Origin of the sequence: Anoxybacillus sp. FSL W8-0104 (genome assembly GCF_038004465.1) — a bacterium.
Lineage (GTDB): Bacteria > Bacillota > Bacilli > Bacillales > Anoxybacillaceae > Anoxybacillus > Anoxybacillus flavithermus_G.
The window spans coordinates 1,804,702-1,861,352 of sequence record NZ_JBBOQU010000001.1 but is presented as its reverse complement, the minus strand read 5'-3'; the positions used below and the strand labels follow the sequence as shown (position 1 = coordinate 1,861,352).

Annotated in this window: 69 protein-coding genes and 1 tRNA gene (1 of these 70 running past the window's edge); 57 read left to right on the top strand and 13 right to left on the bottom strand. The window is 41.9% G+C overall.

Annotated elements, in window-relative coordinates; translation table 11 throughout:
• Nucleotides 1-19: 19 nt before the first annotated feature.
• Nucleotides 20-559 carry a CDP-diacylglycerol--serine O-phosphatidyltransferase gene (gene pssA, locus NST18_RS09920; protein ID WP_004889418.1) on the bottom strand — a complete coding sequence of 180 codons (540 nt, stop codon included), beginning with the start codon at nt 557-559 and terminating at the stop codon, nt 20-22.
• 124 nt (nt 560-683) lie between these two features.
• On the opposite strand from pssA, the gene NST18_RS09915 reads away from it, so the two are divergent.
• Nucleotides 684-1,481 (top strand): phosphatidylserine decarboxylase, encoded by a 798-nt coding sequence (locus NST18_RS09915; protein WP_004889420.1) that lies wholly within the window; start codon nt 684-686, stop codon nt 1,479-1,481.
• 10 nt (nt 1,482-1,491) lie between these two features.
• Here the strand turns inward: NST18_RS09915 and NST18_RS09910 are convergent, their stop codons facing one another.
• Nucleotides 1,492-1,632, bottom strand: coding sequence for a sporulation histidine kinase inhibitor Sda (locus tag NST18_RS09910; protein ID WP_035018531.1), 141 nt, complete (start codon nt 1,630-1,632; stop codon nt 1,492-1,494).
• 281 nt (nt 1,633-1,913) lie between these two features.
• On the opposite strand from NST18_RS09910, the gene NST18_RS09905 reads away from it, so the two are divergent.
• From NST18_RS09905 to NST18_RS09870, 8 genes are read left to right on the top strand one after another with little or no spacing between them, the layout of a single operon-like run.
• Nucleotides 1,914-2,426: a YqeG family HAD IIIA-type phosphatase gene (locus tag NST18_RS09905; RefSeq protein ID WP_340721397.1), complete on the top strand. Its 513-nt coding sequence runs from the start codon at nt 1,914-1,916 to the stop codon at nt 2,424-2,426.
• Nucleotides 2,427-2,431: 5 nt separating this feature from the next.
• Nucleotides 2,432-3,535, top strand: coding sequence for a ribosome biogenesis GTPase YqeH (gene yqeH / locus NST18_RS09900; RefSeq protein WP_004889426.1), 1,104 nt, complete (start codon nt 2,432-2,434; stop codon nt 3,533-3,535).
• A gap of 16 nt (nt 3,536-3,551) precedes the next feature.
• Nucleotides 3,552-4,382 carry a shikimate dehydrogenase gene (aroE, locus tag NST18_RS09895; RefSeq protein WP_004889428.1) on the top strand — a complete coding sequence of 277 codons (831 nt, stop codon included), beginning with the start codon at nt 3,552-3,554 and terminating at the stop codon, nt 4,380-4,382.
• Entirely contained in the window at nt 4,376-4,669 is a 294-nt protein-coding gene (gene yhbY, locus NST18_RS09890; protein ID WP_064214134.1) for a ribosome assembly RNA-binding protein YhbY, read from the top strand. The genes aroE and yhbY overlap by 7 nt, the downstream gene beginning before the upstream one ends.
• A gap of 10 nt (nt 4,670-4,679) precedes the next feature.
• Nucleotides 4,680-5,246 carry a nicotinate-nucleotide adenylyltransferase gene (locus NST18_RS09885; RefSeq protein ID WP_064214133.1) on the top strand — a complete coding sequence of 189 codons (567 nt, stop codon included), beginning with the start codon at nt 4,680-4,682 and terminating at the stop codon, nt 5,244-5,246.
• Entirely contained in the window at nt 5,236-5,811 is a 576-nt protein-coding gene (gene yqeK / locus NST18_RS09880; protein ID WP_064214132.1) for a bis(5'-nucleosyl)-tetraphosphatase (symmetrical) YqeK, read from the top strand. Before NST18_RS09885 ends, yqeK begins: the two co-directional genes overlap by 11 nt.
• Entirely contained in the window at nt 5,808-6,164 is a 357-nt protein-coding gene (gene rsfS / locus NST18_RS09875) for a ribosome silencing factor (protein WP_064214131.1), read from the top strand. Before yqeK ends, rsfS begins: the two co-directional genes overlap by 4 nt.
• Nucleotides 6,161-6,901 carry a class I SAM-dependent DNA methyltransferase gene (locus tag NST18_RS09870; RefSeq protein WP_064214130.1) on the top strand — a complete coding sequence of 247 codons (741 nt, stop codon included), beginning with the start codon at nt 6,161-6,163 and terminating at the stop codon, nt 6,899-6,901. The genes rsfS and NST18_RS09870 overlap by 4 nt, the downstream gene beginning before the upstream one ends.
• Before the next feature lie 60 nt (nt 6,902-6,961).
• Here NST18_RS09870 and comER read toward each other — a convergent pair whose 3' ends face one another.
• A complete protein-coding gene (comER, locus tag NST18_RS09865) occupies nt 6,962-7,792 on the bottom strand; it encodes a late competence protein ComER (protein ID WP_064214129.1) in 831 nt (276 codons plus the stop codon).
• Between the two features lie 76 nt (nt 7,793-7,868).
• Here comER and NST18_RS09860 point away from each other — a divergent pair, with 76 nt between their 5' ends.
• From NST18_RS09860 to NST18_RS09850, 3 genes are read left to right on the top strand one after another with little or no spacing between them, the layout of a single operon-like run.
• Nucleotides 7,869-8,492 (top strand): helix-hairpin-helix domain-containing protein, encoded by a 624-nt coding sequence (locus NST18_RS09860; RefSeq protein WP_192952125.1) that lies wholly within the window; start codon nt 7,869-7,871, stop codon nt 8,490-8,492.
• Between the two features lie 46 nt (nt 8,493-8,538).
• Nucleotides 8,539-9,006 (top strand): ComE operon protein 2, encoded by a 468-nt coding sequence (locus NST18_RS09855; RefSeq protein ID WP_004889439.1) that lies wholly within the window; start codon nt 8,539-8,541, stop codon nt 9,004-9,006.
• Nucleotides 9,007-9,024: 18 nt separating this feature from the next.
• Nucleotides 9,025-11,265, top strand: coding sequence for a DNA internalization-related competence protein ComEC/Rec2 (locus NST18_RS09850; RefSeq protein ID WP_064214136.1), 2,241 nt, complete (start codon nt 9,025-9,027; stop codon nt 11,263-11,265).
• Nucleotides 11,266-11,313: 48 nt separating this feature from the next.
• On the opposite strand, the gene NST18_RS09845 is transcribed toward NST18_RS09850, so the two are convergent.
• Nucleotides 11,314-11,448 carry a YqzM family protein gene (locus NST18_RS09845; RefSeq protein WP_003393868.1) on the bottom strand — a complete coding sequence of 45 codons (135 nt, stop codon included), beginning with the start codon at nt 11,446-11,448 and terminating at the stop codon, nt 11,314-11,316.
• A 239-nt stretch (nt 11,449-11,687) separates the two neighbouring features.
• Here NST18_RS09845 and holA point away from each other — a divergent pair, with 239 nt between their 5' ends.
• A complete protein-coding gene (gene holA / locus NST18_RS09840; RefSeq protein WP_004889442.1) occupies nt 11,688-12,668 on the top strand; it encodes a DNA polymerase III subunit delta in 981 nt (326 codons plus the stop codon).
• A gap of 9 nt (nt 12,669-12,677) precedes the next feature.
• Here the strand turns inward: holA and NST18_RS09835 are convergent, their stop codons facing one another.
• Together NST18_RS09835 and rpsT are read right to left on the bottom strand one after the other, a co-directional pair.
• Nucleotides 12,678-12,869, bottom strand: a complete 192-nt coding sequence (locus tag NST18_RS09835) for a cyclic nucleotide-binding domain-containing protein (protein ID WP_035018533.1) — start codon at nt 12,867-12,869, stop codon at nt 12,678-12,680.
• A 56-nt stretch (nt 12,870-12,925) separates the two neighbouring features.
• Nucleotides 12,926-13,192 (bottom strand): 30S ribosomal protein S20, encoded by a 267-nt coding sequence (rpsT, locus tag NST18_RS09830; protein WP_004889444.1) that lies wholly within the window; start codon nt 13,190-13,192, stop codon nt 12,926-12,928.
• A 191-nt stretch (nt 13,193-13,383) separates the two neighbouring features.
• On the opposite strand from rpsT, the gene gpr reads away from it, so the two are divergent.
• From gpr to NST18_RS09665, 33 genes are all read left to right on the top strand, one after another.
• Nucleotides 13,384-14,487 (top strand): GPR endopeptidase, encoded by a 1,104-nt coding sequence (gene gpr / locus NST18_RS09825; RefSeq protein ID WP_004889446.1) that lies wholly within the window; start codon nt 13,384-13,386, stop codon nt 14,485-14,487.
• Between the two features lie 74 nt (nt 14,488-14,561).
• A complete protein-coding gene (gene spoIIP, locus NST18_RS09820) occupies nt 14,562-15,722 on the top strand; it encodes a stage II sporulation protein P (protein WP_192948284.1) in 1,161 nt (386 codons plus the stop codon).
• A 9-nt stretch (nt 15,723-15,731) separates the two neighbouring features.
• On the top strand, nt 15,732-16,037 hold the full coding sequence (locus tag NST18_RS09815) for a YqxA family protein (protein WP_004889449.1): 306 nt from the start codon (nt 15,732-15,734) through the stop codon (nt 16,035-16,037).
• Between the two features lie 93 nt (nt 16,038-16,130).
• On the top strand, nt 16,131-17,957 hold the full coding sequence (gene lepA, locus NST18_RS09810) for a translation elongation factor 4 (protein WP_004889450.1): 1,827 nt from the start codon (nt 16,131-16,133) through the stop codon (nt 17,955-17,957).
• 47 nt (nt 17,958-18,004) lie between these two features.
• Nucleotides 18,005-19,147: a radical SAM family heme chaperone HemW gene (gene hemW, locus NST18_RS09805; protein ID WP_004889451.1), complete on the top strand. Its 1,143-nt coding sequence runs from the start codon at nt 18,005-18,007 to the stop codon at nt 19,145-19,147.
• Nucleotides 19,148-19,224: 77 nt separating this feature from the next.
• Nucleotides 19,225-20,259, top strand: coding sequence for a heat-inducible transcriptional repressor HrcA (hrcA, locus tag NST18_RS09800; RefSeq protein ID WP_064214128.1), 1,035 nt, complete (start codon nt 19,225-19,227; stop codon nt 20,257-20,259).
• 66 nt (nt 20,260-20,325) lie between these two features.
• Nucleotides 20,326-20,907 (top strand): nucleotide exchange factor GrpE, encoded by a 582-nt coding sequence (gene grpE / locus NST18_RS09795; protein ID WP_004889454.1) that lies wholly within the window; start codon nt 20,326-20,328, stop codon nt 20,905-20,907.
• A 14-nt stretch (nt 20,908-20,921) separates the two neighbouring features.
• Nucleotides 20,922-22,739, top strand: coding sequence for a molecular chaperone DnaK (dnaK, locus tag NST18_RS09790; protein WP_004889455.1), 1,818 nt, complete (start codon nt 20,922-20,924; stop codon nt 22,737-22,739).
• A 132-nt stretch (nt 22,740-22,871) separates the two neighbouring features.
• Nucleotides 22,872-23,993, top strand: a complete 1,122-nt coding sequence (dnaJ, locus tag NST18_RS09785; protein WP_004889456.1) for a molecular chaperone DnaJ — start codon at nt 22,872-22,874, stop codon at nt 23,991-23,993.
• Nucleotides 23,994-24,016: 23 nt separating this feature from the next.
• Nucleotides 24,017-24,955: a 50S ribosomal protein L11 methyltransferase gene (prmA, locus tag NST18_RS09780; RefSeq protein ID WP_004889457.1), complete on the top strand. Its 939-nt coding sequence runs from the start codon at nt 24,017-24,019 to the stop codon at nt 24,953-24,955.
• Nucleotides 24,956-24,969: 14 nt separating this feature from the next.
• Nucleotides 24,970-25,719, top strand: a complete 750-nt coding sequence (locus NST18_RS09775) for a 16S rRNA (uracil(1498)-N(3))-methyltransferase (RefSeq protein WP_035018535.1) — start codon at nt 24,970-24,972, stop codon at nt 25,717-25,719.
• 10 nt (nt 25,720-25,729) lie between these two features.
• Nucleotides 25,730-27,082, top strand: a complete 1,353-nt coding sequence (gene mtaB, locus NST18_RS09770) for a tRNA (N(6)-L-threonylcarbamoyladenosine(37)-C(2))-methylthiotransferase MtaB (RefSeq protein ID WP_004889459.1) — start codon at nt 25,730-25,732, stop codon at nt 27,080-27,082.
• A 100-nt stretch (nt 27,083-27,182) separates the two neighbouring features.
• A complete protein-coding gene (gene rpsU, locus NST18_RS09765) occupies nt 27,183-27,356 on the top strand; it encodes a 30S ribosomal protein S21 (protein WP_003393897.1) in 174 nt (57 codons plus the stop codon).
• A gap of 14 nt (nt 27,357-27,370) precedes the next feature.
• Nucleotides 27,371-27,814: a GatB/YqeY domain-containing protein gene (locus NST18_RS09760; RefSeq protein WP_004889461.1), complete on the top strand. Its 444-nt coding sequence runs from the start codon at nt 27,371-27,373 to the stop codon at nt 27,812-27,814.
• A gap of 87 nt (nt 27,815-27,901) precedes the next feature.
• Nucleotides 27,902-28,564 (top strand): NfeD family protein, encoded by a 663-nt coding sequence (locus tag NST18_RS09755; protein WP_128356577.1) that lies wholly within the window; start codon nt 27,902-27,904, stop codon nt 28,562-28,564.
• A complete protein-coding gene (gene floA / locus NST18_RS09750; protein WP_004889466.1) occupies nt 28,561-29,550 on the top strand; it encodes a flotillin-like protein FloA in 990 nt (329 codons plus the stop codon). The genes NST18_RS09755 and floA overlap by 4 nt, the downstream gene beginning before the upstream one ends.
• 7 nt (nt 29,551-29,557) lie before the next feature.
• The gene (locus NST18_RS09745) at nt 29,558-29,896 is read left to right on the top strand and encodes a hypothetical protein (protein WP_004889468.1); all 339 of its coding nucleotides are present in this window, start codon (nt 29,558-29,560) and stop codon (nt 29,894-29,896) included.
• 53 nt (nt 29,897-29,949) lie between these two features.
• Entirely contained in the window at nt 29,950-30,234 is a 285-nt protein-coding gene (yqfC, locus tag NST18_RS09740; protein ID WP_004889469.1) for a sporulation protein YqfC, read from the top strand.
• Between the two features lie 11 nt (nt 30,235-30,245).
• Nucleotides 30,246-31,430, top strand: coding sequence for a sporulation protein YqfD (yqfD, locus tag NST18_RS09735; protein WP_004889470.1), 1,185 nt, complete (start codon nt 30,246-30,248; stop codon nt 31,428-31,430).
• A 3-nt stretch (nt 31,431-31,433) separates the two neighbouring features.
• Nucleotides 31,434-32,396, top strand: coding sequence for a PhoH family protein (locus tag NST18_RS09730; protein ID WP_004889471.1), 963 nt, complete (start codon nt 31,434-31,436; stop codon nt 32,394-32,396).
• Between the two features lie 56 nt (nt 32,397-32,452).
• Complete coding sequence (gene ybeY / locus NST18_RS09725) at nt 32,453-32,920, top strand: rRNA maturation RNase YbeY (protein WP_004889474.1); 468 nt, start codon at nt 32,453-32,455, stop codon at nt 32,918-32,920.
• Nucleotides 32,921-32,926: 6 nt separating this feature from the next.
• Entirely contained in the window at nt 32,927-33,340 is a 414-nt protein-coding gene (locus tag NST18_RS09720; RefSeq protein WP_338135793.1) for a diacylglycerol kinase family protein, read from the top strand.
• Between the two features lie 39 nt (nt 33,341-33,379).
• Nucleotides 33,380-34,288, top strand: coding sequence for a GTPase Era (era, locus tag NST18_RS09715; protein WP_004889476.1), 909 nt, complete (start codon nt 33,380-33,382; stop codon nt 34,286-34,288).
• 99 nt (nt 34,289-34,387) lie between these two features.
• Nucleotides 34,388-34,531, top strand: a complete 144-nt coding sequence (locus NST18_RS09710; RefSeq protein ID WP_004889477.1) for a YqzL family protein — start codon at nt 34,388-34,390, stop codon at nt 34,529-34,531.
• Between the two features lie 19 nt (nt 34,532-34,550).
• Entirely contained in the window at nt 34,551-35,312 is a 762-nt protein-coding gene (gene recO / locus NST18_RS09705; RefSeq protein ID WP_004889478.1) for a DNA repair protein RecO, read from the top strand.
• 91 nt (nt 35,313-35,403) lie between these two features.
• On the top strand, nt 35,404-36,033 hold the full coding sequence (locus tag NST18_RS09700; RefSeq protein WP_192949096.1) for a helix-turn-helix transcriptional regulator: 630 nt from the start codon (nt 35,404-35,406) through the stop codon (nt 36,031-36,033).
• Between the two features lie 12 nt (nt 36,034-36,045).
• Nucleotides 36,046-36,852, top strand: a complete 807-nt coding sequence (locus NST18_RS09695; RefSeq protein ID WP_004889481.1) for a pyruvate, water dikinase regulatory protein — start codon at nt 36,046-36,048, stop codon at nt 36,850-36,852.
• Between the two features lie 295 nt (nt 36,853-37,147).
• Nucleotides 37,148-38,962: a DNA primase gene (gene dnaG, locus NST18_RS09690; RefSeq protein ID WP_004889482.1), complete on the top strand. Its 1,815-nt coding sequence runs from the start codon at nt 37,148-37,150 to the stop codon at nt 38,960-38,962.
• Entirely contained in the window at nt 38,955-40,073 is a 1,119-nt protein-coding gene (gene rpoD / locus NST18_RS09685; protein WP_004889483.1) for an RNA polymerase sigma factor RpoD, read from the top strand. Before dnaG ends, rpoD begins: the two co-directional genes overlap by 8 nt.
• A 74-nt stretch (nt 40,074-40,147) precedes the next feature.
• Entirely contained in the window at nt 40,148-40,681 is a 534-nt protein-coding gene (locus NST18_RS09680; protein WP_339173476.1) for a hypothetical protein, read from the top strand.
• Between the two features lie 109 nt (nt 40,682-40,790).
• On the top strand, nt 40,791-41,153 hold the full coding sequence (gene cccA / locus NST18_RS09675; protein ID WP_004889486.1) for a cytochrome c550: 363 nt from the start codon (nt 40,791-40,793) through the stop codon (nt 41,151-41,153).
• Nucleotides 41,154-41,238: 85 nt separating this feature from the next.
• Complete coding sequence (locus tag NST18_RS09670) at nt 41,239-41,949, top strand: tRNA (adenine(22)-N(1))-methyltransferase (RefSeq protein ID WP_216366005.1); 711 nt, start codon at nt 41,239-41,241, stop codon at nt 41,947-41,949.
• Nucleotides 41,946-43,064, top strand: coding sequence for a Nif3-like dinuclear metal center hexameric protein (locus NST18_RS09665; protein WP_340721394.1), 1,119 nt, complete (start codon nt 41,946-41,948; stop codon nt 43,062-43,064). The genes NST18_RS09670 and NST18_RS09665 overlap by 4 nt, the downstream gene beginning before the upstream one ends.
• A gap of 9 nt (nt 43,065-43,073) precedes the next feature.
• Here the strand turns inward: NST18_RS09665 and NST18_RS09660 are convergent, their stop codons facing one another.
• Complete coding sequence (locus NST18_RS09660) at nt 43,074-44,021, bottom strand: 4-hydroxy-3-methylbut-2-enyl diphosphate reductase (RefSeq protein ID WP_340721392.1); 948 nt, start codon at nt 44,019-44,021, stop codon at nt 43,074-43,076.
• A gap of 67 nt (nt 44,022-44,088) precedes the next feature.
• The gene (gene vrrA / locus NST18_RS09655; protein ID WP_340721391.1) at nt 44,089-44,550 is read right to left on the bottom strand and encodes a VrrA/YqfQ family protein; all 462 of its coding nucleotides are present in this window, start codon (nt 44,548-44,550) and stop codon (nt 44,089-44,091) included.
• A gap of 149 nt (nt 44,551-44,699) precedes the next feature.
• On the opposite strand from vrrA, the gene NST18_RS09650 reads away from it, so the two are divergent.
• Complete coding sequence (locus tag NST18_RS09650) at nt 44,700-45,980, top strand: DEAD/DEAH box helicase (RefSeq protein ID WP_340721389.1); 1,281 nt, start codon at nt 44,700-44,702, stop codon at nt 45,978-45,980.
• Between the two features lie 13 nt (nt 45,981-45,993).
• The gene (locus NST18_RS09645) at nt 45,994-46,881 is read left to right on the top strand and encodes a deoxyribonuclease IV (protein WP_004889493.1); all 888 of its coding nucleotides are present in this window, start codon (nt 45,994-45,996) and stop codon (nt 46,879-46,881) included.
• Between the two features lie 22 nt (nt 46,882-46,903).
• On the opposite strand, the gene NST18_RS09640 is transcribed toward NST18_RS09645, so the two are convergent.
• Complete coding sequence (locus NST18_RS09640) at nt 46,904-47,158, bottom strand: DUF2624 domain-containing protein (protein WP_004889494.1); 255 nt, start codon at nt 47,156-47,158, stop codon at nt 46,904-46,906.
• A 67-nt stretch (nt 47,159-47,225) separates the two neighbouring features.
• On the opposite strand from NST18_RS09640, the gene NST18_RS09635 reads away from it, so the two are divergent.
• From NST18_RS09635 to NST18_RS09620, 4 genes are read left to right on the top strand one after another with little or no spacing between them, the layout of a single operon-like run.
• Nucleotides 47,226-48,119 (top strand): YitT family protein, encoded by an 894-nt coding sequence (locus NST18_RS09635; protein WP_035018536.1) that lies wholly within the window; start codon nt 47,226-47,228, stop codon nt 48,117-48,119.
• 58 nt (nt 48,120-48,177) lie between these two features.
• A complete protein-coding gene (locus tag NST18_RS09630; RefSeq protein WP_004889496.1) occupies nt 48,178-48,933 on the top strand; it encodes a metal ABC transporter ATP-binding protein in 756 nt (251 codons plus the stop codon).
• A gap of 14 nt (nt 48,934-48,947) precedes the next feature.
• Nucleotides 48,948-49,781: a metal ABC transporter permease gene (locus NST18_RS09625; protein WP_004889497.1), complete on the top strand. Its 834-nt coding sequence runs from the start codon at nt 48,948-48,950 to the stop codon at nt 49,779-49,781.
• A gap of 6 nt (nt 49,782-49,787) precedes the next feature.
• Nucleotides 49,788-50,213 carry a Fur family transcriptional regulator gene (locus NST18_RS09620; RefSeq protein ID WP_004889498.1) on the top strand — a complete coding sequence of 142 codons (426 nt, stop codon included), beginning with the start codon at nt 49,788-49,790 and terminating at the stop codon, nt 50,211-50,213.
• Nucleotides 50,214-50,215: 2 nt separating this feature from the next.
• Here NST18_RS09620 and NST18_RS09615 read toward each other — a convergent pair whose 3' ends face one another.
• Entirely contained in the window at nt 50,216-50,791 is a 576-nt protein-coding gene (locus NST18_RS09615; RefSeq protein ID WP_004889499.1) for a 5' nucleotidase, NT5C type, read from the bottom strand.
• 130 nt (nt 50,792-50,921) lie between these two features.
• Between NST18_RS09615 and NST18_RS09610 the strand changes: the two genes are divergently transcribed.
• The gene (locus tag NST18_RS09610) at nt 50,922-51,254 is read left to right on the top strand and encodes a hypothetical protein (protein WP_004889501.1); all 333 of its coding nucleotides are present in this window, start codon (nt 50,922-50,924) and stop codon (nt 51,252-51,254) included.
• Between the two features lie 21 nt (nt 51,255-51,275).
• Here the strand turns inward: NST18_RS09610 and ispG are convergent, their stop codons facing one another.
• From ispG to NST18_RS09595, 3 genes are all read right to left on the bottom strand, one after another.
• The gene (gene ispG / locus NST18_RS09605; RefSeq protein ID WP_004889502.1) at nt 51,276-52,370 is read right to left on the bottom strand and encodes a flavodoxin-dependent (E)-4-hydroxy-3-methylbut-2-enyl-diphosphate synthase; all 1,095 of its coding nucleotides are present in this window, start codon (nt 52,368-52,370) and stop codon (nt 51,276-51,278) included.
• A 79-nt stretch (nt 52,371-52,449) separates the two neighbouring features.
• A complete protein-coding gene (locus NST18_RS09600; protein ID WP_004889503.1) occupies nt 52,450-52,761 on the bottom strand; it encodes a type IV pilus assembly protein FimV in 312 nt (103 codons plus the stop codon).
• Nucleotides 52,762-52,903: 142 nt separating this feature from the next.
• Nucleotides 52,904-53,677, bottom strand: a complete 774-nt coding sequence (locus NST18_RS09595) for a DUF1189 domain-containing protein (RefSeq protein WP_004889504.1) — start codon at nt 53,675-53,677, stop codon at nt 52,904-52,906.
• A gap of 137 nt (nt 53,678-53,814) precedes the next feature.
• Between NST18_RS09595 and NST18_RS09590 the strand changes: the two genes are divergently transcribed.
• The 4 genes from NST18_RS09590 to NST18_RS09575 form a co-directional block, all read left to right on the top strand.
• Nucleotides 53,815-53,888: transfer RNA gene (locus NST18_RS09590), tRNA-Ile, on the top strand.
• A 264-nt stretch (nt 53,889-54,152) separates the two neighbouring features.
• A complete protein-coding gene (locus NST18_RS09585; protein ID WP_088223189.1) occupies nt 54,153-55,334 on the top strand; it encodes an IS701 family transposase in 1,182 nt (393 codons plus the stop codon).
• Between the two features lie 90 nt (nt 55,335-55,424).
• Entirely contained in the window at nt 55,425-56,033 is a 609-nt protein-coding gene (gene sodA, locus NST18_RS09580; protein ID WP_004889507.1) for a superoxide dismutase SodA, read from the top strand.
• Between the two features lie 92 nt (nt 56,034-56,125).
• Nucleotides 56,126-56,651: the 5' portion of an MFS transporter gene (locus NST18_RS09575; RefSeq protein WP_004889508.1), read on the top strand. The gene runs 689 nt beyond the window's last position; the window shows 526 of its 1,215 coding nt (coding positions 1-526); its start codon is at nt 56,126-56,128; its stop codon lies beyond the right edge, outside the window.

Below are 56,651 nucleotides of genomic sequence, written 5' to 3'. Positions count from 1 at the left end.
AAGAGGAAACCTTCAAGGGTTAAATTTTCCTTAGCCTAAATGAGCCAACCATCAAAAGAGAAAGCGTGAAAATAATAAAAATAAAGACGTAAGGTGGGAAGTAATGAATCGTCAAGTAGCTTAGCGTCAATAAACATCCTGCTGCTGTAATCGGCAAGCCGATAAAATACCCGTTGCTTTCGGTAACATTAAATCTTGCAAGGCGAAATGCTCCACAACCGATATAAAAAATTGTAAAGAACGAACCAGGTGCGCCAAATTCGTGCAATAAACCTTGATAAAGCAATAGTGCAGGTGCCACTCCAAATGATATAATATCACTCATTGAGTCCAATTGTTTGCCTAGATCCGATTCGATATTCATCTTCCGAGCGACTGTTCCGTCAAAACGATCGGCAAGTGCAGCTAAAAAGATAAATAATACAGAGACGTTCAGCTGGCCTTTTACCGCAAATAAAATCGCGAAACCGCCTAAGCTTAAGTTTGTTAACGTCAATACGTTTGCCGTATGCGCTTTAAGTTTTTTAATGGTATGATCAATATAGTCGGATAAAAACATATAAGTTCACTCCTTTATTGAAATCGTGCTGACCCACTTGCCAAAAATATCACTCGGTTACTAATATTTTATTGATAATAAGCAAACTAGTAAAGGATATTCTTTACTTGTGGGGGGGAAATCGTTGGTTAAATGGTTATATCAACTATTTATTGAATTGACAAATCATGCATGGACATCGAAATGTCTCGCTTCGTTCACACGATCGAAATGGAGTCGGTTATTCATTTCATCTTATGCGAAAGTATACAAAATTAATAAAGAAGAAATGGAAAAAAAGCTGCATGAATATGAAACGCTACAACAACTGTTCACCCGTACGCTGAAAGAAGGACTTCGCCCAATTGATGAACATCCGAATAGCGTCGTCAGCCCTGTGGACGCAGTTGTTGAAGATGTTGGCATCATTACGGATCAAAAAGAAATCATCGTCAAAGGAAAAACGTACTCTATACGTGAAATGCTTGGCGATGATCGCATCGCTGAAAAGTATTTGCACGGTACGTTTATTATTTTGTATTTAAGTCCGAGTCACTATCATCGTATTCATAGTCCAATATGTGGAGAGGTAGTGAAGCAGTGGGAGCTCGGTGGGAAGTCATACCCTGTAAACCGCCTTGGATTGAAATATGGCAAGGCTCCACTTTCTAAAAATTACAGAAGAATTACCGAACTGTGTACAAATGGTATGCATACGGCAATTGTGAAAGTCGGAGCGATGTTTGTAAATAGCATTGAGCTGACGCACGAACATGATTACGTCAAAAAAGGAGAAGAAATTGGATATTTTTCGTTCGGCTCAACGGTCGTATTGTTGTTCGAAAAAGGAGTATTCACGTTAGATGAGCAAATTGTTCCGCCGGTAGAAGTTAAAGTGGGACAACGGCTCGGGCTCCTCGGTCTAAAAGAAAAAAGCGAGTGAGAGCCCGAACTTATGATGACTGCTTTAGCTTATGGTGAAGACGACGGCAGACAATTTCTCGTTCGATCAGTTGAATAAACTCTGGGCTCAGTTGCAATTCTTTCGCTTTGTAGTATGATTCAATTAATAAGTCGTCAGGTAAACATTTCATTTTTTTCGCCTCCTTAACGTATACATGAATGAAGGTATACATATAATGGTAGGTTCATCTTCACTTTACCATAAATCGAAAATAAGAACAATCGTTCTGATTATCCACATGTGATGGTGGATAAGTTGTGGATTTATTGTTTATAAAGGTGATGGAATGTTGAAAAATGCGTGTGGATGATGTGTATAAAGTTATCCACAGGATGTGAAAAATGTTGGATTTTGTCGAAAAATTTTACAATTTGTTTATTTATGTAAAAAACAGGGGAGGATGGAGGAAGTATGTTAAAATATTTTTTGCCAAACGAACATGCGAAAAGTATTTTTGAGATTACGCCAGAACATTTGAAACAAAAAGGAATAAAAGGGATTATTACCGATTTAGACAATACGTTAATTGAATGGGATCGTCCGCTTGCGACGCCGGAAGTTGTCAGTTGGTTTGAACAAATGAAACAAAGCGGCATTCAAGTGACAATCGTGTCAAACAACAATAAAAAAAGAGTGGGAGCGTTCGCGAAGCCGCTCGGCATTCCGTTCATTTTCGAAGCGCGCAAGCCGTTAACGCGAGCGTTTCAACAAGCGTTGCACGATATGAAGCTGAAAAAAGAAGAGGTTGTCGTCATCGGTGACCAGCTTCTTACCGATGTATTCGGCGGCAATCGGATCGGATTACATACGATTTTAGTTGTCCCTGTTGCACAAACAGACGGCTTTTTTACGCGTGTGAATCGAAATATTGAACGAAGAATTTTAAATGTCATGCGAAAAAAAGGTATGATTCATTGGGAGTGATCGAAATGAGTGAACAAGTCATTTGTATTGGATGTGGAGTAACGATTCAAACAGAAGATGAAAAAAAAATTGGATATGCGCCTCCTTCAGCGCTTGAACGCGATCCGATTATTTGTCAACGTTGTTTTCGGTTAAAACATTACAACGAAGTGCAAGACGTATCATTAACAGATGACGACTTTTTAAACATTTTGCACGGCATCGGACAAGCAGATGGGCTTGTCGTGAAAATCGTTGATATTTTCGATTTCAATGGAAGCTGGTTGCCAGGGTTGCATCGGTTTGTCGGAAAAAAAGATGTGTTACTTGTCGGCAATAAAGTGGATTTGTTGCCAAAGTCCGTCAAACATGAAAAGGTCACGCGTTGGATGAAACAAACTGCACGAGAACTTGGCTTACAGCCGCGTGACGTTTTTTTAGTTAGTGCACATAAAGGATATGGTATGAAGGAAGTCATGACGGCGATTGACGAGTATCGCAACGGAAAAGACGTATATGTTGTCGGTTGTACGAACGTTGGAAAATCAACGTTTATTAACCGTATTATTAAAGAAGCGACGGGTAAAGGAAATGTCATTACGACATCATATTTTCCAGGGACAACGCTTGATATGATTGAAATTCCACTCGATGATGGCTCAGCGCTTTATGATACACCGGGAATTATAAACCATCATCAAATGGCGCATTTCGTTGACAAGAAAGATTTAAAAGTCATTACACCGAAAAAAGAAATTAAGCCGAAAGTATATCAATTGAACGAACAACAGACGTTGTTTTTTGGTGGGCTTGCTCGATTAGATTATGTAAGTGGTGGGAGACGTCCATTTGTATGTTATATGTCGAATGAATTATTTATTCATCGAACGAAACGTGAACATGCCGATGAATTGTATGAAAGACATCTTGGTGAATTGTTGCAGCCGCCGCGCAAAAGCTATTGCGAGCAATTGCCACCGCTTGTCGCCCATCATTTTACGTTAAAAGAACCAAAAACAGATATCGTTTTTTCAGGGCTTGGCTGGGTGACGTGTCACGAGCCTGGGGCACAAGTCATCGCATATGCGCCAAAAGGCGTTGGTGTCATGTTGCGGAAGTCGCTCATTTAACACAAAGGGGGAGAGGATGTTGAAATTGTTTGGGCTGATCGGCTGTCCTGTTCATCATTCGTTGTCGCCGCTTATGCATAACGATGCGTTTCAATCGTTACATATTGATGCGCATTATCATGCGTTTCACGTCGAACCGCATATGTTAAAAGAGGCGGTACAAGGCTTAAAAGCGTTACAATGCGCTGGGTTTAATGTGACGATCCCGCATAAGACAGCGGTGATGGAATATATGGATGAGCTTGATGAAACGGCTAAGCAAATGGGGGCAGTAAACACAGTCGTTAATGAAAATGGAAAATGGGTTGGCTATAATACAGATGGTGAAGGATTTGTCCGAGCGTTATGCGAGCAAATGAACATTGAATTATCTGGCGCACGCATATTGATTATCGGTGCAGGCGGAGCGGCACGCGGCATTTATTTTACTCTTTTAAAACATGAAGCAGCTGCTATTGATGTATGTAATCGCACGATGGAAAAGGCAGAGGCGTTTATTCAAAAAGAACGGTCAGCTGTGTATTCGCTTGAACAAGCAGAAGAACGGTTAGGAGCGTACGACATCATCATTAATACAACGTCTGTCGGTATGTACCCACATGTCGATACGATGCCGATCTCCCTTCAAACGTTAAAAACCGGGACGATCGTCAGCGACATTATTTACAATCCACTCATGACGAAATTTTTGCAAGAAGCAAAAGAAAAAGGGGCGCGCGTGCAAAACGGTGTAGGCATGTTCGTCTATCAAGGTGCACTAGCGTTCGAAAAGTGGACAGGGATCTTTCCAAATACGAAACGAATGGAACAACTTGTGATACAACAGTTAGGAGGAAAAACATGTTAACAGGAAAACAAAAACGATTTTTACGTTCTTTAGCTCATCATTTAACACCGATTTTCCAAGTGGGAAAAGGTGGCGTCAATGACAATATGATTAAGCAAATTGCCGATGCGCTTGAAGCAAGAGAGCTGATTAAAGTGAGTGTATTAAAAAATTGCGAAGAAGAAAAAGAAGTAGTGGCAGAGCAATTAGCGGAAGGTGCAGGGGCGGAAGTCGTCCAACTGATTGGGCATACGATCGTGTTGTATAAAGAATCACGTGAACATAAACAAATTGTATTACCAACATAGGAGAGACGAAGTGAAAAGAGTGGGCATTTTAGGTGGGACGTTTGATCCGCCTCATTACGGACATTTATTAATTGCGGATGATGTACGAACGGAGTTACAGCTCGATGAAATATGGTTTATGCCAAATTACATTCCACCTCATAAAGATAAACAGGTGACGGATCACGTGCATCGCGTTCATATGTTGCGGGCGGCGATTGCGAATCAACCGCACTTTCGCGTTGAAACGATTGAGCTTGAACGAAAAGAGCGATCATATACGTACGATACGATCGTTTTGTTGAAGCAAAGATATCCGGATACGATGTTTTACTTTATTATCGGTGGAGATATGGTTGAATATTTACCGAATTGGTATCGAATTGACGAACTTGTTCAGCTTGTGCAATTTGTCGGGGTGAAACGGCCTGGCTATTCTCTTCGTACACCGTATCCGATCATCGAAGTGGATGTGCCGACGTTTGCGGTTTCTTCTTCGCTTATTCGTGAGCGGATTCAAAGTGGGAAAAGTGTCACGTATTTGTTGCCGGAAGCGGTTCAATTATATATAAAGGAGAATCGGTTGTATGAAACGTGAAGAAGCGTTAGCGATCGTGCGCACACAATTAAAAGAGCAACGGTATATTCATACATTAGGCGTGATGGAAACAGCCATTGAACTGGCGAAATTGTACGGAGCTGATGTGCAAAAAGCGGAATTGGCGGCAATTTTTCACGACTATGCAAAATTCCGCACAAAAGAAGAAATGAAGCGCATCATTATCGAACAACATATGCCCCAAGATTTGTTAGCATATAGCCCAGAGTTATGGCATGCGCCTGTTGGGGCATATTTAGTCCAAACGGAAGTCGGCATTCAAGATGAAGACATTTTACAAGCGATACGTTATCATACATCAGGACGTCCAAATATGACGCTGCTTGAGAAAATTGTATATATTGCGGATTATATTGAGCCGAATCGTTCGTTTCCTGGTGTTGACGAAGTGCGTGTGTTGGCGCGAGAACATCTAGATCGTGCGCTGTTTCGAGCGCTTCAAAATACGATCCAATTTTTAATGGACAAACGCGAACCGATTTACCCAGATACGTTCCATACGTATAATGATATAGCTAAAAAATTGAAGGAGGTTTCTTCATGACAGAACGAGATATTTTACGTATTGCAGTACAAGCAGCGGATGACAAAAAAGCCGAAAACATCGTAGCGTTAAATATGAAAGGCATTTCGCTTGTCGCTGACTACTTTATGATTTGTCACGGTCATTCCGATAAACAAGTACAAGCGATCGCGCGTGAAATTAAAGAAAAAGCAGAAGAGCATGGTGTTGTAGTCAAACGTGTTGAAGGATTTGACGAGGCGCGTTGGATTTTAGTTGATTTAGGGGATGTTGTCGTTCACGTTTTCCATAAAGAAGACCGCGAATATTACAATCTTGAACGCTTATGGGGCGACGCACCGCTTGAGCGGATCGAGAGTGATCTTGGGGCATGACGTACGAACGATTTGCGAGTTGGTATGATCAATTAATGAGCGATGCTCCATATGATGCGTGGTGTGCCCTCGTTGAACGAACGGTTACTTCGTATCACAATGGAAAACGACTGCTTGATCTCGGATGCGGTACAGGGGAACTTGCGATTCGGTTAGCGGAAAAAGGGTTTGACGCCACTGGTGTCGATTTGTCGGAACAAATGTTGACTATTGCGCAAATGAAAGCAGAAGAGCGCGGGGTTCATGTTTTGTTTTATCAACAAGATATGCGTCATTTCGGACCGTTTGAGCCGTTCGATACGATCGTTATTTTTTGCGACTCACTCAATTATTTATTGGAAGATGAAGACGTCATCACCACGTTTTCGCGCGTATATGATCAATTGCGACCGGGCGGACTGTTTTTATTTGATGTTCATTCTTTATTTAAAATGGAGCATATCTTTTTGCAGAAAGAGACGTTTGCAAGTAATGATGAACAAGTAAGTTATATATGGAATTGTTACCCGGGTTCACGGCCGTATAGTGTTGAACATGAGCTGACGTTTTTCGTTCAACTAGAGGAAGGTGTATATGAGCGAGTAGATGAAATACACGTGCAGCGGACGTACGATGTGGCACAATACGAAACGTGGCTAAAAGATGCAGGATTTCGCTTGTTGCACGTATGGGCCGACTTCACAGAGCAACAGCCGACAAATGAAAGTGAGCGCATTTTTTTCGTTGCGCAAAAATAAAATCCCAAAAGTGCCTCACTTTTGGGATTTTTCTTCAACAAATAAGCAGGATTTTTTTTGTTAATCACGAATATTGTCGATTTGTTGGCGCACCTTTTCTGTTTCTTCATAAAACTTTTCGTGCGTTTTTTGAAAAATGTGAACGAATAAATCTCCGACTTCTTTTTCTAACACTTCAATGCCCGCTCCTGTAATGCCACCTTTCACACACACTTTTTCCTGCAATGTCGGCAACGTATACAATTGTTGTTCAAGCAATGCCCCTAGCCCGATGATCATTTCTGTCGCTAACGTCGTCGCTTGTTCTCTTGTAATGGGTGTTTGTTGCACCGCTGCGTCAATAAATTTTTGAATTAAGTAGCTAAAAAAAGCGGGGCCGCAACTTGCCAAATCAGAAGCGATGCGCGTAATAGGCTCGTCTATGTATATTGGACGAGAAATGGAACGGAATAAATGTTCAATCGTTGTCCGATCCGCCTCTGTGCAACGTTCACTTACCGTAATTAACGTACTTCCAGCGAGTGCGCGATTTGTAATGCTCGGAATGACGCGAGCGACGCTACATGGCACGAGCGATTCAAGTTGTTGCACAGAAATGGGGCTCGTAATCGATACGATGCAATGATGATCGGTCAAATGCGGGCGAAGTTGCTTTAGAACATCGGGCATATGCAACGGTTTCGTGCAAATAAAAACAATCGTTGCGTGTTTTACGACTTCTTCATTCGTCGGCATCACATGGATGTTTGGGTAGCGTTTTTGTATATTGTACGCTTTTTCAAGCGTGCGATTCGTAATGAATAGTTGTTCTTGTTTTACGGCATTTCCGTTCATGAACGATTCAATTAAAATCGTTCCCATATTTCCTGTTCCAATAAATCCTATATTCAACGGTATCCCCCCTTATCCGTCACCACTATACGTCATATGTATGCGACAACGATCCTTTTTATGAAAGGGTGAAAGCATGAAATGGATAAAAACGTATGAACGTTGGGTGTATGTAGGCTTAATTGTCATTGGAGCGACCATTTGGATCATTCAACAACAAGAGGACCCCCTCGTACAACCGCTCTCTTTAGAGCAGGTAGAACAAGAAGAACAGCAAGAACAACAAGAACAACAAGAACAACAAGAACAACAAGAACAACAAGTAGAGGAACAAGCCTCCGTTGTTGTCGATGTGAAAGGAGCCGTCAAACGAGCAGGAGTATATGAAGTGGCACCGGAAAGCCGCATTCACGATGTCATTCAACTGGCAGGAGGGCTAACCGAAGAAGCAGATGAAACGAAAGTAAATTTGGCGATGAAAGTGTATGATGAAATGGTCATTTACGTGCCGAAAAAAGGCGAAGACATCATCGTGGAAACAACGAGTCAAACGGGCAGTTCAAGTGGAAAAATCAACATTAACACAGCAACGATTGAACAGTTACAAACGTTACAAGGAATTGGACCTGCGAAAGCAGCCGCCATTATTGCATATCGTGAGGAACATGGACCGTTTCAAAAAGTCGAAGATTTGTTGAATGTGAGTGGAATCGGTTCGAAATCGCTTGAAAAAATAAAAGAACAAATTGTCGTTCGCTAAAATTGACGATAAACTAAAGGCATAATGGACAAGGGGGGAGAAGTAGATGGAGCGAATTACATGGGATCAATATTTTATGGCTCAAAGCCATTTGTTAGCGTTACGTAGCACGTGCACAAGGCTAGCCGTCGGGGCAACCATTGTGCGCGATAAGCGCATCATTGCTGGGGGATATAACGGTTCGATCGCAGGTGGGGCGCATTGTATTGATGAAGGATGTTATGTCATCGACAATCATTGCGTACGCACGATTCATGCAGAAATGAACGCTATCTTACAATGTGCAAAGTTTGGTGTGCCAACAGAAGGGGCGGAAATATACGTCACTCATTTTCCGTGTTTACAATGTTGTAAGGCGATCATTCAAAGCGGGATAAAAGCTGTTTATTATGCGAACGACTATAAAAACCACCCGTTCGCTTTGCAGTTGTTCGAACAAGCAGGCGTAACGGTCAAGCACGTCCCGTTTGATATGGAATCCATTCCGACATTTTTGCACGCAAAGGGGAGATGAGATATCGTTTACGTGGCGATGGCGGCCATTTTGGCCGTCTTGTCTATGTTAACAAAATCAACTGTTTGTTTTGTGTTGTCATTTGTGTATAGTTTCTTTTTACTCTGGCGAAAGCGAGCGTTATTTTTCGCGTGCATGTGCTGTTATTTGTTTTTCTCGTTATGGAGCAAATGGGTAGATGCGCATAATGTGACGAAACTTTCGGGGAATGAGACAACCTTTTTTGTGCGATTCATTGCTCCGATTTATATTGACGGCGATCGAGTTAAGACGGTCGTTCAATGGCAAAATGAACGGCTGCAACTGATTTATCGTCTCCGTACAGAAGAAGAAAAGCGACAATGGGACGAACTGCAAATAGGGACAACGTGTTCACTCCAAGGGATGCTTGAGCGGCCTTCTTTGCCGACTAATCCGTATGCCTTCAATTATCGCCGCTATTTATTTCACCAACGCATACATTGGATTGTTCGTCCGACTTCACTCGAACGTTGTATGCGCGCCAACATCACATGGATGGAACGGCTTCAGACGATTCGTCAAGACGGTATTCGCTACATTCAACATCACTTTCCAAATGACGTAAGTGCGTTTATGCAAGCGCTCATTTATGGTGAACGAAGCGATATAGAGCCAACGGTACTCGCTAGTTATCAAAAGTTAGGGCTTATTCATCTGCTTGCGATTTCGGGCTTGCATATGACGTTGCTTGTCGGTGGTTGTTTTTATTTATTCATTCGTCTCGGTATAACAAGGGAACGAGCGACGATGATATTGCTTGGATGCATTCCGCTGTACGTCATTTTAGCAGGAGCTGCACCGTCAGTCATGCGCGCTGCAATTATGACGAGTTGCTTTTTTCTCGCTTCTTCTCGTCTGCGCACAATCGATTCATTAAGCATCGCTTGCCTCGTTTTATTAGCAAAAGACCCGTATACGATGTTTCATCTTGGCTTCCAATTATCTTTCCTCGTTTGTTTTGCGCTAATCATTTGTTCCTCATTCATTCAAAATCAACGCTCTGTTATTCGACAGTTGTTTGCGACATCGTTTATTGCACAAATGAGTACATTACCACTTTTGCTTTATCATTTTTACGAAGTGTCTCTTTTATCGATCCCGTTAAATGTCATCTTTGTTCCGCTTTATTCGTTTATTATTTTGCCGCTTTCGTTTGTAGCGTTATTTGTCCATATATGTATCCCGTTTCTTAGCCCGTTAATCATATATGGATTGGCGGCAGTCATCGCTCATTCGAATGAACTTGTGACTTCACTTTCCGATACGTTGATGCTTACGCTCGGTCGTCCGCCAGCGTTGTTGATCGTTGCTTATGTTCTCTCCATCTGTCTTTTGTTCCTTTCATTTGAACAACAAAAGCGAGCGCATCTTTTTCGTTTTTCGTTTATTTTTGTGATTATTATCCATTTCATTTCACCGTTTTTTCGTCCGAGCGGGGAAGTGGTTATGCTAGACGTTGGACAAGGAGATAGTATATACATTGAACTTCCATATCGAAAGGCGATTTATATCATTGATACCGGGGGAACGATGTCGTTTGCCGATGAATTGTGGAAAAAGCGAAAGCAGTCATTTCGTGTCGGAGAAGATGTGCTCGTTCCGTTCTTAAAGGCCAAAGGTGTGCGTACGATCGATGCGCTTATTGCAACACATGGAGATTTTGATCATATTGGAGATGCGGGCGATGTATTCGAAGCAGTTCGTGTCCGGAAATTGATGGTTGGTATGCAACAACAACGAAACGATTTGGAACAAACGTTAATTGAGCAAGCGAGCAAAAAAGGCGCTCGTGTGCAAATAGTGAAAAGTGGCGATCGTTGGGCGGTTGGGAAAGCGCAATTTTACATTCTCTCTCCATTTGGAAATGAAGAGACGACAAACGACGGTTCGATTGTGTTGTATGCATGGATGGGAGGAGCATATTGGCTATTTACAGGTGACTTAGAAGAAAAAGGGGAACAACAAATTATGAGAACGTACCCGTCGTTGCCAGTCGACATATTAAAAGTCGGTCATCACGGAAGCAAAACGTCAACGTCTGAACCATTTTTACAACATATTCGTCCCAAAGTGGCGCTCATTTCAGCTGGCCGCCGCAACCGATATGGTCATCCGCATCGGGAAGTCATCGAACGTTTACGTCACGATCACGTGCGCATATTTCGCACCGATGAACACGGTGCGGTCGTCATTCGTTTTCATAAGCGGATAAGCACCATTCAGACGTTCTTGCCATAATATACAAGAAAAAAGAGACTGCAACACGCAATCTCTTTTAGGTGTCCATTACGCACCGAAAAATTTTACAAGTGTGGCGATAATGAACATCGTGGCGAAAAAGCCGAATGATACGATGAAGCCAACAGCTGAGTCAACGGCGTCGTTGCGCGTACATTGAACGTTTTTTTCAAATTCGTTCATGACCATCCCTCCTATTTTCTCACCCATTAGTATAAGGGAAAAAAGAAAGAAAATCTACATCGTTGACAACAGTTGTCACAAATAGTTCGCGTCAGATCGGAAAAGATAAGGATATCCGTTGGATAAACGAGTTCCTAGGGCTTGTTTTCCAACGTTTAAATAAATGGGAGTTGGCGATTCTCATCTGCTAACTCCCTTGTAAAATGCTCCGAAACGTTGTATGTTCTTTAAAGAAAGTCATGAAGAATGGGGAAGAGAACATGGAACAACTATATGTCATATATGGTACGGAGCATTTTTTAATGAAACAAGCGTATGAACAAATCATTCGTCGGGCATTGTCAGACGAAGAACGTGAATGGAATGTTAGTACATATGATTGCGAAGAAACGCCTATTGAAGTGGCGCTTGAAGATGCGGAAACGCTTCCGTTTTTTGGGGAGAGGAAAATCGTCATCGTCAAGCAGCCGTATTTTTTGACAGCGGAAAAAGGAAAAGAAAAAGTAGAGCACGATGTGAAACGGCTAGAAGCCTATATTGACAAACCTGCTCCGTTTTCAAGTGTCATGTTTGTCGGTTCGTATGAAAAACTTGATGAACGAAAAAAAGTGACGAAAGCGTTATTAAAAAAAGCGCATGTCATCGTTGCTAAGCCGTTGAACGAAAAAGAGTTAAAACAATGGGTGAAAGGGCAATGTCAAATTGATGATGACGCGATTGACGTGTTGCTTGCATTGGCAGGCACCGATTTAGCGACATTAGCAAACGAAATTGAGAAGTTGATGCTTTTTGCTGAAGGGCGTTCCATTACAGCTGACGATGTTCGGTTGCTTGTATCGCGTACACTTGAACAAAACGTCTTCGTTCTCGTTGAACAGATTGCCAAGCGGAACATCACAGATGCGTTGCAAACGCTTCAAGATTTATTACGTCAAAATGAAGAGCCGATTAAGCTTGTCGCATTGTTGGCTAGCCAATTTCGGCTCATTTATGAAGTGAAAGAATTGATGAAAACAGGATACGGTCAACAACAAATCGCCTCGATGTTAGGTGTTCATCCGTTTCGTGTAAAAATGGCGGCAAGTTATGCCGGCGGATTTTCGGAACAGCAGTTAATGCACATTTTATATGATTTAGCGGAAACAGATTATGCGCTAAAAAGTAGTGCAACAGACAAACAGTTGTTGTTGCAGTTGTTTTTCTTAAAGTTACAGCGGTAGAGAGACAATCTACCGCTTTTGTTGTAGCGCCTCGACATTAATCATGAAAAAAACACGATCGAGCGGATCTCCTTGCATAAAGACGATCGTTTTCGGTTTGCATGTGCGGACGGTTGCAATATGTACAATCGCATCTAATTCTTCATCAGATAGTTGAGAAAATAACGAAATGGTTTTTAACTGTTCTTTCACCCAATGCATATGTTCCCCTCCCAAACAGAAAAACAGCTTGCCGTGTATGACAAGCTGTTTTTTCATTATGCTGTAATGCTGTTTAATTTTTTCGCTAAGCGTGATTTATAGCGATTTGCAGCGTTTTTGTGGATTAAGCCTTTGCTAGCCGCTTTGTCGATTTTTTTTGTCGCAAATGCGAAAGCTTCTTTTGCTTTTTCCACGTCTTTTAACTCAACAAGCGCCTCAAATTTTTTGATTGCTGTGCGCATTGCAGATTTCATAGATGCGTTATGAGCGCGGCGCTTTTCGCTTGTTTTTGCACGTTTAATTGCAGATTTAATGTTTGCCATTTTTTTCACCTCCATTAACCGATCGCAAATATATACGTTCAATACGCGACAGTTCGATGAACAATAAGAACAAGTGATATTCTACCAAACTGCTCTTAATTATGCAATAGGGCAAAGACGAAAAGTACGATTGTATGAAAAAGGAGGAAAATGGATAAAACAAATGATAAAAAATACATGGAGGAAGCGGTATGATCGATTTACGACCATATAGTGTACGAACGGATTTAGCGATTGAAGCGCATGAAATAGCGATTGAAGAACGACTACAAAACAAGCAGGAAACTTCGCTTGAGGGGGTATTGATTCGTGACTGGGAAGAAGATGGTGTTCATTTTTCATTTGTAGAAGTGACGGAAGAAGGGGCAAAAACGTTAGGAAAAAAAGCAGGAAAGTATTTAACAATTGAAGCTCAAGGTATTCGTACACAGGATACCGACTTACAGCAAAAAGTAGAAAAGCTTTTTGCTAAACATTTTTATGCTTTTTTACAGCAACTGGGCATCTCACGAGAGGCAAGTTGTCTTGTTGTTGGATTAGGGAATGCGGAAGTAACTCCCGATGCGCTCGGTCCACTAGCTGTATCGAACTTATTAGTGACGCGGCATTTATTTCAGTTGCAACCCGAAAGTGTTCAAGACGGATTTCGCTCGGTGAGTGCGCTCGCCCCAGGAGTAATGGGGATGACCGGAATTGAAACGAGCGACGTGATTGCAGGGATTGTCGAAAAAACTCAACCAGATTTTATTATTGCGATTGATGCGTTAGCGGCGCGTTCAATCGAACGAGTCAACGCGACGATTCAAATTTCTGATACAGGCATTCATCCTGGGGCAGGCGTTGGGAATAAAAGAAAAGAGTTAAGTAAACAAACGCTAGGTATTCCCGTGATTGCGATTGGTGTACCGACGGTTGTTGATGCTGTATCGATTGCAAGCGATACGATTGATTTGTTGCTAAAGCATCTCGGTCGCGAGATGAAGGAAGGCAATCGAGCAGCTCGTGCGCTTGCGCCAGCAAGTCTTGTATTTGGAAAGAAAAAAAAGTTAACGGAAGAAGATTTACCGGGCGAGGCAGATCGTTCAGCTTTTTTAGGAATGGTCGGTCTATTGGATGACGAAGAAAAGCGACGGTTAATTTATGAAGTGCTTGCCCCGATCGGTCATAATTTAATGGTTACACCAAAAGAAGTCGACGTATTTATTGAAGAGATGGCGAACATATTGGCGAGCGGGCTGAATGCTGCTTTGCACCATCGGATTGATCAAGAAAACGTTGGGGCATATACGCATTAGTTTTTTCGTTCTATCTTTCAAAGCGTTGTCATATTGATAGAGTAGACAAGCTTTGAAAGGGTGAAGTGATGAACATGATGGTGACCGTTCACGGAACGAGTATAAAAAAGTGGCTTGTATTTATTTTGTTTACATTTATGGGAACGTTGACAGTTGTCGCCACGATGACAGCGACATCGACATATCGCCTCTCTTCTTCGTCTGTTCATGAAGTGGCGAATCATTTTTCAACGGAATCGCTCGTGCATTTGCTTTCTTTTGAAAATGTGTACTTTAGTCAAACGTTGCCGAAAGATAAACAACAATTACCGTATTCTCAATATTTTTTTCAAATGACGACAAGCGTTAATTTGAACGATCCACGCAGCTTGCTCGGACGGGAGCTTCCTGGTTTTTCGTTGTATGATAGTGAAATTATTTTAGCGGGCGAGGGAACGGACTTTACAAACATTCCATATGAATCGCCGCCTCCTTTAGAAGTGTTGCTTGCGGAGCGTGAAGCTGCGCAAGAACAGTTTCAGGAGGAAGAAACACCACCTGCTCCTGCGCCGTCGCAAACGACAGGAGGGAAGAAAGTTGCTTACATTTATCATACGCATACACAAGAATCGTATTTACCAGCATTAAAAGGGGTCACAAATCCAAACTTTGCGCATCATCCGACTGTGAATGTGACAAAAGTCGGCAAAAAATTAGGAGAAGAGCTAGAAAAGCGCGGCATTGGAACGGTTGTTGATACGACCGATTTTATAGGGAAGTTGTTGAAAAATAACATGGAATATTATCAAGCGTATGATATGTCGCGTAAAACGGTCGTTGAAGCGATGGCAAACAATCGTGACGTGCAATATTTGATTGACATTCACCGCGATTCTCGACGCCGTAACGATACGACGGTGACGATTAACGGAGTGCATTATGCGCGAGTATCGTTTATTATCGGTGGAGAAAATGCAAAATATAAAAAAAATTTACAGCTGGTAACAAAATTGCATGAACTGCTAGAAAAAAAATATCCGGGCTTGAGCCGTGGCACGTTTGAGAAAAAAGGAGTCGGTACAAACGGAAAGTTCAATCAAGATTTATCGGAAAACGCCATTTTAATTGAGTTTGGCGGTGTGGATAATACATTTCAAGAATTGTATCGAACAGCAGCAGCTGTAGCGGACGTATTTAGCGAATATTACTGGCAAGCGGAGAAGGTGAACGCAACACAACCAGCAGAAAAAAAGTAGGTGAGTAAGATGGTGAAATTTATGATGCAAAGTTTACTCATCGCCGTCATTTTTTTAGTCGGGGTATTGCTCGGCATGCAGCAAGCGAACGAAGGAATGCGAAAAATGAAAGGGTATAACGATCCTTCCCTCGAGCAAGTTGTACATGTATCAAAAGATGAAACGATCGTGCTCGGTCAATCCATCGAAGAGAAAAAAGAAAAACTGCAACAAATTGAGGCATTTAACATGTTTTCAAAAGCGGGACAACAGCTTGCCACTTTCGTTCATTCGCTCGTTGAACATATGCTTTCATTTGCGCAAAAGGCCGGATAACGATCCGCCTTTTCTTTTTTACGTTGAATATTGCGAACGTTGTTGCTATAATCAAAGCTAGCGTATTTCGGAAATTATAGGAGTGGAACATAGATGAATCGTGAAGAAAGACTAAAAAGACGAGATCGTATTCGCAACTTTTCCATTATTGCGCATATCGATCACGGCAAATCGACACTTGCTGACCGCATTCTCGAGAAGACAGGTGCACTATCTGAGCGCGAGATGAAAGAGCAAGCGCTCGATTCGATGGAGTTAGAGCGCGAGCGCGGCATTACGATTAAATTAAATGCCGTCCAGCTTCATTACAAAGCGAAAGATGGTAACGATTACATTCTACATTTAATTGACACACCGGGACACGTCGACTTTACGTACGAAGTATCTCGTAGTTTAGCGGCGTGTGAAGGGGCAATTTTAGTCGTTGACGCAGCGCAAGGCATTGAGGCGCAAACGCTTGCGAACGTATATTTGGCGATCGACAATAACTTGGAAATTTTACCTGTTATTAATAAAATTGATTTACCAAGTGCCGATCCTGAACGTGTTCGTCAAGAAATTGAAGATGTCATCGGTCTTGACGCATCCGAAGCTGTGTTGGCATCAGCCAAAGTCGGCATCGGGATCGACGAAATTTTAGAGCAAATCGTTCAAAAAATTCCTGCTCCATCCGGAGATCCAGATGCACCGCTTAAAGCACTTATTTTCGACTCGCTTTACGATCCGTATCGAGGGGTTGTCGCATACATTCGCGTAGTCGAAGGAACAGTAAAAGCTGGTCAAAAAATTAAAATGATGGCGACAGGAAAAGAGTTTGAAGTCGTTGAAGTGGGCGTATTTACGCCGAAAGCGAAAGTCGTTGACGAGTTGACCGTTGGTGATGTTGGATATTTAACCGCATCGATTAAAAACGTAAGCGATACGCGCGTCGGGGATACGATTACGCACGCAGACAATCCAGCAAGCGAGCCGCTTCCGGGGTATCGCCGTTTAAATCCGATGGTGTTTTGCGGTTTGTATCCAATCGATACAGCGCGCTATAACGATTTGCGTGAGGCGTTAGAAAAGCTGCAATTAAACGATGCGGCGTTGCAGTTTGAGCCGGAAACGTCACAAGCGCTTGGCTTCGGTTTCCGTTGCGGTTTCTTAGGACTTTTGCATATGGAAATTATTCAAGAGCGTTTAGAACGTGAATTTAACATTGACATTATTGCAACAGCGCCAAGCGTTGTATATAAAGTATATTTGACAGATGGAACAGAACTCGCCGTCGATAATCCATCCAACATGCCAGATCCACAAAAAATTGAACGTGTGGAAGAACCGTATGTACGTGCGACAATTATGGTGCCAAACGATTACGTCGGTCCTGTTATGGAACTATGTCAAAAGAAACGCGGTATTTTCGGTGATATGCAATATTTAGACGAGCGACGTGTGACGTTGACGTACGAATTACCACTTGCTGAAATCGTATACGATTTCTTCGATATTTTAAAATCGAGCACAAAAGGATACGCATCGTTTGACTATGAATTGATCGGTTATAAGCCGTCTAAGCTAGTGAAGATGGATATTTTATTAAACGGTGAAAAAGTTGACGCCTTGTCGTTTATCGTTCATCGCGATTCAGCATACGACCGTGGAAAAGTGATTGTTGAAAAATTAAAAGACTTAATTCCACGCCAACAGTTTGAAGTTCCTGTTCAGGCAGCGATCGGCAATAAAATTATTGCACGTTCAACGATTAAGGCGTTGCGTAAAAATGTATTAGCGAAATGTTACGGTGGGGACATTTCTCGTAAGCGTAAGTTGCTTGAAAAGCAAAAAGAAGGTAAAAAGCGCATGAAGCAAGTTGGCTCTGTTGAAGTGCCGCAAGAAGCATTTATGGCTGTACTAAAGATGGACGATCAAAAATAAACCGCAGAACCATTCTGCGGTTTTTTGTATAGAAAAGGGTGAAACAAGTGATTCAAGCAGCATATATTCATATTCCGTTTTGTACGCACATTTGTCATTATTGTGATTTCAATAAAGTGTTTTTACACCAGCAACCGGTCGATGCGTACATTGAAGCATTAATCATCGAAATGGAGCGGACGTTTGAACGTTTTCCGACCTCGCAATTACAAACGGTGTTTATCGGTGGTGGTACACCGACGTCGCTTACTGCTAAACAACTTGATCGATTATTGAGCGCCATTCATCGCACAGTTCCGCTCGCTTCGAATGTTGAGTTTACCGTAGAGGCGAATCCGGATGGAGTAAGCGATGAACAGTTGTATGTGCTCAAGCAATGGGGAGTCAATCGCCTTAGCTTCGGGGTACAAACGTTTGATAATGAACTGCTACGACACATTGGACGTACACATACGAAGGAAACAGCAATCGAAACAATTGAACGGGCGAACGAACTCGGTTTTCATAATATAAATATCGATTTAATGTACGGATTACCGACACAAACCATCGACCAACTGAAAGAAACGTTACACATAACGTTTTCATTACCCATTCAACACGTTTCTGCCTACTCGTTAATTATTGAGCCGAAAACGGTTTTTTATAACTTAATGAAAAAGCAGGCGTTACGATTGCCGAGTCAAGAAGAAGAAGCACAGATGTATGAAATCATTATGGAACAAATGGAACAACGCGGATATAAACAGTACGAACTAAGCAATTATGCCCAAAACGGATTTAACAGCCGCCATAATATGACATATTGGAATAACGAGTACTACTACGGATTTGGTGCGGGAGCGCATAGTTATATGAACGGCGTAAGGTACGTAAACGCCGGACCGATTAAAAAATATATCCAACTCATTGAACGAGGTCAATTTCCTTATATCAATACACATGTTGTGTCAAAAGAGGAACAAATGGAAGAGCATATGTTTCTCGGGTTACGAAAAAGCGAAGGAGTAAATAAAGATGAATTTTTTCGACGATATGGAAAAACGGTGCATGACGTCTTTGATGAAGCGATTGCTTTACAAAAACGAAACGGATTGCTTGAAGAGACAGAAGAAGCGATTGTTTTGACGCATCGTGGCAAATTGCTTGGAAACGAAGTATTTCAGTCGTTTCTCGGCGTTTCATCTTGACACGACAAGCTCAATTTGATACCTTAATAGTAGATTTAGCACTCGCTTTATTAGAGTGCTAACAGAGGTGATGAGCATTGCTATCCGATCGCCAATTGCTAATTTTAAAAGTGATTGTTGATGAGTTTATTCGTTCAGGGCATCCTGTTGGTTCGCGAACGTTATCGAAGAAGGAGGATATTACGTTTAGCTCGGCGACGATTCGCAATGAAATGGCGGATTTAGAGGAGCTTGGGTTTATTGAAAAAACACATATCTCCTCTGGTCGCGTCCCGTCTCAAAAAGGATATCGTTATTATGTTGACCATTTATTGCCGCCAGTTCGGTTAACACAAAAGGATGTGCAAACGATTCAGTCGATTTTTCATGAACAAATATACGAATTAGAAAAGCTTATTCAAAAGTCGGCGCAAATTTTATCAGACTTAACGAACTATACGACGGTTGTGCTCGGTCCTTCAGTAAAAGAACATAAGTTAAAAACGATTCAAATTATTCCGCTCAATGCGGAAACGGCTGTCGCGATTATTGTGACCGATACAGGTTATGTTGAAAAACATGTTGTGACGCTCCCGCCATCTATTCCACCATCAGATGTTGAAAAGATGGTAAACATTTTAAATGAACGGTTGACGGGTGTCCCTTTAGAAGATTTGACAGATAAAATTCAAACGGAAGTTGCGCGCGTTCTTCGCGAACACATCCAAAGCTATGACCACATGTTGCGCATGATTTCGTTTTCTTTAGATTTAAATGCGCCCGCGCAAATGTTTTTAAGCGGAAAGATGAACATGCTTCGTCAGCCGGAATTTAGCGACATCGACAAACTTCGTGCTTTATTTAACATCATTGAACAAGAAAAAGAGTTTTATCGTTTACTAAGAAAGCATAACCAACAAGGTATCCAGGTGAAAATCGGTACCGAAAACGATGTCGAAGGGATGGAAAACTGCAGTTTAATTACAGCGACATATTCCGTCGGTGGGGAGAAACTTGGCACAATCGCTGTGCTTGGCCCAACCCGTATGGAATATTCGCGCGTCATTTCGCTGCTAAACCTTGTTGCAACGGATTTGTCGAAGGCGTTAACGATGTGGTATCAAAAATATTAGCGATGTCAATATTATGGATGGGGAATTTCCCCATCCGCTTTTCGAGTGTTTAAGGGAGGTGAGAAGATGGAGAAAGAACAGCGTACATATGATGAAACGATTGAACAACATGAGGATGCACAAAGCGAGCAAGCATCAGAAGAGCAAGTGGAAAATGAAGAAACACAACAAGAAGAAAAAGATGAGTTAGCGCTTGCTTATGAAAAAATTGCGCAACTCGAAGCGAAGTTGGCAGAAACAGAAAATCGTTTCCTTCGTTTACATGCTGATTTTGACAACTATCGTCGCCGTGTGCGTTTAGATATGGAAGCGGCTGAAAAATATCGCGCGCAAAGCTTAGTTTCTGATTTGTTGCCGATTTTAGACAACTTTGAACGCGCATTACAAGTGCAAGTCGAAGATGAAAAAGCAAAATCGTTACTGCAAGGAATGGAAATGGTTTATCGTTCGTTAATCGAAGCGCTGAAAAAAGAAGGCGTCGAAGCGATTGAATCGGTTGGAAAACCGTTCGATCCGCATGTGCACCAAGCGGTGATGCAAGTCGACGATCAAAACTATGAACCAAACACAGTTGTGGAAGAGTTTCAAAAAGGTTACAAACTAAAAGATCGTGTTATTCGTCCAGCAATGGTCAAAGTAAATCAATAAGGAGGGATTATGTGATGAGCAAAATTATCGGTATTGACTTAGGTACAACAAACTCTTGCGTTGCTGTATTAGAAGGCGGTGAACCAAAAGTTATTCCAAACCCAGAGGGAGGTCGTACGACACCATCTGTCGTTGCGTTTAAAAACGGTGAGCGTTTAGTTGGTGAAGTCGCAAAGCGTCAAGCGATTACAAACCCAAATACAATCATTTCAATTAAACGACATATGGGTACAGATTATAAAGTGCAAATCGAAGGAAAAGAATATACGCCACAACAAATTTCTGCGATGATTTTACAATACTTAAAATCATACGCAGAAGCGTATTTAGGTGAACCGGTTACACGTGCCGTTATTACTGTTCCGGCTTATTTTAACGATGCGCAACGTCAAGCAACAAAAGATGCGGGCCGCATCGCAGGCTTAGAAGTCGAGCGTATCATTAACGAGCCGACAGCGGCAGCATTAGCGTACGGATTAGATAAAATGGATGAAGATCAAACGATTCTCGTATACGACCTTGGTGGCGGTACGTTTGACGTCTCCATTCTTGAGCTAGGTGACGGTGTATTCGAAGTAAAAGCTACTGCTGGTGACAACCATCTTGGTGGTGACGATTTTGACCAAGTTATCATCGACTATTTAGTTGAAGAATTTAAAAAAGAACACGGCATCGATTTATCGAAAGACAAAATGGCATTGCAGCGCTTAAAAGATGCAGCGGAAAAAGCGAAAAAAGAACTTTCTGGCGTGATGCAAACGCAAATTTCATTGCCTTTTATTAGCGCAAACGAAAACGGTCCACTTCACTTAGAAATGACGTTGACGCGCGCAAAATTTGAAGAATTATCTGCACACTTAGTTGAACGCACGATGGGTCCTGTTCGTCAAGCGCTAAAAGACGCTGGATTGACGCCTGCGGACATCGATAAAGTTATTCTTGTCGGTGGTTCAACGCGCATTCCAGCTGTTCAAGAAGCAATTAAAAAAGAAATCGGAAAAGAGCCGCATAAAGGCGTAAACCCAGATGAAGTCGTTGCGATTGGTGCAGCGATCCAAGGTGGCGTCATTGCTGGTGACGTGAAAGACGTTGTGTTGTTAGACGTGACACCACTTTCACTCGGTATCGAAACGATGGGTGGCGTCTTTACAAAATTAATTGAACGTAACACGACAATTCCAACAAGCAAATCGCAAATTTTCACAACGGCAGCGGACAATCAAACAGCGGTAGACATTCACGTTTTACAAGGTGAACGCCCAATGGCTGCCGACAACAAAACGCTCGGTCGCTTCCAATTGACAGACATTCCACCAGCTCCGCGCGGTGTGCCGCAAATTGAAGTAACGTTTGACATTGATGCAAACGGTATTGTACACGTGCGTGCGAAAGATTTAGGTACAAATAAAGAACAATCGATTACAATTAAATCTTCTTCTGGCTTATCTGAAGAAGAAATTCAACGCATGATTAAAGAAGCAGAAGAAAATGCAGAAGCAGACCGGAAGCGGAAAGAAGAAGTGGAACTTCGCAATGAAGCAGATCATCTCATTTTCACAACAGAAAAAACATTAAAAGAATTGGAAGGAAAAGTAGACGAAGCGGATGTGAAGAAAGCGCAAGAAGCAAAAGATGCGTTAAAAGCAGCGCTTGAAGGAAAAGATATTGAAGACATTCGTGCGAAGAAAAATGCGCTACAAGAAGTTGTCCAACAGCTTTCAATTAAGCTATACGAGCAAGCAGCTAAACAAGCGCAAGCTCAACAAAGCGAAGGCAAAAAAGACGATAACGTCGTCGATGCAGAATTTGAAGAAGTGAAAGAAGATAAGTAAACAAACGAAAAAGTCAAAGTCAGGCCTGCCTTGGCTTTGGCTTTTTTGCTATGGAAACATGAAATATATTGCGCAATAAGATGAGACAATGATAAAATTACGTTCATGTGAACGAGTCGGGAGTGGGTGATCATGAGTAAACGAGACTACTATGAAGTGCTCGGTGTGAGTAAAAACGCAACAAAGGAAGAAATTAAAAAAGCATATCGAAAGTTATCGAAACAGTATCATCCAGATATTAATAAAGCGCCCGATGCAGCAGAAAAGTTCAAAGAAATAAAAGAAGCATACGAAGTGTTAAGCGATGACCAAAAGCGCGCGCACTACGATCAGTTCGGCCATACCGATCCGAACCAACAGTTTGGCGGATTTGGTGGCGCTGATTTTGACTTTGGTGGATTCGGTGGCTTTGAAGATATTTTTAGTAGCTTTTTTGGTGGAGGGCGCCGACGTGATCCGAACGCGCCACGTGCAGGGGCAGATTTGCAATATACGATGCGTTTGAAGTTTGAAGAAGCAGTTTTTGGAAAGGAAACAAATATTGAAATTCCACGTGAAGAAACGTGCGATACGTGCCACGGTTCTGGGGCGAAACCAGGAACGAAAAAAGAAACGTGCGCACATTGTCACGGTACAGGACAATTAACGATTGAACAAGCGACGCCGTTTGGTCGCATCGTAAACCGCCGCGTTTGTCATTATTGTGGCGGTACAGGACAGTTTATTAAAGAAAAATGTACAACGTGCCATGGAACAGGTCGTGTGAAAAAACGAAAAAAAATTCATGTCAAAATTCCAGCTGGTGTCGATGATGGCCAACAATTGCGTTTAGCAGGTCAAGGTGAGCCAGGAATAAACGGTGGACCATCAGGAGACTTGTACATCGTTTTCCACGTTGAACCACATGAGTTTTTCGAACGGGATGGCGATGACATTTATTGCGAAATGCCAATTACGTTTACACAAGCCGCGCTCGGAGCGGATATTGAAGTGCCAACGTTGTACGGTAAAGTGAAGTTGAAAATTCCAGCTGGTACGCAAACAGGTACAAAATTCCGTTTGAAAGGAAAAGGAGTACCGAATGTGCATGGGTACGGAAAAGGAGATCAACACATTCGCGTTCGTGTTGTCACACCAACGAAATTAACGGAACGTCAAAAACAATTGTTGCGTGAATTTGAACAACTCAGTCAAGGGAATGGCCAAGAAGACAGCTTTTTTGCGAAAGTGAAGCGAGCATTTAAAGGGGAGTAACGTGAAGGAGGAGTTGGTAGATCATGAAATGGTCAGAAATAAGCATTCATACAACACACGAAGCGGTTGAGGCAATTTCGAATATTTTACACGAAGCGGGTGCTGGTGGTGTCGTCATTGAAGATCCGTTTGAACTAACGAAAGAACGAGAAACGACTTACGGGGAAATCTACCAACTCAATCCTGACGATTACCCCGAAGAAGGCGTCATTATTAAAGCATATTTACCGGTGAATAGTTTTTTAGGTGAAACGGTCGAAGAAATTAAACAAGCGATTAATAACTTAATGTTATATAACATCGATATTGGACGAAATAAAATTACAATTAGCGAAGTGAATGAAGAGGAATGGGCAACAGCGTGGAAAAAGTATTACAATCCGGTCAAAATTTCTGAGCGATTTACGATCGTTCCGACATGGGAAACGTATGAACCGGTTTCAAGCGATGAATTAATTATTGAATTAGATCCGGGCATGGCGTTCGGTACAGGCACGCATCCGACAACAGTCATGTGTATTCAAGCGCTTGAAAAAACAGTGAAAAAAGGGGATGTAGTGGTTGATGTCGGTACGGGATCAGGCATTTTAAGCATTGCGGCTGCGATGTTAGGGGCAAAGCGTGTCCATGCGCTCGATTTAGATCCAGTTGCGGTAGAAAGTGCAAAATTGAACGTGAAGTTAAATAAAGTGCACGATGTTGTCACCGTTTCGCAAAACAATTTACTTGATCGAATCGATGAACAAGCAGATGTTATCGTAGCAAACATTTTAGCTGAAATTATTCTTCGTTTTGTCGACGATGCGTATCGTCTGTTGCGTTCAGATGGTGTGTTTATTACATCAGGTATCATTCGAACGAAAAAACAAGAAGTGAAGGAAGGGCTTCTTCGTGCTGGTTTTACCATTGAAGAAACGTTAACTATGGAAGACTGGGTTGCGTTTATTGCGAAAAAACAATAAAAAGGGTGTTCGTGTTGCAACGGTATTTTGTACGTAACGAGCAAATCGTTGGCGATCACGTCATGATTTCTGGCGATGACGTCCATCATATCGGACGGGTGATGCGCATGAATGAAGGGGATCGCTTTCTTTGTTGTAATGAACGTAGTGAAACGATGCTTTGTGAGATCGAACAAATTTCCAATGATTTTGTTCGCTGCCGTATTATACAATGGATAGAGGCAAACGTTGAACTTCCTGTACACGTATATGTCGCAAGCGGATTGCTAAAAGGAGATAAATACGAACTCGTTTTACAAAAAGGAACAGAGCTTGGAGCAAAAGGGTTTCTTCCGCTTATCACCTCTCGTTCGATCGTGAAATGGGACGAGAAAAAAGGGGATAAAAAAGTGGAACGTTGGCAAAAAATCGTGAAAGAAGCGGCTGAACAGTCGCACAGAGCTTACATGCCATCTGTTTGTGCTCCGATGACGATTCGTGAACTTATTGCATGGGCGCGCGACATCAATTATAAATATATTGCGTATGAAGAAGAGGCGAAAGAAGGACGTCACCGTTCGTTTGCTCATCTTCTTCAAACGATGAGCAAGGAGGACTCTCTCCTCATCGTTTTTGGACCAGAAGGAGGCCTCTCTGAACAAGAGGTGGCGTTATTAAAAGAACATGGATTCGTCGCATGCAGTCTTGGGCCACGTATTTTACGGGCAGAGACAGCGCCATTATATGCATTATCCGCTGTATCTTATGAATGGGAACTTAGGTGAGGTGATCTACATGCCAACGGTTGCATTTCATACGTTAGGATGCAAAGTGAATCATTACGAAACAGAAGCGATTTGGCAGTTATTTAAACAAGCAGGATACGAGCGAAAAGACTTTGAAAGCCACGCCGATGTATACGTTATTAATACGTGTACAGTAACGAATACAGGCGATAAAAAAAGCCGTCAAGTCATTCGTCGCGCGGTGCGCCGCAATCCTGATGCAGTCGTTTGTGTAACGGGCTGTTATGCGCAAACGTCTCCAGCGGAAGTTATGGCGATTCCTGGTGTCGATATCGTCATCGGGACACAAGATCGCAGCAAAATTTTAGAGTACATTGAGCAGTTTAAACAACAACGCCAGCCGATTAACGGTGTGCGCAATATTATGAAAACGCGTGTATATGAAGAGCTTGATGTGCCTGCATTTACCGATCGAACGCGGGCGTCGCTAAAAATTCAAGAAGGGTGCAATAACTTTTGTACGTTTTGCATTATTCCATGGGCGCGCGGTTTAATGCGCTCGCGCGATCCGAAAGAAGTTATTCGTCAGGCGCAACAACTCGTTGACGCGGGATATAAAGAAATTGTATTGACGGGCATTCATACAGGCGGATATGGAGAAGATATGAAAGATTACAATTTCGCCATGTTGTTGCGCGATATTGATGAGCAAGTAAAAGGATTAAAACGTTTGCGCATTTCATCGATTGAAGCGAGCCAAATTACAGATGAAGTGATCGACGTATTGAGACAATCGGATAAAATCGTCCGTCATTTACACATTCCGTTGCAATCTGGTTCAAACGCGGTGTTAAAGCGAATGCGCCGCAAATATACAACTGAATTTTTTGCGGAGAGACTAGCTCGTTTACGTGAAGTATTTCCAGACTTAGCTGTAACATCAGATGTAATCGTCGGTTTCCCTGGGGAGACGGAAGAAGAATTTATGGAAACATATGAATTTATTCGCGAGCAACGCTTCTCCGAACTGCATGTCTTTCCATACTCAAAACGGACAGGCACACCAGCCGCAAGAATGCCAGATCAAGTCGATGAAGAAGTGAAAAACGAGCGCGTGCATCGTTTAATTGCACTTTCCGATCAGCTAGCGAAAGAGTACGCATCAAAGTTTGAAGGACAAGTGCTTGAAGTCATTCCAGAAGAGCTTTATAAAGAAGATCCAACGAGCGGATTATATGTCGGTTATACGGATAACTATTTAAAAGTGAAATTCCCAGCAACAGAAGAAATGGTCGGTCAACTCGTGAAAGTGAAAATTACAAAAGCAGGCTATCCATATAACGAAGGGGAATTTGTTCGTGTCATTGACGATGCTCATGAAGCCATTCGGCTAAGCTCATAAAAAGAAGTTGACTTATGAGCTTGGTTATATTATACTTTGAAAGTACATGTTTTAACATGTACCAAGGATTAGCGGTTTTGTTCGGAGGGAGGGAAGTAGGATGTCAAAAACGATCGTTCGTAAAAACGAGTCGCTTGAAGATGCTCTTCGTCGCTTCAAACGTGCGGTTTCAAAAACAGGTACGTTGCAAGAAGCAAGAAAGCGCGAATTCTATGAAAAGCCAAGCGTAAGACGTAAGAAAAAGTCTGAAGCGGCTAGAAAGCGCAAATATTAAAAGAGGGTGTATTTATGAGTCTTCTCGAACGTTTGAACAATGATATGAAGCAAGCGATGAAAAACAAAGAGAAGGACAAATTATCGGTCATTCGCATGGTGAAATCCGCTTTACAAAATGAAGCGATTAAACTTGGCAAAACGTTGACCGAGGATGAAGAATTAACCGTACTTTCTCGCGAATTAAAACAGCGTAAAGACTCCCTCCAAGAATTTGAAAAAGCTGGTCGCACAGACCTTGTTGATAAAGTCAAGGAAGAAATTACGGTTCTTGAACTTTACATGCCGAAGCAGTTGAGCGAAGAAGAGCTTGTGCAAATCGTAAAAGAAACGATTGCCGAAGTCGGTGCTTCCTCAAAAGCGGATATAGGTAAAGTGATGGGAGCGATCATGCCGAAAGTGAAAGGAAAAGCTGACGGCTCGCTCGTGAACAAACTTGTTCAACAACATTTAAGCTAAAAACACCTTACGAGTTCGTAAGGTGTTTTTTCATTTTTGAAACTTTTTTTCTTTTCATCCGTACTAAAAATGAAGGGAGGAAAAAGGATGGCCGGTTTCATTATTGCTTTTACGCATCCGTTTCTTGCTGCGCTTTTACTCATCGCCGGCAGCGTGTTGTTTGTTTGGCAACTATACGATGCACGTTGGGGATGGAAAGGAACTGTAAGCCTCATTTGCTTTTTGCTTTTTTTCTCATCGCATTTAGCGGCTGGTTTAACAACTTTCGGAGCGATCATGTTATTTACTATTGGTCTTATTTTGTTAGTCATTGAGCTGTTTGTGCCAGGTGGCGTCATTGGTTTTCTCGGGCTCGGTACGCTCGTGTGGAGTTTATTTTTGGCAGCAAAACATTCCCCATTTGTTACGATGTCGTTAGCAGTAGCCATTGTGGGTGCGCTTATGATGGGATTATGGCTTAGCCGAGTAAGCAAAAAGAAGATGGCGCTTTTTGAAAAAATAGTGCTGACCGACGAACAGCGGAATGAAGAAGGATATGTGTCCCATGAGGCACGTATGGATTTAGTCGGGAAACGCGGAGTGGCCATCACTGTATTGCGGCCAGCAGGAACAGCGCTCATTGATGGCGAACGTGTAGATGTTGTCACAGAAGGAGAATATATTGAACGACATCGACCAATTGAAGTTATTCATGTAGATGGGTTAAAAGTCGTCGTTCGAGAATGTAAAAAAGAGGAGGAAGTCGTATGACACCAGATCAATTTTTATTTATTATCGCTATTGCTTTAGGGCTTGTGTTATTAGCTGTATTCTTTTCGTTCGTTCCAGTTATGCTTTGGATTTCCGCGCTTGCTTCTGGTGTGCCTATTAGTATTTTTACGCTTATTGGGATGCGTTTACGCCGCGTCATTCCATCACGTGTCATTAATCCACTAATTAAGGCAAAAAAAGCAGGGCTTGATGTCACGACTAACCAGTTAGAAAGCCACTATTTAGCCGGAGGAAATGTTGACCGTGTCGTTAACGCTTTAATCGCTGCACAGCGAGCGAATATTAATTTAACGTTTGAACGTTGTGCGGCAATCGATTTAGCAGGACGAAATGTATTAGAAGCGGTACAAATGAGCGTCAATCCAAAAGTCATTGAAACGCCGTTTATTTCTGGCGTGGCGATGGACGGCATTGAAGTGAAGGCGAAAGCACGTATTACCGTGAGAGCTAATATTGATCGGTTAGTCGGTGGCGCAGGGGAAGAGACGATTATTGCTCGCGTCGGGGAAGGTATTGTATCAACGATCGGGTCCCAACATGACCATAAAAAAGTGCTTGAAAATCCAGATATGATTTCACAAACTGTTTTAGCAAAAGGGTTAGACTCAGGAACGGCGTTTGAGATTTTATCGATCGATATTGCAGATATTGATATTGGGAAAAATATTGGTGCAGAATTGCAAACAGACCAAGCGGAAGCGGACAAAAAGATTGCACAAGCGAAAGCGGAAGAGCGTCGGGCGATGGCAGTTGCACTTGAACAAGAAATGAAAGCACGCGTGCAAGAAATGCAGGCGAAAGTCGTGGAGGCCGAAGCGCAAGTGCCGCTTGCGATGGCAGAAGCACTCCGTTCGGGTAAGCTTGGTGTCATGGATTACATGAACTTAAAAAACATTATGGCGGACACGAATATGCGTGATTCGATTGGGAAACTTACACAAAACCCAGATGAGGAAAAAAGGTGAGGAATAAATGATGACGCTCATCGATTGGCTTCTTGATAACATATTTGTCGTGTTTATTTTAGGAGCGTTTATTTCTTGGATTGGAAAACGCATCAAAACTGTGGAGGAAACAGTTGAACGAACACAACAGCAAGAACAAAAAACAACGGTCGTTGTGACAGAAGTAGAACCGAAAGTGACGACGCGTCCAGTTAAGAAGGTGCAAGAGCAAATGACTGTATCACAGCCAGCAGAAGAGCAACATAAAAAGACGAAACAATTGCCGACACATCCGCTCGTGCAAGGTGTGATCTTTTCAGAGGTACTCGGTCCGCCGCGCGCAAAGCGTCCGTACGGTAGAAAATAAGTGCTATAACCCCCATTTCGCTCATACATATGAGATGAAAGGGGGTTTTGTTTATGATCGGAAAATGGAAAAACAAAATGCGACAATGGTTAACAAATCAAATGGAGCTGCCTGCGGACGTTGTCGCTGACCTCCCCCGCATTACGATGATTGGGCATATTCATATTTACATAGAAAACCATCGCGGTTTACTTCTGTTTACAGATCGCGAATTACGCTTGTTGTTAAAAAATGGTCAGCTACTTGTTAAAGGGGAATCGTTTAGCATTAAAACGATTTTGCCAGAAGAAATTTTGCTCGAAGGGAAAATTAGTCAAGTATTATATTTAGAAGAATAGGGGGGGCGGGTGTGAAAAACGAGTGGATGTATCGAATGTCAGGCAACTTGCGCATACGTATTGTTGGAAAAGGATTAGAACGGTTATTAAATGAATTTACACGCCGAGGGATATACGTATGGAACGTGAGGCGAGAGGGGGAACATTCGCTCACGTGTTATATACTTCTTCGCGATATTCGCCACGTGCGAGTAGTGATGCGTAAAAGTGGTTGTAAGCTATATGTGCTTGAACGGCATGGGGCACCGTTTTGGTTGAAAGCGTCATGGAAAAATAGCGGTATCGTTGTCGGACTAGTTGCTTTTATATGCATCATTTTTTTATTGTCTAATATGATTTGGCGCATTGAAATCACAGGAGCAAATCCAGAAGTAGAACATACGGTGAGGCAACAATTAAAAAAGATGGGGGTTGAACGTGGTGCGCTACAGTTCGTGATTCCGAGTCCCGAAACGATCCAGCGTACGTTAATGAATATGGACGCGGTAACATGGATTGGTGTTGAATGGCGTGGAACAACGCTATATTGCCGAGTCGTTGAAAAAAAGCAACCGACAGAAACGAAATCGAATCCCCCCCAACATCTTGTTGCAAAGAAAAAAGCGGTTATTACGTATATGTTTGTTGAGCAAGGGCAAGCAGTTGTAGAAATAAATGATCATGTCGTTCCGGGACAACTACTCGTTTCTGGATTTATTGGGAAAGAAGGACAAACAAAGATCGTGCCAGCGCGCGGTCAAATTTTAGGTGAGACGTGGTACAAGTCTACAGTCGTCGTTCCGATGAAAACAGAACTTTATATGTTGACAGGGAAAAAACGCGAAACACATTACGTTCATTTTTGGTCGTGGAAAATCCCGTTTTTTTGGAATCATAAAGAGAAATTTTCAACATTTGAAAAACAAGTCGATGAAAAAACGTTTCGTTTCTTGACATGGACGTTACCGATTCGCTATGAAAAAGTAGTGTGGCACGAAAAAGAAATCGCTGTTCGTGAATATTCATACGATCAAGCAAGGAAAGTGGCGAAACAAATCGCGCGTGAACAGTTAAAGCGACAGCTGCCTTCGGATGCGACCATTCAAGGTGAAAAAGTTTTGCATGTGACGAAGGAGAATGGTAAAGTAAAAGTAGAAATGCATTACCAAGTCATTGAAAACATTGCGACACCACAACCAATTATTCAAGGAGATTGAGGAATGTCGGAACAGTTTGTCACGATTTACCCTAACGTACAAAATACAGATGAAGCGCTTGCTTTATTTGGTACGCACGATGTTCATTTAAAGCGCATTGAGCAGGAGCTCGGTGTTTCAATTGTGACGCGCGGAGAAGCGATAAGCGTGTCAGGAAGCAAGCAACATGTTGAGCTTGTTGATGAATTGCTTCGCCATTTGTTACTTGTTATTCGTAAAGGTATTGTGATTAGCGAGCGAGATGTGCTTTATGCACTACAAATGGCGAAAAACGGAACAATTTCTTACTTCGTTGAACTGTACAACGAAGAAATTGGAAAAAACGCGAAAGGAAAAGCGATTCGTGTCAAAACGCTCGGTCAGCGTCAATACGTATCAGCTATCCAGCGCCACGACTTAATTTTTGGCATCGGACCAGCAGGAACAGGAAAGACGTATTTAGCGGTTGTGATGGCTGTACAGGCATTGAAAAACGGACAAGTCAAACGCATTATTTTGACGCGTCCGGCTGTGGAAGCGGGCGAAAATTTAGGCTTTTTGCCGGGAGATTTAAAAGAAAAAGTGGATCCGTATTTACGTCCGCTTTACGATGCGCTTCATGACGTGCTCGGTCATGAGCATACACAACGATTAATTGAACGCGGTGCCATTGAAATTGCTCCGCTTGCCTATATGCGCGGTAGAACGTTAGATGATGCGTTCGTCATTTTAGACGAGGCGCAAAATACAACACCTTCGCAAATGAAAATGTTTTTAACACGTCTTGGTTTTGGTTCGAAAATGGTCATTACCGGCGATATTTCGCAAGTCGATTTACCAAAAGGTGTTCGTTCTGGGCTTATGATTGCAAAAGATATCTTAACGAATGTAAACGGAATTTCATTCGTCTTTTTGGAGCAAGCTGATGTTGTACGCCATCCGCTTGTCGGCAAAATTATCGCCGCATATGAAGATGCAGGAATGTAAATGCGACCCGCACTCATGTGGGTCCTTTTTGCACTTTAACGGAGAGAGGGAAGAATATGTTAATTATTGACTTTATGGATGAAACGAATGAAATAACAGAACAACAAATCGAGCTTATTGAACAGTTATTACAACATGCTGCAAAGGAAGAACATGTGCCAGATGGGGCAGAAGTAAGCGTCACATTTGTGGATAATGAAAAAATTCGCGAAATTAATCGCGATTATCGCGGAAAAGATCAGCCGACCGATGTTATTTCGTTCGCCCTTGAGGAGATGGGTGAAGAAGAAATTGAAATTGTCGGTATAGATGTACCACCTGTGCTTGGAGATATTATTATTTCCGTTCCAAAAGCGCGTGAGCAGGCAGAACAATACGGTCATTCGTTTATGCGCGAACTCGGTTTTCTAGCTGTACACGGTTTTTTACATTTACTCGGTTACGATCATGAAACGGAAGAAGAAGAGAAAGTAATGTTTGCAAAACAAGAGCAATTATTACAACAGTTCGGCTTAACGAGATGATCGATTGTGCGTTGGAAACGATTTGTCACTAGCGTATGGTATGCTTTAAATGGGGTTCGTCTTGCGGTTTGTTATGAGCGAAATATGCGCATTCATCTCGTAGCCGCGATTATCGTGATCGTCGCTGCAGCGGTATTTCGCGTTTCGAAAATGGAATGGCTTGTGTTGCTGATAACGATCGGTATCGTTATCAGCCTGGAAATTGTCAATAGCGCAATAGAACGGGCGGTCGATTTAGTGACGGATGAGTATCGACCATTGGCAAAGGAAGCAAAAGACTTAGCAGCTGGTGCCGTACTTGTCTTTGCTTTTCTTTCTATCATCATTGGCATTTCCATTTTTTGCCTTATTTGCATGTATTTTTTAAAAATTCTTTACATTTTCATAAATAGTAGTGAAATCGCGCTCATATTTTGGTAAAATAAAAATCAAGCATAACTTTATGCGATGGAGGTTTTTATGATTCAGGAAGGATATAAATCAGGATTCGTAGCAATTATCGGACGACCAAATGTAGGGAAATCTACATTTTTAAATCGCGTCATCGGGCAAAAAATTGCGATTATGAGCGATAAACCGCAAACGACGCGCAATAAAATTCAAGGTGTATACACAACAGATGACGCACAAATCATTTTCATTGATACGCCAGGCATTCATAAGCCGAAACATAAGCTTGGCGACTTTATGGTGAAAGTAGCGCAAAGCGCGTTGCAAGAAGTTGATTTAATTTTATTTATGGTGAATGCTGTAGAAGGGATCGGCCGCGGTGACGAGTTTATTATTGAACGTTTAAAACAAGTACAAACGCCAGTGTTTTTAGTCATTAATAAAATTGATGAAGTGCATCCTGATGATCTATTACCGCTGATTGAGCAATATCGCTCACTCCATTCGTTTGCCGAAGTCATTCCTATTTCAGCGTTGCAAGGAAATAACGTAGAAACGTTGTTGCAGCAAATTAAAAACTACTTACCTGAAGGACCGCAGTATTATCCTGCGCATCAAGTGACAGATCACCCGGAGCGATTTATTATCGCCGAATTTATTCGTGAAAAAGCGCTCCATTTAACGCGCGAAGAAGTACCACATTCCATTGCAGTTGTCATCGATTCGATTGAACGTCGGGAAAATAGCGATACCGTATATGTGGCGGCGACAATTATCGTTGAACGTGATTCGCAAAAGGGAATTATTATTGGCAAACGCGGTCAAATGTTAAAGGAAATCGGTCAACGTGCACGTGCTGATATCGAAGCGCTACTCGGTTCGAAAGTGTTTTTAGAGTTGTGGGTGAAGGTACAAAAAGATTGGCGTAATAAAATGGCACATTTGCGAGACCTTGGCTATCGTGAAGATGAATATTAATGCTGTAAAATTTTAAATAACATTGTGACAGCGACAAACGGACAAACTACAAGTGAGCTGCTCAATCACCGTCAACTAACGAGAGAAAGGTGTGGTTCGATGCTCGATTTTACGTGGAAGCTATTTAGTCAAACAGGAAATATTGACACGTATCTTTTGTTTAAGGAGCTAGAACGCGAAACGAAAGAGCAGGCGAGCGATTCTACGTATCATTTAAGTGAACGAGATTACCACGTCCTGTAACTTTGGAAGGTTATGTTGTATGTTTGAAAAATGCGAAGGAATTGTCATTCGAACAATTGACTATGGAGAGACGAATAAAATCGTCACAATATTTACGCGCGAATGGGGGAAGGTTGCTGCGATGGCACGTGGAGCAAAAAAGCCGAGCAGCCGCCTTTCTTCTGTCACGCAAATATTTACATACGGTATATTTTTAATTCAAAAAAGTCGCGGGGTTGGAAGCTTGCATCAAGGGGAATTGCTTTCAACGATGCGCTATATACGTGAAGATATTTTTTTAACAGCATACGCTTCATACATTGTCGAATTGACGGATAAAGCAACGGAAGAAAGACGCCCGAATCCATATTTATTTGAACTTCTTTTACAAACGCTCACATATATGAACGAAGGACTCGATGCGGAAGTGTTGACGTATATATACGAGATGAAGCTGCTTCCGGCATTCGGGCTATATCCGAAGTTAGACGGCTGTGCCATTTGCGGAGAAAAAGAAGGGACGTTTGCTTTTTCGATTGCACAAGGAGGATTTTTGTGTCACCGCTGTTTTGAGCACGATCCACACCGCATTCCGATGACCCCATCGGTTTTAAAATTACTTCGCCTTTTTTACTACGTTGATTTGTCTCGCATCGGTCAAATCGCTGTCAAATCGGAAACGAAACAACAAATAAAAACGATTATTTCAGCTTATTACGACGAATATTCGGGCCTTTCGCTGAAGACGAAACGTTTTTTACAGCAACTACATACGTTGGACGGTAAAAGCGGACAAATATAACGTTGTCCGCTTCCCACTTTTGTTTGCAAAATACGAAGATGAATTATAATATGATGTTATAATGTAGCCTATTGTAAGGTGGTGAGCGACAATCGAACTCAATAAACGTCAAGAACAAATTTTGCAAATCGTCAAAGATCACGGCCCAATTACTGGGGAGCATATCGCTGAAAAGCTCAACTTAACACGTGCGACGTTACGTCCGGATTTAGCGATTTTAACGATGGCAGGGTATTTAGAAGCGAGACCTCGTGTTGGCTATTTTTATACAGGAAAAACAGGGACACAGTTGCTTGCTGATAAAATTAAGAAAATGAAGGTGAGCGACTATCAATCCATTCCGGTTGTCATTCATGAAAACATGAGCGTTTATGATGCGATTGTTACGATGTTTTTAGAAGATGTCGGAACGTTGTTTGTTGTGGATGAAGAGTCGCTGCTTGTCGGTGTGCTATCCCGAAAAGATTTGCTGCGCGCCAGCATCGGAAAACAAGAGTTGACGTCTATTCCTGTCAATATCATTATGACGCGAATGCCGAATATTACATTTTGTGGAAAAGATGATTTATTGATTGATGTTGCCCAAAAACTAATTGAAAAACAAATTGATGCGATGCCAGTCGTTAAAAAAGTCGACAAAGGGTATGAAGTCATTGGACGTATTACAAAAACAAACATGACAAAGGTGCTTGTCGCGTTAGCAAAAGAAGACGTGCTTTAAAGGGGGAAAAATATGAGTCAAATCGTATATGTCGTATCCGATTCAGCAGGGGAGACGGCCGAACTCGTTGTGAAAGCAGCAGCGAGCCAGTTTCAAGGAGCGCTCGTTCAATTTCGTCGTGTTCCGTACGTAGAAGATGTTGGAACGCTATCAGAGGTTGTCGCTTTAGCAAAAATGAACCGAGGAATTATCGTCTTTACATTAGTTATACCCGAGATGCGTCAATTTTTATTAGCGGAGGCAGCACGTGAAGGAGTTCCTGTATACGATATTATTGGACCGCTCATTGAACAAATGGAACAACTATTTCAAATGGCACCACGTTGTGAACCAGGTCCTGTTCGTGTATTAGATGAAGACTATTTCCGAAAAATTGAAGCGATCGAATTTGCGGTAAAATATGATGATGGACGTGATCCTCGTGGCATTTTGCGAGCTGATATCGTTTTAATTGGGGTATCGCGCACCTCGAAAACACCACTATCGCAATATTTAGCCCATAAACGTTTTAAAGTCGCGAACGTGCCGATCGTTCCAGAAGTCGATCCGCCTGAAGAACTATTTCAAGTTTCGCCTAAAAAATGTTTCGGTCTAAAAATTAGTCCAGAAAAGTTAAATGAAATTCGCCGAGAGCGTTTGAAATCACTTGGATTAGATGATCGTGCCATTTACGCAAACATTGACCGAATTAAAGAAGAGTTGCAATATTTTGATGAAATTGTAAAGAAAATTGGTTGTGAAGTTATCGATGTAACAAACAAAGCCGTTGAAGAAACAGCGAATGTCATTATAAATATTATGCGCAAAAGAGAAAAATAAACAAGTGAAGCACAGTCACAACGTGTGATATGTGCTTTTCCTTTTTATAAAAACATTTGTATAGCCAACTAACGTTTTTTATATTATAATAAAAAATTGTGATAAAACAGGTTTAGACTGAACATAGGACGAATAAACTATTTATAGCTAATTGTCAAGTGACAATGCATCGGGATTTTCGACAATATTTTTTCTTAAAAAGAAGGATTGTTTCGCGCGATGGAGAATAAAAACATACAAAACCGTTGGGACAAAGCCACACGTTTTGTCGAAATATGTTTGGAGTTGTTGAAATATGGGACAACGCATTCCTGAAGAAACGGTTGAGCACATCCGTCGCTCAGTCGATATTGTAGACATCGTTCAACAGTATGTCTCACTAAAAAAGCAAGGGCGCAACTACTTTGGGTTATGTCCTTTCCACGGAGAGAAAACACCTTCTTTTTCCGTTTCACCTGAAAAGCAAATTTACCATTGTTTCGGTTGTGGGGCAGGTGGAAATGTGTTTTCATTTTTGATGGAAATTGAAGGGGTTTCTTTTATCGAAGCTGTCAAACGGCTAGCACCACGAGCAAATGTTGATTTGTCGCACGTCGTTGATGATCATTTGCCAACTGAGCGAACAGAAACAGCTACGATGATTGCTGCGCACGAGTTGCTAAAAAAGTTTTATCATCATTTGCTTATGCATACAAATGAAGGAGAAGAAGCATTAAATTATTTGCTTCAAAGAGGCTTTACCCGCGAAATCATTGAACAGTTTGAGATTGGCTACGCTTTGCCAGCTTGGAATGCGGCTGTCACATTTTTAACAAATAAAGGTTTTTCGCTTCCCCTTATGGAAAGGGCAGGGTTAATTGTAAAAAAGTCAGGCGAGGACTCATACTTTGATCGTTTTCGACACCGCATTATGTTTCCGATTCACAATCATCACGGAGAGACGGTTGCTTTCTCAGGAAGGGCGATCGGAAACGAAGAGCCGAAATACTTAAACAGTCCTGAAACACTTATTTTCAACAAACGCAACATCTTATATCACTTCCATGAGGCACGGTTACCGATGCGCCAAAAGCAGCAAGTGGTGTTATTTGAAGGATTTGCGGATGTCATTGCTGCTGTGCAAGCTGGCATTTCCCATGCGGTAGCAACGATGGGAACAGCCTTATCAGAAGAACAGGCACGCATGCTTCGGCGCAATGCTTCATCTGTCATTGTGTGCTACGATGGTGATCGAGCTGGAATAGATGCTGCGCTTCGGGCTTCCGAGACGCTTACGGAAGCTGGTTGTTATGTTAAGGTAGCGATGATACCAGACGGGCTCGATCCTGATGAGTACGTGCGCAAATATGGTGCTGACCGCTTTCGTCATCATGTGCTTGACGCGAGCTTATCGCTTACCGCATTTAAGCTAGAATATTTGAAGCGCGGACGTCATTTGCAAAATGAAAGTGAACGGCTTCGTTATATTGAAGAAGCAGTCAGAGAAATTAGTCGCTTATCTAATGCTGTCGAAGCCGATTATTATTTGCGACAACTAGCGGATGAGTTTTCGATCTCTCTCGATGCGTTACGGGAACAAATGATGATTCATGGAAAGAAACAGCAAATAGAACGTAAACAAGAGCGCCGTGAAACAGTCATCTTACCTGCGAAGGCGAAATTGCTACCAGCTTTTCAAAAAGCGGAGCGAATGTTAATTGCCCATATGTTGCGCGACAAATCGATCGCATTTACGGTACAAGAGGCGATCGAAGGCGCGTTCAACATCGAGGAGCATCGCGCTATTGCTGCTTATGTATATGCGTTTTACGAAGAAGGACACGAACCCGATGTGAGCTCGTTGCTTGAACGCATTCATGATTCGCAGCTAAAACGCATTGTCACGGAATTGTCGATGATGCCAATTAACGAAAATATTTCATCGGCTGAGTTACAAGATTACCTCCAATGCGTGCTCAATTATCCGAAAGAGCAGTTGCTTAAACAAAAAGAAGCAGAACTGCGTGAAGCTGAACGTCAAAAAGATTATGAGCGCGCGAAACGTATTGCTAGCGAAATGATTGCGATGCGAAAGTCTTTGTATTTTGGAAGGAGGGGAATAAATGGCTGAAAAGTCAACACATTCCGATTTAACGTTAGAACAAGTAAAAGAACAATTAGTTGAACTAGGTAAAAAACGTGGTGTTCTTACCTATGAAGAAATTGCCGAGCGATTATCCCCGTTTGATCTCGATTCCGATCAAATGGATGAATATTATGAGTATTTAAATGAGCAAGGGATCGAAGTTGTCGGTGAATCTGATCTAGATGATACGGATTTAGATGACCCGGACTTCGATGATTTAAAAGACGAAGAGTTCGATTTAAACGATTTAAGCGTTCCGCCTGGTGTAAAAATTAATGACCCTGTTCGTATGTATTTAAAAGAAATTGGTCGCGTTCCGTTATTGTCGGCAGAGGAAGAAATTGAGTTAGCAAAACGCATTGAGCAAGGTGACGAAGAAGCCAAACGTCGCCTAGCTGAAGCAAACCTTCGCCTTGTTGTGAGCATTGCAAAACGTTATGTCGGTCGCGGTATGCTCTTTCTTGACTTAATTCAAGAAGGGAATATGGGTTTAATTAAAGCGGTCGAAAAATTTGATTACCGCAAAGGATATAAATTCAGCACATATGCAACATGGTGGATTCGCCAAGCAATTACGCGGGCGATTGCTGACCAAGCACGCACGATCCGTATTCCTGTTCATATGGTTGAGACAATTAATAAGCTTATTCGCGTTCAGCGCCAGCTTTTACAAGACTTAGGACGCGAGCCCTCTCCAGAAGAAATTGCAGAAGAGATGGATTTAACGCCAGAAAAGGTGCGCGAGATTTTAAAAATTGCTCAGGAACCTGTGTCGCTTGAAACGCCAATTGGTGAAGAAGATGATTCACATTTAGGCGATTTTATTGAAGACCAAGATGCGACATCTCCATCCGAACACGCCGCGTATGAACTATTGAAAGAACAGCTTGAAGACGTATTAGATACGCTAACAGATCGGGAAGAGAATGTGCTTCGTCTTCGCTTTGGTCTTGATGACGGACGTACGCGAACGCTCGAAGAAGTCGGAAAAGTGTTTGGCGTCACGCGCGAACGCATTCGTCAAATTGAAGCAAAAGCGTTGCGGAAACTGCGTCATCCAAGCCGAAGCAAACGTTTAAAAGACTTTTTAGAATAACCGTTTACAAGAAATAGTTTACTTCTTACAATGGAAGTAAGCTATTTCTTTATTTAGGAAGGAATGCGTATTCAATGGAACAAAAACGAAAAGAAATCATTATTAATGAAATTAAATATTGGAAACAAACGCGATTGCTACCGGAACAATATTGCGACTTTTTGCTTGCGTTGTATACGGAAGGAAATCGCGACGATATTGAACAGCCAGCGAGACAAGTGCCGACATGGGCGATTCGCGCAACCGCGGTGATGATCGGCATATGTTTACCGTTTGCTCTTCTTGTCATTTATTTTACTGAATTGTCGTTCGTTTTGCAAACGCTCATTTTGTCACTTTTTGTCATAATTTGTTTTATAGCTGTTCGTTTTTTTGTACAAAACAAAATGTTGACACATATTGCGCTTATTATTGGGGCTTTGTCGCTCCTCCTTTTTTCGATTCGATTGTGTGACGTTTACTTTTCAGGCAGTACGAGCGCATTAGCCGTTGCAGTTATGTTCAATTGTTTCGTCTGGTTATTGATTGGTTGGCGTTTCTCTCTTACGTATTTCATCATTTCCGGGATTGCTGGTATCATCCTTTTTATTTCTTCATTTTTCATTTAAAAAAATTACATACAGGGCTTTTCCTTTATGGGAATTTAAAGTACAATAAAATTGTTTGTAACGTTTTCATTTTGAAAAACATGCTTTATTACATAAGGGAGGGTAAAGTATGAATCGTAATCCATTAATCCCATTTGTACTTATTATGGTGATGGGAATTGGACTCATTTTCTTTCTGTCTGTGAAAGGCCTCGGAGATATGAAAGAGGTTGCGAAAGAGAAAGAAGGCGGCGCAAAGACAGAAGAGACAGCTGCTGCAGGTCCAGAAGATATTTACAAAAAAAGCTGTGTAGCATGTCACGGTGCTAACTATGAAGGTGGCGTTGGTCCATCATTAAAAGGTGTCGGGGATCGTTTATCTGTTGACCAAATTAAAGAAGTCATCACAAACGGTCGCGGAAGCATGCCAGGTGGATTAGTTCCTGCAGACCAAGCGGACGCAATGGCAAAATGGCTTTCTGAATTAAAATAAACGAAGCGAAAAAGTCCCTTTACTTCGGTGAAGGGATTTTTCGTTTTTTGCAAAACATGATAAACTGAAGAAAAAAGTGTGGGTGATGTTTGTGAACGAATTACAGCTATCTAAACGGTTACAAACGGTCGCGTCATTTATTCCAAAAGGGAGCGTACTGGCGGATATCGGATCAGACCATGCATATTTGCCGTGTTATGCGTATTTGCACGGATACATAACAAAAGCAATTGCGGGTGAAGTGGCAGATGGACCGTTTCGTTCTGCAAAGCAACAAGTCGAAAAGAGCGGGCTTTCTCACGTCATTTCCGTTCGCAAAGGAGACGGCCTACAAGTTGTAGCGCTTAATGAAGTAGATTGTATAACAATAGCCGGAATGGGAGGAACGCTCATCTCGAACATTTTAGAAAATGGAAAAGAGAAGTTAGAAGCTGTAAAACGTCTTATTTTACAGCCAAATGTCGGTGCACATATCGTAAGACAATGGCTACTAAATAACGAATGGGAATTAATTGATGAGCGCATCTTGGAAGAGGATGGGCAAATATACGAAGTGCTTGTTGCAGAACGTGGTGATCCTTATCGTCCGTACACCCAACTTCATGTGGAGCTGTTGCTCGGTCCGTTTTTATTGAAAGAGCGAAATGAAGTGTTTAGGAAAAAATGGGATATGGAAATGAAACATTGGCAGAATGTCATCGAGCAATTGAAGTATGCGAAAACGGACGAGGCGATCAAAAAGAAGCAACAATTTCTCGAAACATTGCAGATGGTAGAGGAGGCTTTAAAACGATGAAAACGCCAAACGGATATGAAATCATCCAGTTGTTTGAGCAGTTTGCTCCAAAACATTTAGCGATGGAAGGCGATAAAATCGGATTACAAATCGGTACGTTAAACAAGCCGATTCGCCGCATCATGATTACGTTAGATGTATTAGAACATGTAGTGGATGAAGCGATTGAACAGCACATTGATTTAATTATTGCGCATCATCCACCGATTTTTCGCCCGTTAAAACATATTGTGACCGATCAGCCGTATGGACGTATGATTGAAAAGTGTATTAAACATAATATTGCTATTTATGCTGCGCATACAAATTTAGATATTGCCAAAGGTGGTGTGAACGATTGGCTCGCTGAAGCATTGCAATTACAAAACGTAGATGTGCTCGTTCCAACATATGAAGAGCCGCTAAAAAAACTCGTCGTATATGTGCCACGCACACATGCAGATGCGGTGCGCAAAGCAATTGGCGATGCCGGTGCTGGACATATCGGAAATTATAGCCATTGTACATTCAATAGCGAAGGAATAGGCACGTTTTTACCAGAAGAGGGAGCAAATCCGTTTATTGGTCAACAAGGGAAGTTAGAAACGGTAGAAGAAGTACGCATCGAAACGATTGTTCCTGCACGTTTGCAACGAAAAGTCATTCAAGCGATGTTACAAGTTCATCCGTATGAAGAAGTAGCGTACGACGTATATCCGCTTGACAATAAAGGAACGACATATGGACTTGGTCGAATTGGGACATTAAGTGAAGAGATGACGTTACAGCAATTTGCACAACATGTGAAAACATCGTTGCGCGTGCCGACAGTTCGTGTCGTTGGGGAGTTAACAAATCGCGTTCGGAAAGTAGCTGTTATCGGTGGAGACGGAAATAAATATATTCATCAAGCAAAAATGAGCGGTGCTGATGTGTATGTAACAGGTGACTTATATTATCATGTCGCACATGATGCGTTAATGCTCGGTTTAAACGTCGTTGATCCTGGGCATCACGTCGAAAAGGTGATGAAAGAAGGAGTTGCAAACGTATTAAAAACGATGTGTGCACAACAAAAGTTTGATATCGATATATACGTATCGCAAGCCAATACAGAGCCGTTTACGTTCGTATAAAAAAGAGGCTTATTCGCCTCTTTTTTTCACTTTCGGTAAAATTTTTGTTAGCGGTACTTTTCGCTCGCGTTTCCATGTTTCAGGATTGTTTGGATCGAATTGCTCCAAAAAGTCGATAACTTCTTTTGTAATTGGTGTTGGTGTAGATGCTCCGGCAGTAACCGCTACTTTTTTTGCATCTTTAATCCATTCAATGTCGATTTCGGTTACATCTGCAACACGATACGCTTTCGTTCCGGCAATCTGTTCCGATACTTGTGCGAGTCGATTCGAGTTATTGCTTCTTGGGTCACCGACAACGATCGTCACATCCGCTTCTTTCGCTTGTTCAGCGACCGCCTCTTGCCGTACTTGCGTCGCTAAACAAATTTCACGATGCATCTCGACATGAGGATATTTTTCTTTTACTTTTTTCATAATATGTGCCACGTCCCATTGGCTCATTGTCGTTTGGTTTGTCACGATAATGCGTTTCGATTGAATATCCAGTTGTTCTACATCTTCAGGCGTTTCAATTAAATGGACAGCATGTGGAGCAACGCCAATTGCCCCTTCAGGCTCAGGGTGTCCCTTTTTACCGATATAAATGACTTCATACCCGTTAGCGACCTTTTCGCGAATCAAATTATGCGTCTTTGTGACATCTGGGCATGTAGCATCAATGGTGACAAGTCCTTTTTCTCTCGCTCGTTGTTTTACTTCAGGTGAAACGCCGTGGGCAGTGAAAATGACTGTGCCATGATCGATGTTTTCTAAAATTTCAAGTCGATTTGGCCCGTCAAGTGTAATAATTCCTTCTTCTTCAAACGCGTCCGTTACATGTTTATTATGAACGATCATACCTAAAATGTAGATCGGTCTTGGCAACGTCGGATCGAGCGCAGCGTTGCGGGCGATGACCATCGCATCAACGACTCCGTAACAATATCCGCGTGGCGTAATTTTAATGACTTCCATATGGATCGCTCCTTCTTGGCGTGTTTGTCGTCTTCATTATATAAAAGAAGAAGCGAACATACAAAAGTTAAATATATAGTTTTGGAACAGATTTCCCTTTTTCATCCGTTTGTTGTTGTTTTCGTTCCTTTATTGTTGGAACAGGGCGTTGTTTTCTCGGTATTTTTTGCCCCATTTGCTTCTCTGTTGTTGCTGCACTTGTTGCATTGGCTGTTTCAGTTGTTTCGTTTATGTTGTCAGATTGTTTCAATTCGCGAAAAATTCGCATCATCGATGGTACGCTTTTAATGAGTGGACCGTATTGTTGCACCATCGGGGTAATCGTTTGGACCATGTTTAACATTTTTTGTACATTTGTTAACATCGAATCAATGCTCGGTAATGCTCCTTGAGCACCGAAAGCTTGTGTAGGCAGTTGGCTGCCGAACAATCGTGAAAACATGCCTCCTTGCGCTTGCCACATCATTGGTTGCTGCCACATAGATGGCATCGGTGGACGTGAAGGTGGAAACATAAATGGACGTCGCAATGAAGTTCCTCCTCTCTTTATGTGTTATGCTTATTTATCTATATTACGATATGCAAGAAAGCTCATATAGTTGAATGAACGGTTGATGTTCGTATATAATATGTAACTGGTCTATTTTTTTATTGAACTGAGAAAGGGGATGAGAAACGATGTTTGAGCGTTTTCCGTTTCATCCGTTTATTATAGAGGCGATTCAACATTTAAAATTCCATAAACCGACACCGATTCAAGAGCGTGTCATTCCAGCTGTGTTGCGTGGTGAAAGCGTCATCGGCCAGTCGCAGACGGGAACAGGAAAGACGCACGCTTATTTATTGCCGATCATTCAGCGCATCGATCCGCGTGTAGCAGAAGTACAGGCGGTCATTACTGCACCGACGCGTGAATTGGCAACGCAAATTTATCATGAAGTGTTAAAAATCAAAAAGTTTTGTCCGAATGATCACCGCATTACAGCCCGTTGTTTTGTTGGTGGAACAGATAAGTTGCGTTCGATTGAAAAGCTGAAAACACAACCTCATCTTGTCATTGGTACACCGGGGCGCATTGATGATCTTGTTCGCGAACAAGCGTTATTTGTTCATACTGCCCGCATGCTCGTCGTTGACGAAGCAGATGTGATGCTTGATATGGGGTTTATTGCAGATGTCGATCGCATCGCGGGTCGTATGCCTGAAAATTTACAAATGCTCGTCTTTTCTGCTACTGTTCCAGAGAAGTTGAAGCCGTTTTTGAAAAAGTATATGGAGAATCCGACTCATATTCATATCACCCCAAAACAGATCGCAGCACCAACGATTGAACATATTTTAATTCCGTTGCGTCATCGCGACCGTTTACAACTTTTACATGACGTGTTAGTGAGCTACAACCCATATTTAGCGCTTGTGTTTGTCAATACAAGAAAAACAGCTGACGAGGTGGCGAACGGCTTAATTGATAAAGGATTAAAAGTAGGTGTGTTACACGGAGATTTATCACCACGTGAACGGAAAAAAATGATGAAAGCGATTCGTGATTTACAATTTCAATATATTGTTGCAACTGATTTAGCGGCGCGCGGAATTGACATTGAAGGCGTCAGTCACGTCATTAACTATGAATTGCCGTCAGACCTAGATTTTTACGTTCATCGCGCTGGGCGAACAGGACGTGCCGGTTATGAGGGGATTGCTGCAACGATTTATGAAGCATCCGATCAACATGCGTTAGTTAAGTTAGAAAAGAAAGGGATTCATTTTCTCCATCGTGATTTGCGTCAAGGTGAATGGATCGAGCTTGATGCATGGAACGGACGGAAAAAAGAGAAAAAAGTCGATGAAGTGGAACAACTCGTTGAAAAAATAGCGAAAAAACAAAAGAAAGTAAAACCAGGATATAAGAAAAAATTGCGAGAGCAGTTAAAAAAACAAAGAGCGAAAAAGAAATAAGGGAGAGAAGAACGTGTTAAAAATTGGTTCGCACGTATCAATGAGCGGAAAAGAGATGTTGCTAGCCGCGAGTAAAGAGGCGGTATCGTATGGGGCAAATACGTTTATGATTTATACCGGAGCGCCACAAAACACGAGACGGAAACCAATCGAACAGCTAAACATTGAAAAAGGACTTGCCCATATGAAAGAACATGGGATTGATGAAATTGTTGTACATGCCCCGTACATTATTAATATCGGTAATACGACTAATGCCGATACATTTTCTTTAGGTGTTTCTTTTTTACGTTCAGAAATTGAACGAACGGAAGCAATTGGCGCCAAGCAGCTTGTTCTTCATCCGGGAGCGCACGTTGGCGCAGGTATTGAAGCAGGAATTGAAAAAATTATTGAAGGATTAAACGAAGTAATTACAACTGACCAACAAGTACAAATTGCTTTAGAAACGATGGCGGGAAAAGGGTCAGAATGTGGAAGTCGTTTTGAAGAGTTAGCGAAAATCATTGACGGTGTGACACATAACGACAAATTGTCTGTCTGCTTTGACACGTGCCACACGCACGATGCCGGGTACGATATTGTTCATGATTTTGATGGAGTATTAGATGAATTCGATCGCATTATTGGGCTTGACCGTCTCAAAGTATTGCACATTAATGATAGTAAAAATGCTTGTGGAAGCCGTAAAGACCGTCATGAAAATATCGGCTTTGGTTATATCGGTTTCGATGCGCTCAATTATATAGTGCATCACCCACAGCTTACGCACGTGCCAAAAATTTTAGAAACGCCATATGTCGGTGAGAAAACGTCTGCGAAGCCGCCATATAAATTCGAAATTGCTATGTTGCGTGCACAACAATTCGATCCAAATGTTCGTGAAAAAATTGTTGAGTAGAAGGCTGTCACCGGCAGCCTTCTTACTGTATAAATTGACGAATGAACTCATTGGCTTGCTTGGCGAGTTGTGGTGATGTGCGATGGGCGAGTTCGCGAATCCAATTTTTTCTCGCTTGTTCGTTAAACACATCAATCGTTTTCTCGCGCATCATTTGAACAATCGTTTCCGCATCTTTCGGTGAAAGCGAAACGTTATATTCTTTTGCATACATCATCAACTCATTTGCGGTAATGGATTTCATTTTATGTTGGACGATTTTATGATATACATTCACGTAACATCCCTCCTTGTTTACGATATGAGCGGGAAAAGGAAGGTGTGCAATGATATAATGAATATAGATGAAAGGGGAGATTGGAGTGAAAAGACAACATAAAAAAGAGACGATTAGCCATTTGTTGTATCGTCTTGTGATGATGACGATTGGTGCCACGCTTGCAGCGGTATCCATCGAGCTGTTTTTAGTGCCAAATGAAATTATTGACGGTGGGGTAATCGGTATTTCCCTTATTCTTGATCGCATTCTTCCAAATTACGCATGGTTGAACTTTGCGACACTTGTCGTTTTGTTGAATACACCATTTATGTATTTTGGTTATAAACAGATCGGAAAAACGTTCATGCTTTCCTCACTCTATTCTATCGTTATGTTAGCTGTGATGGAACGATTGTTTCACCATGTATCTCCATTTACAACAGATTCCATTTTAGCGACAGTGTTTGGCGGAGCGATTCTCGGTGCGGGTGTAGGACTTGTTATTCGTCATGGAGGTTCGTTAGATGGAACAGAAATTTTAGGTATTTTAATGACGAAAAAATTGCCGTTTTCTGTCGGTGAGTTTGTTATGTTTACAAACATTTTTATTTTTACATGGGCTGCGTTTGTATTCGGACCGAAGCAAGCGATGTACTCTGTTTTAACTTATTATATCGCTTTTAAGACGATTGATACGGTTATTCAAGGGTTAGATGAAACAAAGGCAGTTTTGATCGTATCAGACCGTTATGAAGAAGTGTCGGACGCCATTTTAAATCGACTCGGACGCGGGACGACAAAGTTGATGGGAAAAGGCGGATATACAGACGAGCAAAAAGAAGTCATTTATGCGGTCGTGACACGTTTAGAAGTGACGAAGCTGAAGTCGATTGTATACGAAATTGACGAAAATGCTTTTATTACCATTATGAACACACAAGAAGTACGTGGGGCGAAATTTAAGTCTGCTATTCATTAATGAAAATAAATGCGATATACTATGAATCGGAATCATTTTGAATTAAGGTGGTCAAACGATGGACGATATTTTGCGTGTTGAAGATGTTTCGTTTCGGTATGATGATGAAGATGTATTGCAACATATTAATTTTCGCATTCCAAAAGGCGCGTTCGTCGGTTTAGTTGGTCCGAATGGGTCAGGGAAATCGACATTGTTAAAATGTGTTTTACGATTGTTAAAACCACAAACGGGGAGAATTTTTTTGTTCGGCACGCCGATTGAGCAGTTTAAAGATTGGCATAAAATCGGTTTTGTATCTCAAAAAGCAAACAGTTTTAATACTGGATTTCCTGCAACCGTATATGAAGTTGTCGCAAGCGGTTTAACAGGAAAGCTCGGTTTATTTCGTCGGTTAAGTAAAAAGGACGAAAAAGCGGTATATGAAGCGATTGATGCAGTTGGCATGAGCCCATTTATCCGACGCAATATCGGTGAACTGTCGGGCGGTCAACAACAACGTGTATTTATCGCTCGGGCCATCGTATCGCAACCAGAGTTTTTAATTTTAGATGAACCGACTGTCGGGGTTGATGTACATCATGTGCGAAGTTTTTACGATATGCTTGACCGATTAAATAAACAACAGCATATGACGTTGCTTCTTGTTACTCACGATGTCGGAACAATTACGGAAAAGGTGACGCATGTTGCATGTTTAAACAAACGTTTACATTTTCATGGTAGTGTGCAGCAGTTTGCACAGTTAAAAACAGAAGATGTCGCATCTTTTTATGGACATCATCTTCATTTGCTTGCTCACGACCATGCGTAGAAAGGGGGGTGTGTATGTTAGAAGCTTTATTTCAATATGAGTTTTTACAAAACGCGTTTGTTGTCGGTATATTGATCGGATTTATCGCCCCACTTTTAGGTGTGTTCATTGTCGTCAGAAGGTTATCGCTTATTGCTGATGCGTTAAGCCATGTTACACTAGCAGGAATTGCAGCAAGCTTACTTGTGCAAAAAAAATTTTTTACGTTTGCAACATTAAACCCGATTTATATTGGCATGGCCTTTTCTGTTGTCGGTTCGTTATTTATTGAAAAACTGCGTACGGTATATAAACATTATCAAGAATTAGCGATTCCGATCATTTTATCAGGAGGGATCGGTTTAAGCGTTATTTTCATTTCGCTTGCGGATGGCTTTAATACAGATTTGTTCTCATATTTATTCGGAAGTGTAAGCGCAGTAAGCCGAACGGACGTATGGACGATTAGCGTCATTTTTTTCATTGTGCTTACCGTCATTTTTCTGTTTTATAAAGAATGGTTTATTTTGTCATTTGACGAAGAATATGCACAAGCATCGGGAGTAAAAGTAAAGTCGCTCCATTTTGTTTTCATTGTGCTAGTCGCTCTTGTCATTGCTGCGTCGATGCGAATTGTCGGCATTTTGCTTGTTTCGTCACTCATGACGCTTCCTGTTGCCGCAAGTATTCGAATAGCGAAAGGATTTAAACAGGCGTTATGGTTTTCCGTTTTGTTCGGTGAATTTGCGGTCATTGTTGGGCTATTTCTTTCCTATTATTTAAACTTAGCTCCCGGTGGAACAATTGTTTTGCTAGCGGTTTGCATATTAATTGGATCAATCATGTGGAAAAAATGGAAGAGAGGATGAAGAAGCGTGAACGTTTCTGAAGCGCTACGATTAATGAAAGAAAAGGGATTTAAGTATACAGGGAAGCGCGAGGAAATGCTTGAATTGTTTGCGAAAACAGATAAATATTTAACTGCAAAAGATGTGCTTGATGTGATGAAAGATCGGTATCCTGGACTTAGTTTTGATACCGTTTATCGCAACCTGGCACTATTCGTTGAGCTCGGTATTTTAGAAATGACTGAGCTATCTGGAGAAAAGCATTTTCGGTTTACATGCAACATGAGCCATCACCACCACCATTTTATTTGCATGACGTGCGGCAAAACGAAAGAACTTGTTACGTGTCCGATGAATGAATTAGCGGAAGACTTGCAAGGATACGCCATTTCAGGACATAAATTTGAAGTGTACGGCACGTGTCCGATGTGTAAACAACAAGCTGACGTGTAATGTCAGCTTGTTGTTGTAAGCAACTTTTCTACTTGTTGTTTTGCCTCATGCCAATTGTACACACGAATGACTCCTTTTGGTAGCGGACCACGATTGTAAGGAGTATCAAATAAAATGACAGGGATCATACATTGTTCCGCAATGTCGCATGCGTTATCGTATTTATCTTCAAAAAAAATGTCGATGTTGTATTTTTTCACAGCCTCAATTTTATTGTGCGAACCGATAAGCTCAATATGATGATAATGAACGCCTTGTTGTTGAAACCATTTTTCTGTTATTTCATATAAGTGACGACCTCGTGCACTAATGTAATATAGCTCATATTCATCTTTCCAGCTATTAATGACCTCTAGTGCTCCGTTCGCAAGAGGAGCTTCGCTATAAATGATCGGCTCATATCGTTCCATCCATTCGTTCAGTTCTTCTTCTGTCGTATCTAAAAAAGGAACTAAATCGTAGTCAGTAATATCATCGAGCGTTAAATTTTTTCGGAATGATTTGTTTAAATATGGAATAAACGCACTTGGACATGTGACTGTTCCATCAATATCGATTCCAAATCGTCGCTTGATCATTGTTTGCTCATCCTTTCATGTCGGGTGCTTCTTGCCCATTATAACATTGACATAAAGTAACATCTATAATGACGTATCGCTTATTGCATAATAATAGTGCTCCTCATTTTACGAAAGCGAGGGAATTGTTATGGACAATGAGCGTCAAGCGTATGACAACGCACGAATAGATACGGTTCCAAACATTGAGCAAGATTTTATGGAAGAAACAGCAGGTGAAATTGCTGAGCCGATTCGATTTTCTGATCGAGAAGTAGAGCGTGGAGAAGACGGTCGTGGCGTTGGCTGGCTTGCACTTGCTTTATCGATTGTTTCTCTTTTTCTTATGCCAGTCATTATGGGAGCGGCCGGCATTATTTTCGGATTTATCGCTCGCCGTCGAGGAGCGGAAACGTTAGGGGCGTGGGCGATTGGAATTGGTGCTGTCTCCATCATTTTAAGCTTTTTCGTCCGATTTTTGTAAATAAGAGGGGAATGTCCCCTCTTATTTTTGTTTCCCTTTCGAGGCATATTCTTCCGCTAATTTATCGATTTCTTTTTTCAGCTCTTCCACCATCGTCTCTTCAGGTACTTTACGAACGATTTTCCCGTGGCGGAACAATAATCCTTCTCCACGTGCCCCTGCGATGCCGATGTCAGCTTCGCGCGCTTCTCCGGGCCCGTTTACTGCGCAGCCGAGAACCGCTACTTTAATCGGCGCTTTAATTTGGGCAATATACTCTTCAATTTCATTTGCAATGCTAATTAAATCAATTTCGATTCGCCCGCACGTCGGACAAGAAATTAACGTTGCGGCGTTCGCCGCAAGACCGAATGCTTTTAACAACTCGCGAGCCACTTTTACTTCTTCGACAGGATCGGCGCTAAGGGATACACGTACGGTGTTACCAATTCCTTTACTTAAAATCGCACCAAGTCCCGCAGCACTTTTTACCGTTCCTGCGAATAACGTACCCGATTCCGTAATCCCAAGGTGTAGCGGATAGTCAAATGCACGAGCGGCTTTTTCGTATGCTTCAATCGCTAAACGAACGTCGGAAGCTTTTAATGACACGATAATGTCTTGAAAATCGAGGTCTTCTAAAATGCGAATATGATGCAGAGCGCTTTCGACCATCCCATCTGCAGTAGGATAGCCGTATTTTTCTAAAATGCGCTTTTCAAGTGAACCAGCGTTGACCCCGATGCGAATCGGTACGCCACGTTCTTTCGCTGCTTTAACGACCGCTTCAACTTTTTCGCGTTTCCCGATATTTCCTGGATTAATGCGAATTTTATCCGCCCCGTTTTCAATCGCTTTTAAAGCAAGGCGATAATCAAAATGAATATCGACAACGAGTGGAATATTAATGCGCTTTTTTATTTCAGCAATCGCATCTGCTGCTCTTTCATCTGGGCAAGCGACGCGAACAATTTGGCATCCAGCTTCTTCAAGTCGATGAATTTGGGCAACAGTCGCATCGACGTCATGCGTTTTTGTTGTCGTCATGCTTTGAATGACAACCTCATTATTCCCGCCAATTGTAATGTTTCCAACACGAACAGGGCGGGTTTTCGAACGATGAATGATTTCACTCACGCGTCAATCGCTCCTTTAACGTATTAATCAAATCATTTTTTATTGTAGCAATGTTTCTTATTTGTTGACAATGTTTTTGCTATTTCTGTTTATAGAGTGGAATACGATACGTTTTGCCAGCTTGAAGGGAATGCGCATTTACATGTGGATTGAGCGCTTGAAAATCAGTAATGAGTTGATCGATGGGTACGGGCAATTTACCGTTCATTTCACGTTCGATAATGGAGAGGAGCGTATCGCCACGTTGGACGGTTATTTCGCGATAAGGTAATTCGTTCGTCCGTTTGTTCGTTTTTTCCGCACGAATCGTATGAATCGTTCCGTCTGTTACATCATGGTAAGCAATCGCACATATAGCAATGAAGATAAGAAGGGTAACTACTTTTTTCATCCTATTTCCCCACCTGTCGTTCTTCTTTCTTCATGTATATGGCTTGTCCTTATCATATATGCACAAAAATTACACTTCTTTTACATCACTTCACATTTGTTTAACATCCCATTCATCATTTGAACTATAAGAAGCAGGCGTATCAGCCTGCTTCTTTGACGGAAGGAAGTTCTTTAATAGACACGAACAAAATGGTAATAGAAACGAACCAATCTAACGCGACAGCGTATGGAACGACAATCTGTAATGCCTCCATAATGGTAAAAAAGACTGTTGCTAGCGTGATGGAGTAGGCGGAAATGCTCCACATATGACGGTACGTCCCGCGCTTATTTAATGTTTCACGGAAAATAAGACCGATGAATGCGAGAACGGTAACGTAAAGGAATTTGCTTGTACATGTGAAAAAGTATAAAACAAAAAATGATAGTGAAATGACGATAGGAAGTAATGATTGCAACGTGCGTGTAAATTCATATACGTCTTTGTTTGTAAAGCGATCTACTTGCATGACGGCATACGGATACGATTGAACGTGGCCATTTACAACGAGCGAAAAGTCTTCTTTTAAAAACGCCACTGCATTTGTGTAGCGCGCTACGTCATCGGTAGTTAATGTACCTGTGCTATCTAATAAAATAGTCACATCAGGATGTATGAGCTCAATTGTTTTTTTTTCGTCCGATATCAATATGCCATCGACAACTTCAAATGGGGGAAGCTCCTCGCCCAATAGTTCGCGCGTTGAGTCGATCGTTTTGTTTATACTTATTATAAAATAAATGGCAATCGGCAACGTTGCAATAAGCGATAAAAAGAATACGTAGCCAATCGCTTTTCCAATCGGATGAAAGCGAAAGCGGGCAATATGTATGGGCGAATAAAGACTTCGTAACAACCGTTTCCACATGATCATTCACATCCTTTACATCCTTTACGCATCATCATTCCCATTCTACTTCTTTTTATGTTCGCTACACAACCATTTTGTTTCACCATTTGCACGTATTGACGGTATGTGACTTTTTTGCTAAAATTACCATCGGATATGATGGACCCTTAGCTCAGCTGGTTAGAGCGGACGGCTCATAACCGTCTGGTCGCAGGTTCGAGTCCTGCAGGGTCCATTTTCCTCGCTAAGTGAATTAGCGAGTTTTTTTGCAAATAATTTGAAACATTCGTTTTATTTTGGTACTCTTAAAGTAGGTTCACTTATGAAACTTTTCTGTTTCTAAATATCATTTATCGGTTTCATTTGTGACCAATTACATACTGTAGATGAGCAAATTTACTAACATAAATTTACAACCAAACAAAAAAGAAGACATGAACCCGATTCCTTGGTTAGAATAGATGTGCCAACAAACCATTCACAAGGAGGTTCATGTCTCATGAATAGATTAGCACATCACCAAGGAATCCACAAGTTTTTGACGATGTTGGGGTTGGCCCTTTATTTCTCGAAACCTGTCATGAAGCATCTCGTTCATATCGTGGATGCGATGATTACAAAGGGCTTTTCGGGAACGCTGACCGATCTACATCATGGGAGTTTTCATCCGAACCATCGCACGACACTGAGCCATTTTTTCACGAAAAGCCCATGGGAGGAAGAGACGCTGCTTCGCAAACTCCAACAGTGGGTGCTTCATCGTGTCGAACGCAGCTCGAAACGAGAGAATCAACCCATTTTTGTTTCGATCGATGATACGATTTGCCAAAAAACGAAGCCCTCGTCACGGGCAACACACGCCATTCAAGGGTGTGATTGGCACTATTCTCACGCAGAGAAAAAGTCGATCTGGGGACATTCTCTCGTTTGGCTCATGGTTCATACGATGACCCAAGCGTTTCCTTTTGCCTTTCGCCTCTACGACAAGACGGTGGGGAAAAGCAAAGGGGAACTCGCGATCGAGATGCTTTCTTCGTTGGATGTGAGTCGACCCGTTTATGTGCTCATGGACTCTTGGTATCCATCGAAAACCCTCGTGGGAGCCTGCTTAAAAAAAGGGTTCCACGTCATCGCGATGCTGAAGACGAATCGGATTCTCTATCCAAAAGGGACGGCCATTCAAGCAAAAGAATTTGCCAAATCTATGGAGCCACGGGATACCCGCCTCGTCACGGTGGGAAAAGAGCGTTATCGGGTGTATCGCTACGAAGGCGCTCTGAACGGTCTCAAGGATGCCGTGGTGCTGCTCGCATGGAAAGCCGATCAGCCGATGACGCCGAAACATCTTCATTGCGTCTTGAGCACCGATCGCGAGCTAAGCGATGAAGAGATCTTGCGCTACTATGCTGCACGTTGGTCGATCGAATGTTTTTTCCGTCAAGCGAAAGACCAGCTGAAACTCGATGGATACCGCGTTCGCGGGCGTCGGGCGGTGAAACGGTATTGGATCTTGGTGCAACTTGCGTATGTGTACAGCATGTTCGAGTCTAACAGTGATTTTTCGGATGGGCTCGATCTCCTGCGCAAGAGAAAAGGACATAGCCTCGTGGAGTTCATTTATCGTGCAGCAAAACAAAATATTCCCATTGATACCGTGAAAAAACAGCTCCACGTGGCATAAGGGGTACCCTGTTTGTCTCTTTTTAAATGGTAATTATTGTAACGAAAATTGCTCAACTACAGTTACATAATAAATGAGGAGGAATGAAGTATGGCATTTGAATTACCACAATTGCCTTATGCTTACGATGCGTTAGAACCACACATTGATAAGGAAACGATGAACATTCATCACACGAAACATCATAACGCATATGTAACAAACTTAAACGCAGCGCTTGAAGGTCATCCAGAATTACAAAGCAAAACAATCGAAGAGCTAATGGCTAATTTAAACGAAGTACCAGAAAACATCCGTACAGCCGTTCGTAACAACGGAGGAGGGCATGCAAATCATTCGCTCTTTTGGACAATTCTTTCACCAAATGGTGGCGGTGAGCCTACAGGTGAATTAGCTGAAGCAATTAACAATACATTCGGCAGCTTTGAAAAGTTTAAAGAAGAATTTTCAAAGGCGGCTGCAACACGTTTTGGGTCTGGTTGGGCATGGCTTGTTGTGCACAACGGTCAGCTTGAGGTAACAAGTACACCAAACCAAGATACACCATTAATGGAAGGTAAAACACCAATTTTAGGATTAGATGTATGGGAGCATGCATACTACTTAAAATACCAAAACCGTCGTCCAGATTATATTTCAGCGTTTTGGAATGTTGTCAACTGGGACGAAGTTGCGAAACGTTACGCAGCAGCAAAATAATGAGGAAGAGCTCGGCAAATTTTTGTCGAGCTCTTTTTGCATATCGCTACAAAAGAGTAGGCAAACTACTTGTCAAGAAAGGGAGTTTGCCTATGAACAGATGGAAACGAATCATTGCGTACATTCACACACATCGCCAATTGTTTCTTTTACTAGCAATCGGCGGATTGTATTCTCTTAGCATCGCTTTGTCCAATACGTTTGTAAACGTATATGTTTGGAAAAAAGTGAACAGTTTTCATGCCCTAGGTGTGTACAATTTAGCGATTGTCACATGGCAGCCGCTTGCATTTATCGTTGCTGGGAAAATCGCCAAAAAAATTGATCGCGTCATCGTTTTACGAATGGGTGTTACGTTTTTGGCACTCTTTTTTTTAGTCGTATTATTCAGTGGAAATCGAGCGATGGATCATTTGTTTTTCCTTGGTGGTTTGCTTGGTGTTGGTTATGGTTTCTATTGGCTTGCATTTAACGTCTTAACATTTGAAATTACTGAGCCAAATACGCGCGATTTATTTAATGGATTGCTTGGAGCAATGACATCTGTGGCAGGAATGATCGGTCCCCCAATTGCTGGATGGGTCATCGCTTCAAGTGAGAAGTTTACGGGGTATATGG

Coding starts and splice junctions, on each gene's coding strand:
- yqfC (WP_004889469.1), top strand. CDS start 29,950: ATGATCGGAAAATGGAAAAACAAAATGCGACAATGGTTAACAAATCAA.
- NST18_RS09870 (WP_064214130.1), top strand. CDS start 6,161: ATGACGTACGAACGATTTGCGAGTTGGTATGATCAATTAATGAGCGAT.
- NST18_RS09905 (WP_340721397.1), top strand. CDS start 1,914: ATGTTAAAATATTTTTTGCCAAACGAACATGCGAAAAGTATTTTTGAG.
- cccA (WP_004889486.1), top strand. CDS start 40,791: ATGAATCGTAATCCATTAATCCCATTTGTACTTATTATGGTGATGGGA.
- NST18_RS09695 (WP_004889481.1), top strand. CDS start 36,046: ATGAGTCAAATCGTATATGTCGTATCCGATTCAGCAGGGGAGACGGCC.
- gpr (WP_004889446.1), top strand. CDS start 13,384: ATGATCGATTTACGACCATATAGTGTACGAACGGATTTAGCGATTGAA.
- NST18_RS09650 (WP_340721389.1), top strand. CDS start 44,700: ATGTTTGAGCGTTTTCCGTTTCATCCGTTTATTATAGAGGCGATTCAA.
- pssA (WP_004889418.1), bottom strand. CDS start 559: ATGTTTTTATCCGACTATATTGATCATACCATTAAAAAACTTAAAGCG.
- rpoD (WP_004889483.1), top strand. CDS start 38,955: ATGGCTGAAAAGTCAACACATTCCGATTTAACGTTAGAACAAGTAAAA.
- dnaJ (WP_004889456.1), top strand. CDS start 22,872: ATGAGTAAACGAGACTACTATGAAGTGCTCGGTGTGAGTAAAAACGCA.
- rpsU (WP_003393897.1), top strand. CDS start 27,183: ATGTCAAAAACGATCGTTCGTAAAAACGAGTCGCTTGAAGATGCTCTT.
- rsfS (WP_064214131.1), top strand. CDS start 5,808: ATGACAGAACGAGATATTTTACGTATTGCAGTACAAGCAGCGGATGAC.
- NST18_RS09730 (WP_004889471.1), top strand. CDS start 31,434: ATGTCGGAACAGTTTGTCACGATTTACCCTAACGTACAAAATACAGAT.
- yhbY (WP_064214134.1), top strand. CDS start 4,376: ATGTTAACAGGAAAACAAAAACGATTTTTACGTTCTTTAGCTCATCAT.
- NST18_RS09615 (WP_004889499.1), bottom strand. CDS start 50,791: ATGATCAAGCGACGATTTGGAATCGATATTGATGGAACAGTCACATGT.
- NST18_RS09630 (WP_004889496.1), top strand. CDS start 48,178: ATGGACGATATTTTGCGTGTTGAAGATGTTTCGTTTCGGTATGATGAT.
- floA (WP_004889466.1), top strand. CDS start 28,561: ATGACACCAGATCAATTTTTATTTATTATCGCTATTGCTTTAGGGCTT.
- NST18_RS09585 (WP_088223189.1), top strand. CDS start 54,153: ATGAATAGATTAGCACATCACCAAGGAATCCACAAGTTTTTGACGATG.
- NST18_RS09745 (WP_004889468.1), top strand. CDS start 29,558: ATGATGACGCTCATCGATTGGCTTCTTGATAACATATTTGTCGTGTTT.
- NST18_RS09625 (WP_004889497.1), top strand. CDS start 48,948: ATGTTAGAAGCTTTATTTCAATATGAGTTTTTACAAAACGCGTTTGTT.
- NST18_RS09635 (WP_035018536.1), top strand. CDS start 47,226: ATGAAAGGGGAGATTGGAGTGAAAAGACAACATAAAAAAGAGACGATT.
- mtaB (WP_004889459.1), top strand. CDS start 25,730: ATGCCAACGGTTGCATTTCATACGTTAGGATGCAAAGTGAATCATTAC.
- prmA (WP_004889457.1), top strand. CDS start 24,017: ATGAAATGGTCAGAAATAAGCATTCATACAACACACGAAGCGGTTGAG.
- NST18_RS09855 (WP_004889439.1), top strand. CDS start 8,539: ATGGAGCGAATTACATGGGATCAATATTTTATGGCTCAAAGCCATTTG.
- NST18_RS09665 (WP_340721394.1), top strand. CDS start 41,946: ATGAAAACGCCAAACGGATATGAAATCATCCAGTTGTTTGAGCAGTTT.
- rpsT (WP_004889444.1), bottom strand. CDS start 13,192: ATGGCAAACATTAAATCTGCAATTAAACGTGCAAAAACAAGCGAAAAG.
- recO (WP_004889478.1), top strand. CDS start 34,551: ATGTTTGAAAAATGCGAAGGAATTGTCATTCGAACAATTGACTATGGA.
- ybeY (WP_004889474.1), top strand. CDS start 32,453: ATGTTAATTATTGACTTTATGGATGAAACGAATGAAATAACAGAACAA.
- dnaG (WP_004889482.1), top strand. CDS start 37,148: ATGGGACAACGCATTCCTGAAGAAACGGTTGAGCACATCCGTCGCTCA.
- NST18_RS09760 (WP_004889461.1), top strand. CDS start 27,371: ATGAGTCTTCTCGAACGTTTGAACAATGATATGAAGCAAGCGATGAAA.
- NST18_RS09845 (WP_003393868.1), bottom strand. CDS start 11,448: ATGAACGAATTTGAAAAAAACGTTCAATGTACGCGCAACGACGCCGTT.
- holA (WP_004889442.1), top strand. CDS start 11,688: ATGAAGAATGGGGAAGAGAACATGGAACAACTATATGTCATATATGGT.
- NST18_RS09610 (WP_004889501.1), top strand. CDS start 50,922: ATGGACAATGAGCGTCAAGCGTATGACAACGCACGAATAGATACGGTT.
- sodA (WP_004889507.1), top strand. CDS start 55,425: ATGGCATTTGAATTACCACAATTGCCTTATGCTTACGATGCGTTAGAA.
- NST18_RS09595 (WP_004889504.1), bottom strand. CDS start 53,677: ATGATCATGTGGAAACGGTTGTTACGAAGTCTTTATTCGCCCATACAT.
- NST18_RS09755 (WP_128356577.1), top strand. CDS start 27,902: ATGGCCGGTTTCATTATTGCTTTTACGCATCCGTTTCTTGCTGCGCTT.
- yqeK (WP_064214132.1), top strand. CDS start 5,236: ATGAAACGTGAAGAAGCGTTAGCGATCGTGCGCACACAATTAAAAGAG.
- grpE (WP_004889454.1), top strand. CDS start 20,326: ATGGAGAAAGAACAGCGTACATATGATGAAACGATTGAACAACATGAG.
- lepA (WP_004889450.1), top strand. CDS start 16,131: ATGAATCGTGAAGAAAGACTAAAAAGACGAGATCGTATTCGCAACTTT.
- NST18_RS09835 (WP_035018533.1), bottom strand. CDS start 12,869: ATGCATTGGGTGAAAGAACAGTTAAAAACCATTTCGTTATTTTCTCAA.
- NST18_RS09910 (WP_035018531.1), bottom strand. CDS start 1,632: ATGAAATGTTTACCTGACGACTTATTAATTGAATCATACTACAAAGCG.
- aroE (WP_004889428.1), top strand. CDS start 3,552: ATGTTGAAATTGTTTGGGCTGATCGGCTGTCCTGTTCATCATTCGTTG.
- NST18_RS09670 (WP_216366005.1), top strand. CDS start 41,239: ATGTTTGTGAACGAATTACAGCTATCTAAACGGTTACAAACGGTCGCG.
- NST18_RS09660 (WP_340721392.1), bottom strand. CDS start 44,021: ATGGAAGTCATTAAAATTACGCCACGCGGATATTGTTACGGAGTCGTT.
- NST18_RS09860 (WP_192952125.1), top strand. CDS start 7,869: ATGAAATGGATAAAAACGTATGAACGTTGGGTGTATGTAGGCTTAATT.
- yqeH (WP_004889426.1), top strand. CDS start 2,432: ATGAGTGAACAAGTCATTTGTATTGGATGTGGAGTAACGATTCAAACA.
- NST18_RS09680 (WP_339173476.1), top strand. CDS start 40,148: ATGGAACAAAAACGAAAAGAAATCATTATTAATGAAATTAAATATTGG.
- era (WP_004889476.1), top strand. CDS start 33,380: ATGATTCAGGAAGGATATAAATCAGGATTCGTAGCAATTATCGGACGA.
- NST18_RS09600 (WP_004889503.1), bottom strand. CDS start 52,761: ATGAAAAAAGTAGTTACCCTTCTTATCTTCATTGCTATATGTGCGATT.
- NST18_RS09710 (WP_004889477.1), top strand. CDS start 34,388: ATGCTCGATTTTACGTGGAAGCTATTTAGTCAAACAGGAAATATTGAC.
- NST18_RS09815 (WP_004889449.1), top strand. CDS start 15,732: ATGGTGAAATTTATGATGCAAAGTTTACTCATCGCCGTCATTTTTTTA.
- spoIIP (WP_192948284.1), top strand. CDS start 14,562: ATGATGGTGACCGTTCACGGAACGAGTATAAAAAAGTGGCTTGTATTT.
- NST18_RS09850 (WP_064214136.1), top strand. CDS start 9,025: ATGGCGGCCATTTTGGCCGTCTTGTCTATGTTAACAAAATCAACTGTT.
- dnaK (WP_004889455.1), top strand. CDS start 20,922: ATGAGCAAAATTATCGGTATTGACTTAGGTACAACAAACTCTTGCGTT.